Origin of the sequence: Cellulomonas sp. ICMP 17802, assembly GCF_041295535.1 — a bacterium.
GTDB lineage: Bacteria > Actinomycetota > Actinomycetes > Actinomycetales > Cellulomonadaceae > Cellulomonas.
The window spans coordinates 56,193-111,822 of sequence record NZ_JBGFQZ010000008.1 but is presented as its reverse complement, the minus strand read 5'-3'; the positions used below and the strand labels follow the sequence as shown (position 1 = coordinate 111,822).

The 55,630-nt window shown below is 74.4% G+C and carries 53 protein-coding genes and 4 tRNA genes (2 of these 57 only partly in view); 33 read left to right on the top strand and 24 right to left on the bottom strand.

Going from position 1 to position 55,630, the window contains the following annotated elements:
- The 4 genes from pgsA to AB5970_RS09395 form a co-directional block, all read right to left on the bottom strand.
- Positions 1-455: the 5' portion of a phosphatidylinositol phosphate synthase gene (pgsA, locus tag AB5970_RS09410; RefSeq protein ID WP_370503670.1), read on the bottom strand. Its footprint begins 157 nt before the window's first position; the window shows 455 of its 612 coding nt (coding positions 1-455); it begins with the start codon at positions 453-455; its stop codon lies beyond the left edge, outside the window.
- Positions 456-462: 7 nt separating this feature from the next.
- Positions 463-1,023: an HIT family protein gene (locus AB5970_RS09405; RefSeq protein ID WP_370503669.1), complete on the bottom strand. Its 561-nt coding sequence runs from the start codon at positions 1,021-1,023 to the stop codon at positions 463-465.
- 3 nt (positions 1,024-1,026) lie between these two features.
- Positions 1,027-3,039, bottom strand: a complete 2,013-nt coding sequence (gene thrS, locus AB5970_RS09400) for a threonine--tRNA ligase (RefSeq protein WP_370503668.1) — start codon at positions 3,037-3,039, stop codon at positions 1,027-1,029.
- 132 nt (positions 3,040-3,171) lie between these two features.
- Positions 3,172-3,244, bottom strand: a tRNA-Val gene (locus AB5970_RS09395).
- 328 nt (positions 3,245-3,572) lie between these two features.
- Here AB5970_RS09395 and AB5970_RS09390 point away from each other — a divergent pair.
- Positions 3,573-3,962, top strand: coding sequence for an SsgA family sporulation/cell division regulator (locus AB5970_RS09390; protein ID WP_370503667.1), 390 nt, complete (start codon positions 3,573-3,575; stop codon positions 3,960-3,962).
- A 61-nt stretch (positions 3,963-4,023) separates the two neighbouring features.
- Here AB5970_RS09390 and AB5970_RS09385 read toward each other — a convergent pair whose 3' ends face one another.
- Entirely contained in the window at positions 4,024-4,887 is an 864-nt protein-coding gene (locus AB5970_RS09385) for an aminotransferase class IV (protein ID WP_370503666.1), read from the bottom strand.
- Between the two features lie 4 nt (positions 4,888-4,891).
- Complete coding sequence (locus AB5970_RS09380) at positions 4,892-5,968, bottom strand: chorismate-binding protein (RefSeq protein WP_370503665.1); 1,077 nt, start codon at positions 5,966-5,968, stop codon at positions 4,892-4,894.
- A 146-nt stretch (positions 5,969-6,114) separates the two neighbouring features.
- Between AB5970_RS09380 and AB5970_RS09375 the strand changes: the two genes are divergently transcribed.
- The 5 genes from AB5970_RS09375 (at position 6,115) to AB5970_RS09355 (ending at position 9,006) form a co-directional block, all read left to right on the top strand.
- A tRNA-Gly gene (locus AB5970_RS09375) sits at positions 6,115-6,186 on the top strand.
- 55 nt (positions 6,187-6,241) lie between these two features.
- A tRNA-Cys gene (locus AB5970_RS09370) sits at positions 6,242-6,312 on the top strand.
- Positions 6,313-6,347: 35 nt separating this feature from the next.
- Positions 6,348-6,422, top strand: a tRNA-Val gene (locus tag AB5970_RS09365).
- A gap of 281 nt (positions 6,423-6,703) precedes the next feature.
- Positions 6,704-7,882, top strand: coding sequence for a DUF1611 domain-containing protein (locus AB5970_RS09360; RefSeq protein ID WP_370503664.1), 1,179 nt, complete (start codon positions 6,704-6,706; stop codon positions 7,880-7,882).
- On the top strand, positions 7,879-9,006 hold the full coding sequence (locus AB5970_RS09355) for an alanine/ornithine racemase family PLP-dependent enzyme (RefSeq protein ID WP_370503663.1): 1,128 nt from the start codon (positions 7,879-7,881) through the stop codon (positions 9,004-9,006). The genes AB5970_RS09360 and AB5970_RS09355 overlap by 4 nt, the downstream gene beginning before the upstream one ends.
- A gap of 11 nt (positions 9,007-9,017) precedes the next feature.
- Here the strand turns inward: AB5970_RS09355 and AB5970_RS09350 are convergent, their stop codons facing one another.
- Positions 9,018-10,709 carry a SulP family inorganic anion transporter gene (locus AB5970_RS09350; RefSeq protein ID WP_370503662.1) on the bottom strand — a complete coding sequence of 564 codons (1,692 nt, stop codon included), beginning with the start codon at positions 10,707-10,709 and terminating at the stop codon, positions 9,018-9,020.
- Positions 10,710-10,792: 83 nt separating this feature from the next.
- A complete protein-coding gene (locus tag AB5970_RS09345; protein WP_370503661.1) occupies positions 10,793-11,062 on the bottom strand; it encodes a hypothetical protein in 270 nt (89 codons plus the stop codon).
- 174 nt (positions 11,063-11,236) lie between these two features.
- Between AB5970_RS09345 and AB5970_RS09340 the strand changes: the two genes are divergently transcribed.
- The 4 genes from AB5970_RS09340 to AB5970_RS09325 all read left to right on the top strand — a co-directional run bounded on the left by AB5970_RS09340 (position 11,237) and on the right by AB5970_RS09325 (position 14,947).
- On the top strand, positions 11,237-11,635 hold the full coding sequence (locus tag AB5970_RS09340) for a hypothetical protein (RefSeq protein ID WP_370503660.1): 399 nt from the start codon (positions 11,237-11,239) through the stop codon (positions 11,633-11,635).
- Positions 11,636-11,736: 101 nt separating this feature from the next.
- On the top strand, positions 11,737-12,708 hold the full coding sequence (locus AB5970_RS09335) for a diguanylate cyclase domain-containing protein (RefSeq protein ID WP_370503659.1): 972 nt from the start codon (positions 11,737-11,739) through the stop codon (positions 12,706-12,708).
- A 51-nt stretch (positions 12,709-12,759) separates the two neighbouring features.
- Positions 12,760-14,475, top strand: a complete 1,716-nt coding sequence (locus AB5970_RS09330; RefSeq protein WP_370503658.1) for an FAD-dependent oxidoreductase — start codon at positions 12,760-12,762, stop codon at positions 14,473-14,475.
- 199 nt (positions 14,476-14,674) lie between these two features.
- Positions 14,675-14,947: a metal-sensitive transcriptional regulator gene (locus tag AB5970_RS09325; RefSeq protein WP_370503657.1), complete on the top strand. Its 273-nt coding sequence runs from the start codon at positions 14,675-14,677 to the stop codon at positions 14,945-14,947.
- A 13-nt stretch (positions 14,948-14,960) separates the two neighbouring features.
- Here AB5970_RS09325 and AB5970_RS09320 read toward each other — a convergent pair whose 3' ends face one another.
- A complete protein-coding gene (locus AB5970_RS09320) occupies positions 14,961-15,365 on the bottom strand; it encodes a hypothetical protein (protein WP_370503656.1) in 405 nt (134 codons plus the stop codon).
- 177 nt (positions 15,366-15,542) lie between these two features.
- Between AB5970_RS09320 and AB5970_RS09315 the strand changes: the two genes are divergently transcribed.
- The 7 genes from AB5970_RS09315 to AB5970_RS09285 all read left to right on the top strand — a co-directional run bounded on the left by AB5970_RS09315 (position 15,543) and on the right by AB5970_RS09285 (position 22,601).
- Positions 15,543-15,989, top strand: coding sequence for a hypothetical protein (locus tag AB5970_RS09315; protein WP_370503655.1), 447 nt, complete (start codon positions 15,543-15,545; stop codon positions 15,987-15,989).
- 87 nt (positions 15,990-16,076) lie between these two features.
- Positions 16,077-16,760: a GntR family transcriptional regulator gene (locus tag AB5970_RS09310; RefSeq protein ID WP_370503654.1), complete on the top strand. Its 684-nt coding sequence runs from the start codon at positions 16,077-16,079 to the stop codon at positions 16,758-16,760.
- A gap of 47 nt (positions 16,761-16,807) precedes the next feature.
- Positions 16,808-16,957 carry a hypothetical protein gene (locus AB5970_RS09305; protein ID WP_370503653.1) on the top strand — a complete coding sequence of 50 codons (150 nt, stop codon included), beginning with the start codon at positions 16,808-16,810 and terminating at the stop codon, positions 16,955-16,957.
- A gap of 10 nt (positions 16,958-16,967) precedes the next feature.
- Positions 16,968-18,719, top strand: coding sequence for a glycosyltransferase family 2 protein (locus tag AB5970_RS09300; protein WP_370503652.1), 1,752 nt, complete (start codon positions 16,968-16,970; stop codon positions 18,717-18,719).
- A 53-nt stretch (positions 18,720-18,772) separates the two neighbouring features.
- Entirely contained in the window at positions 18,773-21,469 is a 2,697-nt protein-coding gene (locus tag AB5970_RS09295; protein ID WP_370503651.1) for a LuxR C-terminal-related transcriptional regulator, read from the top strand.
- A 119-nt stretch (positions 21,470-21,588) separates the two neighbouring features.
- Entirely contained in the window at positions 21,589-22,281 is a 693-nt protein-coding gene (locus AB5970_RS09290) for a hypothetical protein (RefSeq protein ID WP_370503650.1), read from the top strand.
- A gap of 74 nt (positions 22,282-22,355) precedes the next feature.
- Positions 22,356-22,601 (top strand): hypothetical protein, encoded by a 246-nt coding sequence (locus tag AB5970_RS09285; RefSeq protein ID WP_370503649.1) that lies wholly within the window; start codon positions 22,356-22,358, stop codon positions 22,599-22,601.
- A 10-nt stretch (positions 22,602-22,611) separates the two neighbouring features.
- Here the strand turns inward: AB5970_RS09285 and AB5970_RS09280 are convergent, their stop codons facing one another.
- Genes AB5970_RS09280 through AB5970_RS09265 form a run of 4 tightly spaced genes read right to left on the bottom strand, consistent with a single transcriptional unit; the run spans position 22,612 to position 30,122 of the window.
- Complete coding sequence (locus AB5970_RS09280; protein ID WP_370503648.1) at positions 22,612-25,353, bottom strand: FtsX-like permease family protein; 2,742 nt, start codon at positions 25,351-25,353, stop codon at positions 22,612-22,614.
- Complete coding sequence (locus tag AB5970_RS09275) at positions 25,350-28,526, bottom strand: ABC transporter permease (RefSeq protein ID WP_370503647.1); 3,177 nt, start codon at positions 28,524-28,526, stop codon at positions 25,350-25,352. The genes AB5970_RS09280 and AB5970_RS09275 overlap by 4 nt, the downstream gene beginning before the upstream one ends.
- The gene (locus AB5970_RS09270) at positions 28,519-29,217 is read right to left on the bottom strand and encodes an ABC transporter ATP-binding protein (protein ID WP_370503646.1); all 699 of its coding nucleotides are present in this window, start codon (positions 29,215-29,217) and stop codon (positions 28,519-28,521) included. Before AB5970_RS09270 ends, AB5970_RS09275 begins: the two co-directional genes overlap by 8 nt.
- Complete coding sequence (locus tag AB5970_RS09265) at positions 29,214-30,122, bottom strand: ABC transporter ATP-binding protein (RefSeq protein WP_370503645.1); 909 nt, start codon at positions 30,120-30,122, stop codon at positions 29,214-29,216. Before AB5970_RS09265 ends, AB5970_RS09270 begins: the two co-directional genes overlap by 4 nt.
- 155 nt (positions 30,123-30,277) lie before the next feature.
- On the opposite strand from AB5970_RS09265, the gene AB5970_RS09260 reads away from it, so the two are divergent.
- Positions 30,278-30,811 (top strand): flavodoxin family protein, encoded by a 534-nt coding sequence (locus AB5970_RS09260; RefSeq protein WP_370503644.1) that lies wholly within the window; start codon positions 30,278-30,280, stop codon positions 30,809-30,811.
- Positions 30,812-30,851: 40 nt separating this feature from the next.
- Here the strand turns inward: AB5970_RS09260 and AB5970_RS09255 are convergent, their stop codons facing one another.
- Complete coding sequence (locus tag AB5970_RS09255; RefSeq protein ID WP_370503643.1) at positions 30,852-31,772, bottom strand: patatin-like phospholipase family protein; 921 nt, start codon at positions 31,770-31,772, stop codon at positions 30,852-30,854.
- 227 nt (positions 31,773-31,999) lie between these two features.
- Between AB5970_RS09255 and AB5970_RS09250 the strand changes: the two genes are divergently transcribed.
- Positions 32,000-32,161 carry a zinc finger domain-containing protein gene (locus AB5970_RS09250; RefSeq protein ID WP_370503642.1) on the top strand — a complete coding sequence of 54 codons (162 nt, stop codon included), beginning with the start codon at positions 32,000-32,002 and terminating at the stop codon, positions 32,159-32,161.
- A gap of 20 nt (positions 32,162-32,181) precedes the next feature.
- Here the strand turns inward: AB5970_RS09250 and AB5970_RS09245 are convergent, their stop codons facing one another.
- Positions 32,182-32,388: a dodecin family protein gene (locus AB5970_RS09245; RefSeq protein ID WP_370503641.1), complete on the bottom strand. Its 207-nt coding sequence runs from the start codon at positions 32,386-32,388 to the stop codon at positions 32,182-32,184.
- A 78-nt stretch (positions 32,389-32,466) separates the two neighbouring features.
- Complete coding sequence (gene ppk2 / locus AB5970_RS09240) at positions 32,467-33,396, bottom strand: polyphosphate kinase 2 (RefSeq protein ID WP_370503640.1); 930 nt, start codon at positions 33,394-33,396, stop codon at positions 32,467-32,469.
- 126 nt (positions 33,397-33,522) lie between these two features.
- Here ppk2 and AB5970_RS09235 point away from each other — a divergent pair, with 126 nt between their 5' ends.
- Positions 33,523-34,146, top strand: coding sequence for a redoxin domain-containing protein (locus AB5970_RS09235; RefSeq protein ID WP_370503639.1), 624 nt, complete (start codon positions 33,523-33,525; stop codon positions 34,144-34,146).
- A gap of 6 nt (positions 34,147-34,152) precedes the next feature.
- Positions 34,153-35,874 (top strand): MOSC domain-containing protein, encoded by a 1,722-nt coding sequence (locus AB5970_RS09230; protein WP_370503638.1) that lies wholly within the window; start codon positions 34,153-34,155, stop codon positions 35,872-35,874.
- A 7-nt stretch (positions 35,875-35,881) separates the two neighbouring features.
- Here AB5970_RS09230 and AB5970_RS09225 read toward each other — a convergent pair whose 3' ends face one another.
- From AB5970_RS09225 to AB5970_RS09210, 4 genes are read right to left on the bottom strand one after another with little or no spacing between them, the layout of a single operon-like run.
- The gene (locus AB5970_RS09225) at positions 35,882-36,625 is read right to left on the bottom strand and encodes an SDR family oxidoreductase (RefSeq protein ID WP_370503637.1); all 744 of its coding nucleotides are present in this window, start codon (positions 36,623-36,625) and stop codon (positions 35,882-35,884) included.
- On the bottom strand, positions 36,622-37,953 hold the full coding sequence (locus tag AB5970_RS09220; protein ID WP_370503636.1) for a dihydrolipoyl dehydrogenase family protein: 1,332 nt from the start codon (positions 37,951-37,953) through the stop codon (positions 36,622-36,624). The genes AB5970_RS09225 and AB5970_RS09220 overlap by 4 nt, the downstream gene beginning before the upstream one ends.
- On the bottom strand, positions 37,950-38,117 hold the full coding sequence (locus AB5970_RS09215; RefSeq protein WP_370503635.1) for a hypothetical protein: 168 nt from the start codon (positions 38,115-38,117) through the stop codon (positions 37,950-37,952). Before AB5970_RS09215 ends, AB5970_RS09220 begins: the two co-directional genes overlap by 4 nt.
- Positions 38,118-38,129: 12 nt before the next feature.
- Entirely contained in the window at positions 38,130-38,630 is a 501-nt protein-coding gene (locus AB5970_RS09210) for a VOC family protein (protein ID WP_370503634.1), read from the bottom strand.
- A gap of 154 nt (positions 38,631-38,784) precedes the next feature.
- Between AB5970_RS09210 and AB5970_RS09205 the strand changes: the two genes are divergently transcribed.
- From AB5970_RS09205 to AB5970_RS09195, 3 genes are all read left to right on the top strand, one after another.
- Complete coding sequence (locus AB5970_RS09205) at positions 38,785-39,618, top strand: nuclear transport factor 2 family protein (RefSeq protein WP_370503633.1); 834 nt, start codon at positions 38,785-38,787, stop codon at positions 39,616-39,618.
- Between the two features lie 77 nt (positions 39,619-39,695).
- On the top strand, positions 39,696-40,592 hold the full coding sequence (locus tag AB5970_RS09200; protein ID WP_370503632.1) for a phenylalanine 4-monooxygenase: 897 nt from the start codon (positions 39,696-39,698) through the stop codon (positions 40,590-40,592).
- Positions 40,593-40,603: 11 nt separating this feature from the next.
- A complete protein-coding gene (locus AB5970_RS09195; RefSeq protein WP_370503631.1) occupies positions 40,604-41,404 on the top strand; it encodes a class I SAM-dependent methyltransferase in 801 nt (266 codons plus the stop codon).
- A gap of 15 nt (positions 41,405-41,419) precedes the next feature.
- Here AB5970_RS09195 and AB5970_RS09190 read toward each other — a convergent pair whose 3' ends face one another.
- Entirely contained in the window at positions 41,420-43,300 is a 1,881-nt protein-coding gene (locus AB5970_RS09190) for an FAD-binding monooxygenase (RefSeq protein ID WP_370503630.1), read from the bottom strand.
- 108 nt (positions 43,301-43,408) lie between these two features.
- Between AB5970_RS09190 and AB5970_RS09185 the strand changes: the two genes are divergently transcribed.
- The 7 genes from AB5970_RS09185 (at position 43,409) to AB5970_RS09155 (ending at position 51,506) form a co-directional block, all read left to right on the top strand.
- Positions 43,409-45,055: a thiamine pyrophosphate-binding protein gene (locus tag AB5970_RS09185; protein WP_370503629.1), complete on the top strand. Its 1,647-nt coding sequence runs from the start codon at positions 43,409-43,411 to the stop codon at positions 45,053-45,055.
- Between the two features lie 50 nt (positions 45,056-45,105).
- Positions 45,106-46,581, top strand: coding sequence for a fumarylacetoacetate hydrolase family protein (locus tag AB5970_RS09180; protein ID WP_370503628.1), 1,476 nt, complete (start codon positions 45,106-45,108; stop codon positions 46,579-46,581).
- Complete coding sequence (locus AB5970_RS09175) at positions 46,563-47,276, top strand: GntR family transcriptional regulator (protein ID WP_370503627.1); 714 nt, start codon at positions 46,563-46,565, stop codon at positions 47,274-47,276. The genes AB5970_RS09180 and AB5970_RS09175 overlap by 19 nt, the downstream gene beginning before the upstream one ends.
- The gene (gene hpaE / locus AB5970_RS09170; protein WP_370503626.1) at positions 47,269-48,780 is read left to right on the top strand and encodes a 5-carboxymethyl-2-hydroxymuconate semialdehyde dehydrogenase; all 1,512 of its coding nucleotides are present in this window, start codon (positions 47,269-47,271) and stop codon (positions 48,778-48,780) included. Before AB5970_RS09175 ends, hpaE begins: the two co-directional genes overlap by 8 nt.
- A 1-nt stretch (position 48,781) precedes the next feature.
- Positions 48,782-49,945, top strand: coding sequence for a 3,4-dihydroxyphenylacetate 2,3-dioxygenase (hpaD, locus tag AB5970_RS09165; RefSeq protein WP_370503625.1), 1,164 nt, complete (start codon positions 48,782-48,784; stop codon positions 49,943-49,945).
- A gap of 68 nt (positions 49,946-50,013) precedes the next feature.
- Positions 50,014-50,733: a 2-keto-4-pentenoate hydratase gene (locus AB5970_RS09160; protein ID WP_370503681.1), complete on the top strand. Its 720-nt coding sequence runs from the start codon at positions 50,014-50,016 to the stop codon at positions 50,731-50,733.
- Positions 50,718-51,506, top strand: a complete 789-nt coding sequence (locus AB5970_RS09155; protein WP_370503624.1) for an HpcH/HpaI aldolase family protein — start codon at positions 50,718-50,720, stop codon at positions 51,504-51,506. The genes AB5970_RS09160 and AB5970_RS09155 overlap by 16 nt, the downstream gene beginning before the upstream one ends.
- Here the strand turns inward: AB5970_RS09155 and AB5970_RS09150 are convergent.
- Genes AB5970_RS09150 through AB5970_RS09140 form a run of 3 tightly spaced genes read right to left on the bottom strand, consistent with a single transcriptional unit; the run spans position 51,499 to position 54,004 of the window.
- Positions 51,499-51,975 carry a nitroreductase/quinone reductase family protein gene (locus AB5970_RS09150; protein ID WP_370503623.1) on the bottom strand — a complete coding sequence of 159 codons (477 nt, stop codon included), beginning with the start codon at positions 51,973-51,975 and terminating at the stop codon, positions 51,499-51,501. The two genes, AB5970_RS09155 and AB5970_RS09150, sit on opposite strands and share 8 nt — an antisense overlap.
- 37 nt (positions 51,976-52,012) lie before the next feature.
- Positions 52,013-53,641 carry an FAD-dependent monooxygenase gene (locus tag AB5970_RS09145; RefSeq protein ID WP_370503622.1) on the bottom strand — a complete coding sequence of 543 codons (1,629 nt, stop codon included), beginning with the start codon at positions 53,639-53,641 and terminating at the stop codon, positions 52,013-52,015.
- A 42-nt stretch (positions 53,642-53,683) separates the two neighbouring features.
- Positions 53,684-54,004 carry a PepSY domain-containing protein gene (locus AB5970_RS09140; RefSeq protein WP_370503621.1) on the bottom strand — a complete coding sequence of 107 codons (321 nt, stop codon included), beginning with the start codon at positions 54,002-54,004 and terminating at the stop codon, positions 53,684-53,686.
- A gap of 135 nt (positions 54,005-54,139) precedes the next feature.
- Between AB5970_RS09140 and AB5970_RS09135 the strand changes: the two genes are divergently transcribed.
- Both AB5970_RS09135 and AB5970_RS09130 read left to right on the top strand, forming a co-directional pair.
- Positions 54,140-54,811: a response regulator transcription factor gene (locus AB5970_RS09135; RefSeq protein ID WP_370503620.1), complete on the top strand. Its 672-nt coding sequence runs from the start codon at positions 54,140-54,142 to the stop codon at positions 54,809-54,811.
- Positions 54,808-55,630: the 5' portion of a sensor histidine kinase gene (locus tag AB5970_RS09130; RefSeq protein WP_370503619.1), read on the top strand. Its footprint extends 533 nt past the window's final position; 823 of the gene's 1,356 nt are visible here — the first part of the coding sequence; the start codon lies at positions 54,808-54,810; the stop codon falls past the right edge of the window. The genes AB5970_RS09135 and AB5970_RS09130 overlap by 4 nt, the downstream gene beginning before the upstream one ends.

Below are 55,630 nucleotides of genomic sequence, written 5' to 3'. Positions count from 1 at the left end.
CGGTCCGCGCGCTCGGCGATCCCGCCGGACGCGGTCATGCCGAGCCCCTCGGCGCGGGCGCGGGCGTAGGGCACGATCGATCCCAGCACCAGGCAGGCGAGCGCGAGCACCGCGGACGGGCGGTCGTCCCCGCCGGCGGTGAACCACAGGACGAGCCCCGCGAAGATCGCGCCGTCGCCGAACCGGTCCAGGGTCGAGTCGAGGAACGCGCCCCACGGCCCGGACCGGCCCGCCTGGCGCGCCATGACCCCGTCGAGCGAGTCCGTGAGCACGAAGACCGCGATGATCAGCGTGCCGGCCAGGAAGTGACCGGTCGGGAACGCCCAGAGCGCCGTGACCACGACGACGAGCGTGCCGCCGATGGTCACCGCGTCCGGCGAGACGCCCGCCCGCAGCAGCACCCGCGCGATGGGCGTGAAGAAGCGCGTCATGGCGCCGCGCAGTCCGTTCAGCACGTGCCGATCATCCCTTCGCCGCGGCGGGCCACGCGGCGGACAGCCGCTCCCGCGTGTCGCCCAGCAGCTCCGGCAGCGCGCGGCTGCGGCCCACGATCGGCAGGAAGTTCGAGTCCCCGCCCCAGCGTGGCACCACGTGCTGGTGCAGGTGCGCCGCGATGCCGGCACCTGCGACGTCGCCCTGGTTCATGCCGAGGTTGAACCCCTGGGGCGCCGACACCTGCCGCAGCACGCTCATCGCCGTCCGGGTCATCGCGGCCACCTCGGCCACCTCGGGCTCGGTCAGCTCGGTGTAGTCGGCGACGTGCCGGTACGGGCAGACGAGCAGGTGGCCCGAGTTGTACGGGTAGAGGTTGAGCACGACGTACGCGACCTCGCCGCGCGCGACGATCAACCCGTCCTCGTCGCTGAGCGTCGGGATGCGGCAGAACGGGCAGCCCTCACCGGCCTCCCGGTCGACGGGCTTGTCCTGCCCCCCGAGGTAGGCCATCCGGTGCGGGGTCCACAGTCGCTGGAAACCGTCCGGGACCCCGGCGAAGTCGTCGGCGGGCTCTGTTCCGTCGACCACTGCTCAGACCTGCACGCGGTCGCGCACCGCCGAGACGATCCGCTCGATCGCCTCCGCCACGGGCACGCCGTTGTCCTGGCGCCCGTCGCGGTAGCGGAACGACACGGCCCCGGCGTCGGCGTCCTCGCCACCGGCGATGAGCACGAACGGGATCTTCTGCGTGCTGGCGTTGCGGATCTTCTTGCCGAACCGGTCGTCGGAGCGGTCCACCTCGGCCCGGATCCCCTGCGCCCGCAGCTGCGTCACCACCTCGTCGAGGTAGGGCTCGAACGGCTCGGCGACGGGGACGGCGAGCACCTGGACCGGCGCGAGCCAGGCCGGGAACGCACCGGCGTAGTGCTCGGTGAGGATCGCGAAGAACCGCTCGACCGAGCCGAACAGCGCCCGGTGGATCATCACCGGCCGCTGCCGGCTGCCGTCGGACGCGGTGTACTCCAGCTCGAACCGCTCGGGCAGGTTGAAGTCCAGCTGGATCGTCGACATCTGCCAGGTGCGACCGAGGGCGTCCTTGACCTGCACGGAGATCTTCGGGCCGTAGAACGCGGCGCCGCCCGGGTCGGGCACGAGGTCCAGCCCGGACGCCTCGGCGACCTGGCGCAGGGTCTCGGTGGCCTCGTCCCAGACGGCGTCGGACCCGACGAACTTGTCGGGGTTCTTGGTCGACAGCTCCAGGTAGTAGTCGTCGAGCCCGTAGTCCTTGAGCAGGTCCAGGACGAACGTGAGGGTCGTGGTGAGCTCGTCCGCCATCTGCTCGCGGGTGCAGTAGATGTGCGCGTCGTCCTGGGTGAACCCGCGCGCGCGGGTCATGCCGTGCACCACGCCGGACTTCTCGTACCGGTAGACGGTGCCGAACTCGAAGAGCCGCAGCGGCAGCTCCCGGTACGACCGCCCCCGCGCCGCGAAGATCAGGTTGTGCATGGGGCAGTTCATCGGCTTGAGGTAGTACTGCTGCCCTGCCTTGCGGACGTGCCCCTCGGCGTCGCGCTCCTCGTCGAGGGTCATCGGGGGGTACATGCCGTCGGCGTACCAGTCGAGGTGCCCCGAGATCTCGTACAGCTTGCCCTTGGTGATGTGGGGGGTGTTGACGAACTCGTACCCGCCCTGGACGTGCCGCAGCCGGCTGTAGTGCTCCATCTCCATGCGGACGACGCCGCCCTTGGGGTGGAACACGGCCAGGCCGGAGCCGATCTCGTCCGGGAACGAGAACAGGTCCAGCTCGGTGCCCAGGCGGCGGTGGTCGCGACGCTCCGCCTCGGCGATGCGCTCGAGGTACGCGCGCAGCTCGTCCTTGGTGGGCCATGCGGTGCCGTAGACACGCTGCAGCTGCGGGTTCTTCTCGGACCCGCGCCAGTACGCGGCCGCCGAGCGGGTCAGCTGGAAGCCGTTGCCCAGCAGCCGGGTGGTCGGGATGTGCGGGCCGCGGCAGAGGTCCTGCCAGACGACCTGCTCGCTCTCCCGGCCGGCGCCGCGCACGTTCTGGTAGATGCTCAGGCCGCCCAGCCCGACCTCGACGGAGGCGCCGTCGGCGGCCTGCGGGTCGCCCTTGAGGCCGATGAGCTCCAGCTTGTACGGCTCGTCGCGCAGCTCCTTGCGCGCCTCCTCCTCGGTGACGTCCCACCGGCGGAAGGTCTGGCCCTCCTTGACGATCCGTCCCATGACCTTCTCGATCGCCTTGAGGTCCTCCGGGGTGAACGGGGTCTCGACGTCGAAGTCGTAGTAGAAGCCGTCGGTGATCGGCGGGCCGATGCCCAGCCTGGCGGTCGGGTTGACCTCCTGCACCGCCTGCGCCAGGACGTGCGCCGCCGAGTGCCGCAGGACGGCGAGGCCGTCGGGCTCGTCGATCGTCACGGCCTCCACGACCGCACCGTCGGCCAGCGGCAGGTGCAGGTCGCGCAGCTCGCCGTCCACGCGGGCGACGACGACGTCGCGCCGGGAGGAGTACAGGTCGGTGCCCGTCGTCCCCGGCTCCACCGTGGTCGCGATCCCGTCGACGGTGAGGGTGATGAGCTCGGGCACCGGTACAGCCTCCTTCGTGGCCGCTCGCCCTGGCGGCGAGCCCCTCGATGCTACCGGCGGGCCTGCCGCCCACCGGACGCCTTATCCATGCCAGAAGGGGCCGGCCCGCTGGGCCGACCCCTCCTGTTCGAGTGGGCGATACCGGACTCGAACCGATGACCTCCTCGGTGTGAACGAGGCGCTCTACCAACTGAGCCAATCGCCCGTCGCCGCCGGCACCGTCTCTCCGCGACACGCCGGTGCGCGAGGATGACGACCACCCGCGGGTGACATCGAGAGGATGCTACCCGGCCCGGCACGAGAATCCGAAACGGGACCACTGCAGGTCATCGCACCGACGTCAAGGGGGTGCGGTGTCGCCAAGATGGGTGCTGTCACCCGGCGTCCCCGTTCGCGCGCGCGTCCCTCCGGGTGAACTCACGGTTCGTACAGGGCCAATCGGGCACGTGGCCTGCCATGATGGGACCTCCAGCCCTTGCGAACAGGAGGACCCGATGACGAGCTCGACATACGACGTCGTCGAGGTCGTCGCCATGCAGCTCATCGGCTCCGACGCGAGCGTGATCCCGGTGAGCGCCGAGTTCTCCTTCCGAACCACCGATCCTTACACGGTGCGCGCGGTCTTTACCGGCCCGCACACCATGTCGACCTGGCTGATCGGCCGCGAGCTCCTCTCGTTGGGGATGCACGCGACGGCCGACGCGCCCGCCGGGACCGGTGACGTGCAGGTGTGGCGTGACGAAGACCCCGACTACACCCTCGTGTCGCTCAGCGGGGTCGAGGGCAGCGCGCTCCTCGCCGCCCCCACCGAGCCGATCGAGCGGTTCCTCGCCGGTACCGAGGCGCTCGTGCCTCTGGGGACCGAGAGCGACCGGATGGAAGGCGAGATCACCGCGCTGATCGCCGCTCTCCTGACTGCCTGACCCCAGCTCACTGCGACCGGTTCCGCCTCTGGCGGGGCCGGTCGTCGTATGTCCGGGCCCGTCAGGGGTCGAGGTCGTCCGCCAGCCGTGCCTGGAACAGCCGTTGCGCCTCCAGGGAGATCGGTCCGGCGGCGACGTCCGCCCCGTCGAGGCTGACCACGGGCGACACGTTGCGGATCGAGCCGCTCATCATCAGGTGCGTCGTGCCGTCACCCACCTCGTCCAGCACCTCGTACCGCAGCTCCCCCGGCTCGGCCTCCCGCACGGGCAGGCCGGCCGCGGCGGACCACTCCAGCAGGAGCTCGCGCGTGATGCCGGCCAGGCAGCCGCTGGACAGCGGAGGGGTCACCAGCTCGCCGCCGCGCTCGACGAACACGTTCGACGCCGTGCCCTCGCACAGGTCGCCCACCGTGTTGGCGAGCACCGCCTCGTCGGCACCGCGGCGGTAGGCCTCGGACACCGCAACCACGTTCTCCGCGTACGACGTCGTCTTGAGCCCCGCCACCGCCGACCGCTCGTTGCGGACCCACGGCACGCGCACGACGCGGGACACCTCGGACCGGACCCCCGGGCCCGCCAGCACGAGGACGCTCTGGCGCTGGTCGGCGGGCGCGAAGCGGTTCGAGCCCAGCGGACCCGGGCCGCCCGTCAGGGTGATGCGCAGGCGCCCGGTGTCCGGACCGGCGGCCGCCAGGACCGCGGCGACGCCCTCGCGGACCGCGTCCTCGTCGGGCTCGGCCAGCCCGATGCCCAGGGCCGACCTCTTCAGCCGGCGCAGGTGCCGGGTCAGGGCGAACGCCGTGCCGTCGTAGACCGCGCACGTCTCGAACACGCCGTCGCCGACGGTGAGCCCGTGGTCGACGCCGGAGAGCAGGAGGTCCTCCGGACCGTGGAGACGACCGTTCGACCAGATCACGACACCCATCGGGTCAGTCTGTCATCGGCGCGACGGCGACGCCGGAGGCGAGGCCGACGAGTCGGGCGGCCTTGAGCTCGGTCTCCGCCCACTCCGCCTCGGGGTCGCTCCCCCACGTGATGCCGGCCCCGGTGCCGAACCGCAGCACGTCGTCGGCCCACCAGAACGTGCGGATGCCGACCGCCAGCTCGGCCCGCACCGCCCCGTCCTCGGCGACCTCGACCCAGCCGACGGCCCCGCAGTACGGCCCGCGCGGCTGCGTCTCGAGCGCCGCGATGATGTCCAGCGCCGACGACTTGGGCGCGCCCGACACCGAGCCGGGCGGGTAGGTGGCGTCCAGGAGCCGGGCCCAGAGGTCGGGCGCGCCGGCGACGTCGTCGGCGAGCACCCCCTGCACCGTGCTCACCAGGTGGACCAGCCCTGGGTGATGCTCCTCACCCAGCAGCGAGGTGACCTCGACCGTGCCCGGCGCGCAGACCTTCTGCAGGTCGTTGCGCACGAGGTCGGTGATCATCACGTTCTCCGCCCGGTCCTTGTCGGTCAGCGCGTCCGCCGTCACTGCGGTGCCCTTGATCGGACCGGACGACACCACGCCGTCCTCCACGCGCAGGAACAGCTCCGGCGACGCCGTGACCACCCACACCTGTCCGGGCACGTGGACGCCGCCGGAGAACGGCGCGGGGTTGCCGGCGTCGAGCACCCGACCGAGAGCCCGCGCGTCGGGCTCGCGGTCCGCGGCCGGCAGCGGCGCACTCAGCACGCGGCAGAGGTTCGCCTGGTAGACGTCCCCGTCCTGGATGTGGGCGCGAACACGCTGAACTGCAGCGACGTACCCCGCGCGATCCAGCGACGACGACCAGTCGGCCGGGTCCGGGCCGGACCAGCCGCCCTCGCCGGCGCCGGCCGACGCGCCCGCCCGCGCGAACCGCCAGGCCCGCACCCTGCCCTCGAAGTCGCCGACGACGGCCCACCAGCCCGGCGCGGCGAGCCGCTCGGGCTGCGCGCGGACGTCCACCACCTCGACGACGCCGGCCGCCTCGACGCCCGCGAACCACGCGACGCCACGGGGACTCACGCTCGGCTCGGGCACCCGCACACGCTACCGATCCGGGCTCCGCCACCCCGTGATCCGCACGATCACCCGGGTGCCCGGAGCCAGTTGGACTCTCGCGGAGATCGTCAGTTAGAGTTCGGGACGCACACGGAACACCGGTGAATGCCGGGGGGACGTGCTGTGCGGACGTGGCTCAGTGGTAGAGCATCACCTTGCCAAGGTGAGGGTCGCGGGTTCGAATCCCGTCGTCCGCTCGGAGGCAGACACTCCTGATCGGCTGACCGCAGCCGCTGAGGACTGCGGTCTCAGGGTGGAGTGGCCGAGAGGCGAGGCAGCGGCCTGCAAAGCCGTATACGTGGGTTCGAATCCCATCTCCACCTCGTATCACCTGATGCAGTACCCCGGCTTGATCCCCGGGCGATTGGCGCAGCGGTAGCGCGCTTCCCTGACACGGAAGAGGTCACTGGTTCGATCCCAGTATCGCCCACCAGCATCACCGCAGGTCAGAGGCCGTTCCGGAAGACTCCGGAGCGGCCTTTCTCCTTGCTCCGGGAGCGACGACGGCGGCGCGAGGCGAACAGCCCCGCAGCTCCCACGGCGCTCAGGTCCAGGGCCGCGTCCGCGCAGCGATGCGGGGATGTCGGTGTCGACGGGCTACTGTCCGAGCTGTCGGCAACCTTGCCGGCACTCAGTGCAGACCACTCGTTGACCGTTGGGCTCACGCCCGGCCACGATCCCGTCGCCTCCTCTGAGCCTTCTCAGAGGGACCACATGTCTGCGCTCACGAACAACCTCCCGCTCGATGCGTTGCGACGTCCGGACGAGGCGGTGCCGGCCGCTCCCTTCGACCTCCCGGTCGGGTCGACCGCGGTGGTCTACTGCGAGGGCCAGTTCGGCGAGCAGGACGGCAAGACCGGGAACGGCCTGGTCCGGCACTCGGAGAAGTACGAGATCCTCAGCGTCATCGACAGCAGGTGCGCAGGCGCCGACGCCGGGGCATTCCTGGACGGGACCCCGAACGGCATCCCGATCGTGGCCACGCTGGCCGAGGCGGTCGCCGACGCCGGGTCGGTCCCGGACTACCTCATCTGCGGTCTCGCGCCGGCCGACGGCCTGCTGTCCGAGGCCCAACGGATCGTGCTCCTCGACGGGATCGCCCGCGGCATGCACGTCATCAACGGCCTGCACGAGTTCCTGAACGACGATGCCGAGTTCGTGGCCGCCGCGCTGATCGCCGGGGTGACCATCACCGATGTGCGGCGCCCGAAGGACACCCGGGACCTGCACCTGTTCTCCGGCCGGATCTTCGACGTGACCTGCCCCCGGATCGCGGTGCTGGGCACCGACGGAGCGATCGGCAAGCGCACCACCGCGACGTTGCTGGTCCAGGCCCTGAACGCGCGCGGGATCAACGCCGTCATGGTCGGCACCGGCCAGACCACGCTCATCCAGGGCGGCAAGTACGGCGTCGCCCTGGACGCCCTCGTCCCGCAGTTCTGCTCGGGCGAGGTCGAGCACCAGGTCGTCGCCGCGTTCGAGGGCGAGGACCCCGACGTGATCGTCGTCGAGGGGCAGGGCGCACTGAGCCACCCGGCCTACCTGACGTCGGGACACATCCTTCGAGGCAGCCGCCCGCAGGGTGTGATCGTGCAGCACGCGCCGAAGCGCACGGTGCTCGGCGACTTCCCGATGATGCCCATGCCGACCGTCGCCAGCGAGATCGCGATGATCGAGGCCTTCGCCGACACCCGCGTGATCGGGGTGACCATCAACCACGAGGAGATGACCGCCCTCGAGCTGGACGAGTCGATCGAGGCCCACCGTCGGGAGCTGGGCCTCCCGGTCACCGACCCGCTGACCCGGCCCGGGCAGGACCTCGTCGACATGGTCCTGAGCGCGTTCCCGCAGCTGGCCCCGACGGTTGCACCCCACCTGACCCTTCGTGGGTGACTGCTCCCCGGATCGAGATCGACCTCGATCGGGTGGAGCGCAACACCCGCGTCCTCGTGGGCCGGCTGGCGGCTCGCCACGTCCGGGTGCTCGGAGTCACCAAGGCGACCCTCGGCTCGCCCGCGATCGCCGCCGCGATGCTCCGCGGCGGGGCCGTCGGACTGGGTGACTCCCGGGTCGACAACCTCGCACGCCTGGCGGGCCTGGACGGGTCGGTGCCCCGCACCCTGATCCGCTCCCCCATGCTCAGCCAGGTGCCCCGGGTGGTCCGCTCCGCGGCGACCAGCCTCAACACCGAACCGGCCGTCATCGCGGCTCTCGACGACGCCGCGAGGCACGCAGGGAACCGCCACGACGTGATCCTCATGGTCGAGCTGGGCGACCTGCGCGAGGGCATCGCGGTCAACGACCTGGCCGCGGCCGTCGGGGTCGTCCTGCGATCTCGGTCGCTCCGGCTGGCGGGGCTCGGCGCCAACCTGGCCTGCCAGAACGGCGTCGTGCCCGACGACACGAACATGGGCGTGCTGCACCGGCTCGTCGATCGGACCGAGTCGCAGCACCACCTCGACCTCGACGTCGTCTCCAGCGGCAACTCGGCCAACCTGGACTGGGCACTGACGACCACCCGGCTCGGGCGCACCAACGAGCTGCGCCTCGGCGAGGCGATCCTGCTCGGCACCGAGCCCCTCCGACGGGCACCGGTCGCCGGCCTCAGCACGGACGCGTTCACCCTGGTCGGCGAGGTCATCGAGGCGGCCGACAAGCCGGCACAGCCCTGGGGAGCACGCGCCGAGGCCGCCTACGGGGCGCCACCGGCCCGGACCACGCGCGGGACCCTGCGCCAGGCGATCGTGGCTCTCGGTCGTCAGGACGTCGACCTCGACGGCCTCACCCCGCCGGACGGGATCTCCGTGCTCGGGATGAGCAGCGACCACCTGGTCCTCGACACCGGGGACGTGCGCATCGCGGTGGGCGACGAGATCAGCTTCCGGCTCGGCTACGGCGCGCTGGTCCGGGCGATGACCTCACCGTTCGTCGCCCGGGCCGAACACGGCGGTCTCCCGGACCTGCGGGCACCGGGCGGCCTCGCTGCGGACCCACCTGGTCGGGCTTCGTCGGCCTGACCCGGACGAGGTCACTGCTCGCTCTCCACCCGGAAGGCGCGCACGGCGTTGTGCACCGTGGGGTAGAAGTGGTCCGGGCCGAACCGGCTGCCGACGCCGAAGCGCACCAGACGGTCCTTGACGGGGCCCTTCATCTCCGCGAAGACCAGGTCGACGCCGAGCGCGGCGAGGTGGTCGTCCAGCTCGACGAGCTCGTCGAGCGCGGTCGTGTCGAGGCCCGTGATCGGCTCGGCGGCGATGATGACGCGGCGCACCGGTGCCGGAGCGTCGGCGACGAGCTGCCGCACCCAGGTGTCGAACACGTCGCCGTTGGCGAAGAAGAGGGGCGCGTCGAACCGCGCGATCACCAGGCCGGGGATCCGCTCGCCCTCGGGGTGCCGGCTGAGGTCGTGGAATCCCGGGACGCCCTCGACGCTCACCAGCTCGGCGCGGTACGGCTCCCACGCCCGGCGCACGAACACCGCGAGCGAGAGGGCGACGGCCACGAGGATGCCCTGCAGCACGCCGACGAACGCCACGCCGAGGAACGCCGCGACCAGCAGCGCCGCGTCGCTCCGGCTCATCCGCACCAGCCGGACGAGGGTGTGCACGTCGACGAACGACGACGCGGCGGCGATGACGACCGCAGCCAGCGTGGCGGACGGCAGGTACGCCGGCAGTCCGGGGGCGACCAGCATGAACGCGACGAGCAGCACGGCCGCGACGACGCCGGTGAGCTGGGTGCGGGCGCCCGCCTGGACCGCGACGGGCGTGCGTGACGCGCTGCCGGAGACGGGGAACCCGCCGAGCAGCCCGGTCGCGAGGTTCGCGGCGCCCAGCGCGCCCATCTCCTGGCTGCCGTCGACGGTCTCACCCCTGCGTCCGCCCAGGGCGCGCGAGAGCACGGCGGTGTCGGCGAACGTGATGAGCGCGATGCCCGCCGCCGGACCGATCAGCGCGAGCACGTCGGCGGGCTCGAGGCCCGCGAGGGCGGGTGCGGGCAGGCCGGACGGCAGCGCGCCGACGACGGGGATCTGATCCGCCAGACCGAGGACTGCGGTCACGACGGTCGCACCGACGACCGCCAGCACGATGCCCTTGGCGGTGGCGCCGAGCGCCCGCGCCGCGACGATGACCGCGAGCGACACGACGCCGATCGCCGCCGCCACGGGGTCGGCCTCGCCGTCGGCGACGGCCGCGACCGTCTGGCCGACGTGCTCCCAGACCGAGCCGGCGGGCACCGAGATGCCGAGCAGCCTGGGCACCTGGCCGGCGATGACCACCAGCGCGATCCCGTTCATGTACCCCACCCGGATCGGCATCGACAGCAGTCCGGTGAGGAACCCGAGCCGCAGCACGCGGCCGGCGATGAGCATCAGGCCCATGAGGACCGCCAGCATGCCGGCCAGAGCGACGGAACGGTCCGGGTCGCCGAGCGCGAGAGGCAGCACCGCGGCGCCGATCATCGGCGCGAGCGACGAGTCGGGCCCGAGGACGAGCACCCGCGTGGGGCCGACGAGCGCGTAGACCAGCAGCGGGACGATCGTCGCGTACAGGCCGGTGACCGGCGGCAGGCCGGCGGCCGCGGCGTACGCCATGCCGGCGGGGATGGCGACTGCGACGAGGGAGGCGCCCGCGACGAGGTCCGGTCGCAGCCATGCCCGCTCGTAGCGCCGGGCGACGCCGACGCCGGGGAACAGCCCTGCGACCCGCCCGCGGTCCATCTCTCGAGCCTAGGACCCGGCCTCCGACGCCCGCCCGGGCCGGACGTCCCCGTGCTCGGCGGCGTGCGACCCGGCCCGGCGGCTCACGCCGAGCGCACGGCTCTGGCCGGTGCCCGGGACGGTCCCAGCAGCCGCAGGACGGACGTCCCGTGCTCGTCGAGGTGCTCGATGCTGACCGACAGGACGCGGCCGAGCTGTCGGCTGCGCGCCCAGTCCATGACGTCGTCGACGTCCTCCGCGTCGACCACCCGCCACCTCTCGCTCTCGCTGCCGTTCGTCCAGAACTCGACGACGTAGACAGGTTCGGGCACGACGGTCGGCGCGTGGTGCGCCCGACCCCGTTCGACTCGCATGGCGCTCCTCCGTGACGGCTCCGGCCCATGCTGCTCGGCCCGGGTGAACCTCGGGTGACCACTGGGTGACCGCCTGGAGGCGGCGACGGGCCCGAGCCCGGTGCCGACGCACTGGACCAACCGCCCCGACGCGCCCATGATGACGAGACGCGCGCTGAGGAACGGAGGCGACCCGTGATCCCGAAGGAGACGGCCGCCAGCATCGAGCTCCCCGTGTCGACCGACGTCGCGTGGCGGGCCCTGACGACCGTCGCCGCCACCGGGCCGGACCAGGACGCGGTCTGGCACTTCGAGCACACCGACGTCGTGCTCGACGCGGTCACCCCCGCGGAGGCCGCCGACGGGTCCGGGCGATGGGAGGGCGTGGACTTCCGCGTCGCGGCGCACCTCGTTCCCATGGGCGCGCGTCGAACCCTGCTGGTGCTGACCGCCGACGCCACCACGGAGCCCCATGGCGTGGGCGCGACGGCGCACGCCTCGGCGTCGCACCGACGTGCTCGGCGCGACCTCGAGGCGATGGCGCTCGCCGTCGGCACGCAGGTCGCGGCGTGGGACGACGGTCCTCCCGCGTGACCGGCGGGCGCCCACCCAGGCAGGTGTCGCGCCCGTGAACGTTGCCGGGCGAGTCGACGAACACGCTCATGACCTGCGACGTCATCGCCGACCCTGTGCCTGTGGCCGATGTCCAGACCCTCCTGCGTGACCTGCGCTCCGGCGCCGTCCCGCCCACCTCCCCCGTCGCGACCCTCGCGGTCCCGATGCGGGTCATCGACGCCGAGATGCCCGTGCACGAGGTCGAACCGCTCTTCCTCGACCCGGCCCTGCTGCGGATCGGCGTCATCGACCACGCCGACCGGAGCCGGATCGGGCTCCTCACCCGCTCGCGGTTCAACGCCGGGATGGCGGGTCGGCTCGGCTACGGCCGGGCGGTGCTCACGCGCCGGCCCGCGCGAGCCGTGGCCGACTGGCGGCCGCTGGTGGTCGACCCGGCGTCGTCCGTCGTCGAGGCGGCGCTGCTCGCGATGGCCCGGCCGCCCGAGTCCCGGTTCGAGGACGTCGTCGTCCGCGCGGACGTCTGGTCGGCGACCGGCACGGCCGAGCTCGTGCACGCGCTCGCCGCGGCGCTCGCCGACCAGGGCATGCGCGACCGCACCACCGGGCTGGTCAACCGCCACACGCTCGAGCACACGCTCGACTCCTGGGCGCGCGAGATCCGCGACTCCCGTCGACGACTCGCGGTGACGCTGGTGGACGTCGCGGCGTTCGGCCTGCTCAACGCGATCCACGGGCTCCCCCACGGCGACCGCGTGCTGGGCACCATGGCGCAGGCCCTCACGGGCGCGTTCCCGAGGGGCTGCGTGCTCGGGCGGCTCGGGGACGACGAGATCCTCGTCGCGGCCGTGCTGCCCGCGGTCCCGGACGAACGCGCCCGTGAGGTCGCCGAGGACCTGCGTCGGACGGCGCTCCGCGCGCTGCGCCCGAGTCCCCCCGGCTTCGCCGACGGCGAGTGGCCGCGGGTCCGGGCGGTGGCCGCCGTCAGCCTGCAGGGATGGGCCGACGTCCCGCTCCTGCTCCAGGACCTGCAGCGGAGCATGCGCAACGAGAAGGCCGTCACGGCCCCGAGCGGCCCCTCCCGGGACGTCTGAGGAACGCACGGCGATTTGGTCGGTCGATACCCCCCAGGGTATCGTCTCCGCATGCCTGAAGCAGCTCAGATCGCCGTGACCGATCCCCGCCGGATCGTCGTCGTGGGCGGCGTCGCCGGCGGGATGAGCGCGGCGGCCCGGGCGCGGCGCCTCGACGAGCGGGCGGAGATCGTCGTTCTCGAGCAGTCCTCGTACGTGTCGTTCGCCGGCTGCGGGCTCCCCTACCGGCTGTCCGGCGAGATCGAGCACCGCGACGACCTGCTGCTGCACACGCCCGCCTCGCTGGGGGCGTCGCTCGCGCTGGACGTGCGCACCGACAGCCGCGTCACGGCGATCGACCGGGCTGCCCGCACCGTGGCGGTGACCACCGCCGACGGCTCCTACGCGCTGCCCTACGACGCGCTGCTGCTGTCCCCCGGCGCCGTCGCGGTGCGCCCGCCGGTCGAGGGCCTGGACCACCCCGGCGTGCACGCGCTGCGGACCCTGCCCGACCTGGACGCCGTCGACGAGCACGTCGCCCGGCTGCTCACGGCTCGGCGGGGTGCCGGGCGACCGCGTGCCGTGGTCGTCGGCGCCGGCTTCATCGGCCTCGAGGCGGTCGAGGCGCTGGTGACCCGCGGGCTCGAGGTGGACGTCGTCGAGCTCGCCGACCAGGTGCTGCCTCCGCTGGATGCCGAGCTGGCACCCCTGCTGGCCGCGGAGCTCCGGGCGCACGGCGTCGGCCTGCACCTGGGGGTCTCCGCCCGCTCCATCACCCCGGGCACCGACGACGCGCTCCGCATCGAGCTGTCGGACGGCACGACGGTGGGGGCCGACCTCGTCCTGGTCAACGTCGGGGTCCGTCCGGCGAGCGGGCTGGCGGCGGACGCCGGGCTGGAGCTCGGACGCCAGGGCGCCATCCGCGTCGACGAGGACCAGCGGACCTCCGACCCGAACGTGTGGGCCGTCGGCGACGCCGTCGAGGTGGTCCAGGCCGTCACCGGGGCGGTCGGACCGGTGCCGCTGGCCGGCCCCGCCAACCGCCAGGGTCGACGCGCCGCGGACTCGATGCTCGGCCGCCGCACGACCCCGCAGGCTGCGGTCCTGGGCACCGCGATCGTGCGCGTGTTCGGCCTGACCGCGGCCGTCACCGGCCCGAGCCAGGCGGCGCTCGCCCGCGCCGGGCTGGCCCACGAGGTGGTCCGCATCCACCCCGGGCACCACGCCGGCTGGTTCCCCGGCGCCGAGCAGGTCCACCTCGTCGCCACGTTCGCTCCCGACGGGCGCCTGCTCGGTGCCCAGGCCGTCGGGCGCGCGGGCGTCGACAAGCGCATCGACGTCCTGGCCACCGCCCTGCGCGCGGGGATGACCGCCGACGACCTGGCCGAGCTCGAGCTCGCCTACGCGCCGCCCTACGGTGCGGCCAAGGACCCCGTGAACATGCTGGGCTTCGTCGCCCAGAACGTCCTCGACGGGACCCTGCCGCAGTGGCACCCGGCCGACCTGGACGACGCCCTGGCGGACACGCTCGTCCTGGACGTCCGGTCGGTCGCCGAGTTCGACCGCGGGCACCTCAAGGGCGCGCTGCACGTCCCCCACACCGAGCTGCGCGGCCGCCTCGACGAGGTCCGCTCCGCCGCCGCTGGTCGCCCGGTCAGCGTGCACTGCGCCTCCGGCGTCCGCTCGCACCTGGCCACCCGCGTCCTGCTCGCCGAGGGCCTGGACGCCCGCAACCTGTCCGGCGGCTGGCTCACCCTCACCGCCGTCCGCCCCGACCTCGTCGCCTGATCGCTCACGCCACCCCCGGAACAAGGAGAACCCCGATGTGCTCACCCGCCCGATGCTCCGCCTGCGGCAAGGTCACCTGGACCGGCTGCGGCAAGCACGTCGACGACGTGATGGCCGACGTCCCGCGCGCCCAGCAGTGCACCTGCCGCTGATCCCCACCCCCTGCTCGCTCAGCCCCGCCTGACCAAGGAGAACCCGCATGGAGCTGGACAAGGACGAGATGTCGAAGGTCTCCAACCGGCTCAAGCGCGCCCAGGGCCAGCTCGCCGCCGTCGTGCGCATGCTCGACGAGGGCCGCGACTGCGAGGACGTCGTCACCCAGCTGTCCGCGGTCTCCCGCGCCCTCGACCGCGCCGGGTTCGCGATCATCGCGTCCGGCATGCGCCAGTGCCTGACCCGGCCCGACGTCGACGGCGAGCCCGCCACCCTGGACGTGCAGAAGCTCGAGAAGCTCTTCCTCTCGCTCGCCTGAGCGGGCGGACGCGTCACGGTCGTGACGCGCACACCACCGGCGCCACCGCCATGCTGACCGGCACGAGGGCCCACAGCCGTCCGGCCCTCAGGTCGTAGTCGGCGACGAGCTCCGCCGGCGGGACCCGCCGCGCGAGCCCGAGCCCGGTCTCGAGCGCGAGCGTGGACCCGGCCCATGCCGCGCCGACGCGCGCCGCCGAGCGTCCATCGGGCAGCGGCCGGACGCGGGCCAGCGCCGCCGCCGTCCCCCAGATGCCCAGGAGGAGCAGGCCCGTCGAGACCTGGTGCGCCCGCTGCGTGCCCAGGCGGGGCACGAGCAGCCGCTCGCGGAAGGCTCCGTTGGCGACCGCGAGACCCGCGATCCCGAACCAGGCCGCCAGCCACGGGCGTTCCGCACGCCCCAGCACCGTCCCCGTCATGGCTGCTCCTCTCGGGCTCGGTCCCCGTCTCCCGAGCAAAGCACCGGCCGCGACCCGGGGACAGGGACCACCGACCCTGCCGCGCGGGCCACCGCACCCGGTGGCCTTCGGCCCTGTGCGGCACGCGAGCTCGGCGGGAGCCTCGTGAGGAGGTCGCCGCAAGGGAGGGAGCGTCCCGTGAGCACCGTCGGCACAGCACGGACGCCCGCGCGGGCGCGCCGGTCGCGATCCGTCCGGCGGACCGGCTACCTCGTCGGGGCGCTGGTCAACGGCGTGCTCCTGTGGCTCGTCAACGTCAGTCCGGGCTGGCACGTCGTGCCGTTCCTCACGCCGGAGTTCGCCCGCGTCGTGCCGCTGGTCAACGCCGCGATCGTCGTCGGCCTCGTGGCCGACCTCGTCTACGTGGTGTCCGACCCGCCGTGGCTCCGGGCGGCGGGCGACGCCCTCGTGGCCGCCGTGGGACTGGTGCCGCTCGTCGCCCTGTGGCGGACGTTCCCGTTCGCCTTCGAGGGGCAGTCGTTCGACTGGGAGCTCGTCGTGCGCATCGTGCTCGCCCTGGGGATCGTCGGCAGCCTGATCGGCATCGTGGTCGCGGTCGCGACGCCGGGCCGCCGCCCTCGCTGATCGCGCGCGCGGACCACCCCGCCCTATCTGCCGCCTCGGGGCTCGGTATACGCTCGCCAGGACGTCGGAGCCTCACCGAGGAGCGCGATGCCCAGCTCGACCCAGTCGCATCGCGGACGAGCGGCCGCGCACGGCGACGGCGCGCGGGACGCCCTGGAGCGAGCGATCGTCGAGGGCGAGCTGGCGGCGGGCGAGCCCCTGCGCGAGGGGCCGCTGGCGGCCCGGCTGGGCACGTCGCGCACCCGGGCGAGAGACGCGCTGCAGGAGCTGGCGGCGATCGACCTGGTCCGGACCGATCCCGACGAGGGCTACCGGGTGACGCCCTTCGAGCCCGTCCGGTTGGCACAGCTGGTCCAGGTCGCCGCCGCCCTGAGCGGGACGGCGGCACGTCTGGCGCTGCCGCACCTGACGCCCGACGACCGCGCCTGGCTGGACCAGGCGGAGGGTCACCTCTTCGCGTTCGACGTCCCGGTCTCGGGGGTGCACCCCTACGGGCCGTTCGTGGTGGACGTGTTCGTGCTGCGGTCGGGCAACGACGTGCTGCAGGAGCAGCTGCGCCGGCTGCAGCCGCACGTGCTGCGCCTCGTGCGGCAGTTCGGTCGGGGGGTCACCCAGGCGGGCATGGCACGACGCACGGGCGGCACGATGGCGGCGCTGCGGGCGGGCGACGCCCATCTGCTCGGCGAGTCCGTGCGCGTCTTCTTCGAGGACGTGGGCATGGAGCTGGTGCGCGCGCTGGAGGACAGCAGGGTCGACCGCTCCCGCGCGTGAGCACGGTCGGGCGACGGACGGGATGAGGGCGGCGAAGGGAGGGCACCGTGCCCGTGTGGCTCGTCGTGGCGGCGATCGGTGCCGTGCTCGCCTGGCTCGGGTTCGCCGGCATCGGCAGCCTGCTGATCTGGATCGGCGTGATCATCGTCGTCGGCGCGCTGGTGATGACGGTCGTCAGCCGGCGCCGCCACCGGTGAGGGAGACGTGATGCGCGAGCAGCAGACCTGGCAGCGCCGGTCGGCCCGGCTGGGCTGGGTCACCCTGGGCCTGACGGTCCTCGCGGTCGCCCTCCTCGCGATCGGGGTGTGGGTGATCGCCACGGCGCAGCCGGCGATCGTGCCCGAGGATCCCCAGCAGGCGGTCGCCCTGCTGCCCGTCGACGTCCACGTGCGCGCGCCACGCGCATCGGTCGTCCTCGGCGTCGGTCTCGCGGTCGCGGCGTTCGTCGTCGGCATGGTGGCGCTCCAGTCGGCCGCGGCCATGCGCGTCCTGTCGAGCGGTCGCCGGGTCTCCGAGCCGTTGCCCGGCAGCTCGGCCAGGATGGCCCGCCTCGTGCTCGGGTCCACCGCGGTGCGACGCCTCGCTCTCGAGGAGCCGCCGTCGTGGCCGCTGTCGGCGATCCCGGAGGAGGCGTCGTCGCCGATGGCCGTGCGCTGCACGGTGCTCATCCCGGCGCACGACGAGGAGGCCGTCCTGGGTCTGACCCTCGCGTCGCTGCGCGCCCAGCGACGCCCGCCCGACCGCATCCTGGTGGTCGCCGACAACTGCACGGACGCGACGGTCGACATCGCCCGGCAGCTCGGCGTCGAGGTGGTCGAGACGCAGGGCAACACGCAGCACAAGGCGGGCGCGCTGAACCAGGTCCTGCAGCCGCTGCTGGCCGGTGCCGGCGTCGACGACGTCGTGCTGGTGATGGACGCCGACTCCACCATCAGCCCGGACTATCTCGAGACGGCGCTGGGGCTCCTGGAGTCCGACCCCGACCTCATGGCGGTCGGCGGCCTGTTCGCCGGCGAGGAGGGCGCGCGGGTCCTGGGCCAGATGCAGCGCAACGAGTACCTGCGCTACCAGCGGGTGCTGGGACGTCGCGAGGGACGGGTCTTCGTCCTGACGGGCACGGCGTCGGTGTTCCGCGGCTACGCGCTGCGAGCCGTCTCCGAGGCCCGCGGCTCGCTCATCCCCGGGCGTGCGGGCGACGTGTACGACACCCTCGCGCTGACCGAGGACAACGAGCTCACCCTCGCGCTGAAGTCGCTCGGTGCCGAGATGACGTCGCCGCCGCAGTGCCGCGTGACCACCGAGGTCATGGGCACCTGGCGGGACCTGGCGCGCCAACGGCTCCGCTGGCAGCGCGGCGCCCTGGAGAACGTCGGCGCGTACGGCATCACCCGGACCACCGCGCCGTACTGGGCGCAGCAGCTGGCCCTCGCGTACGGCGTCGTCGCGCTCAACTCCTACTTCCTGCTGATGGCGGTCGCGCTGCTGGCCTCCGACAGCGTCCGCTGGTCGCCGCTCTGGGTCGCGATCGGCCTGCTCTTCCTGGTCGACCGCGTGGTCACCGCGTGGGCCGCCGGGTGGCCCGGCCGGCTGCTCGCCGTCCCGGTCCTGCCGGAGCTCGGGTACTCGTGGTTCCTGCAGCTGTCGCTCGTGACGGCCTTCGTGCAGATCGGCACCCACCGCAAGGCGGGATGGAACTACGTGCCTCGGCCCGCGCTCGCGTTCGCGACGCTCCCCCTGCTGGCCGTGCTCGCTCGCCCGCTGGCGTCCTCCGTCCTGCCGTCCTCGATCCTGCAGTCGAGCTGGTTCGAGGCGCTGAGCCTCTTCGTCGGGGTGAACACGCTGGTCTTCGCGGTCCTGGCGGTGTTCCAGCTGCTCCCGCCGATCAGGAAGTCCTACCACCGGATCCACGGCCGGCGAGGGGTCGCGACGGTGGGGGTGCAGGGCGGCCTCGACCGGTAGCGTGAGCGGCGGAACTCACCTCGGCTCGGTCGTGCTCTGGGACGGGGGACGGTGTGGCGGGTCCGCTGATCGCGACGAAGCTGCGTGTCCCGACGCTGCGGCGCGGTCTGGTCGCGCGCCCTCGCCTGCTGCAGCGGGTCCGCCTCGGCATCGACGCGAAGGTGACGCTGGTGTCCGCCCCGGCGGGCTTCGGCAAGTCGACGCTCCTGGCCGAGTGGCTGGCCGGCACGCCGGCCGACGGGCGCGCGGTGGCGTGGCTCTCGCTCGACGCGGCCGACGACGACCCCGCGACCTTCTGGCGGTACGTGATCACGGCGCTCCAGGGCGCCACGGGCGGCGCCGGCTCGGGCGCGCTCGAGCTGACCACGACGTCTCCCCTGCCGACCGACCTCGTGCTCACCACGCTCCTCAACGAGCTGGCCGCCGCGCCCGACGACGTGTGGCTGGTCCTCGACGACTACCACCTGGTGGACGGCCACGAGATCGGCGAGGGGATGACCTTCCTGCTCACCCACCTCCCGCCCCACGTGCACGTCGTGCTGAGCACCCGCGCCGACCCCGACCTGCCGCTGGCCCGGTGGCGGGTGCGCGGTGAGCTGGTCGAGATCCGGGCCGCCGACCTGCGGTTCACCCGGGACGAGGCCGCCGAGTACCTCGCGCAGGTCACCGGGCTGCCCCTCACCGCCGGGGACGTCGAGGCCCTCGAGGAGCGCACCGAGGGGTGGATCGCGGCCCTCCAGCTCGCCGCCCTCTCGATCCGGGGGCGGGCCGACGTCGGCGGGTTCATCGCCCAGTTCGCCGGGACCGACCGGTACCTCGTCGACTACCTCGTCGACGAGGTGCTCGCGCACCTGGAGGAGCCGGTCCGCGAGTTCCTGCTGCGCACGGCCGTCCTCGACCGGCTCACCGGGTCGCTGTGCGACGCCGTCGTCGGCGGTGCCGGTGGCCGGGAGATGCTGACGACGCTGGAGCGGGCGAACCTGTTCCTCGTCCCCCTCGACGACCGGCGCGAGTGGTTCCGCTACCACCACCTCTTCGCCGACGTGCTCCGGGCGCGCGTCCTCGCCGAGCACCCGGAGCTGGTTCCCGCCCTGCACGAGCGGGCGAGCCGCTGGTACGAGGCGCACGACCTGCTCGACGAGGCGGTCCGGCACGCGCTCGCCGCGCACGACGACGACCGTGCGGCGTTCCTCATGGAGCTCGCCGTGCCCGCCGTCCGCCGCGAGCGACGGGAGTCGGTCCTGGTGGGCTGGCTCGGCGCGCTCCCCGACGACGTCATCCGGCGCAGCCCGGTCCTCGGGGTGTTCGCCGGCTACCTGCTGATGGTCGCGGGCGACCTCGAGGCGTTCGAGCAGCGGCTGGACGACGCGGAACGGCTGCTCGCCGCCACCCCGGGCGGCTCGGACCCGCGGTGGGCGCAGACCGACGAGCTGCGGACCCTGCCGGCGACGATCGCCGTCTACCGCGCCTCGCTCGCGCAAGCCCGCGGCGACCTGGCGGGTACGGCGGAGCACGCCCGTCGCGCCCTCGCGCTGGCCGGCCCCGACGACCACCTCGCGCGCGGCGGCGCGGCCGGGTTCCTGGCCCTCGTCGCCTGGGCCCAGGGCGACGTCGCGAGCGCGCTGGAGACGTTCACCCAGGCGGTGGCGAGCCTGCACGCGAGCGGCAACCTCGTCGACGAGCTCACCAGCACCGTGGTGCTGGCCGACCTGTGGCTCGCGGCCGGTCGCCCCAGCACGGCCCGGCAGCTCTACCGGCGCGGGCTGACGGTCAGCGAGGCGTACGGCGCGTCGGTGCTCAGGGCGGTGCCTGACCTCCATGTCGGTCTCGCCGAGCTGGACCACGAGGCGGGCGACCTCGCGGCGGCGCGGGAGCACCTCGAGAGCGCCGCCGCGCTCGGCGACGGCACGGCGATGATCGAGAGCCACTACCGGTGGTTCGCGGCCATGGCGCGGATCGCCGACACCGAGGGCGACCCGGCGGAGGCCCTCCGCCTCCTGGACACGGCGGAGCAGCTCTACCGGCCGGGCTTCTTCCCGGACCTGCGGCCCCTCGCGGCCAGGCGTGCGCGCACCTGGATCAGGCAGGGCAGCCTCTCCGAGGCCGCCGACTGGGCCCGCGCGCGAGGCGTGTCCGCCGCGGACGACGCCACGTACCTGCGCGAGTTCGACCACCTCACGCTCGTGCGGCTGCTCCTCGCTCGCCACCGGGCGGACCCCGACGCCGCCGCGCTCGACGACGTTCTCTCGCTGCTGTCGCGGCTGCACGGGGCCGCCGACGCCACGGGACGCGCCGGGAGCCTGGTCGAGATCCGGATGCTCGCCGCCCTCGCGCACGACGCGCGCGGGGACCGGCGGCAGGCGCTCGAGTCCCTGGGGCTCTGCTGGGCGGGCGCGCCCGAGCCCGCGGCCTCCGCGCGACTGTTCCTGGACGAGGGCGACGCGATGCACCAGCTGCTGCGCGCGGCGGAGCTCGAGGGCGTCGGCGGCGAGCACCCCCGTCGCCTGCTCGGCCTCGGGACCGGCGCGACGCCGACGCCGCCGCGCCGGTCGTCCGCGGAGCTCCTGAGCGAGCGGGAGCTCCAGGTCCTGAGGCTGCTCGACAGCGACCTGACCGGCCCGCAGATCGCCCGCGAGCTCTACGTCACCCTCAACACCCTGCGCAGCCACACCAAGCGCATCTTCACCAAGCTCGACGTCACCACGCGTCGGGCGGCGGTCAGCCGCGCCCGCGAGCTCGGTCTGACGTAGGCGGTCCGGGCGTCACATCGCCGGTCACATCAGGTGGTGATGCCCGGTCACCACGTCGGTCCGTAGCTTTCGAGTCATCCCGCGGCGCCCCGCCCCGGACCTCGCACCAGGAGCCGGACATGTCCATCACCACGACCACCCTCACCCGCGCCGCCGGAGCCGCCGCCGTCGTCGGGGGCCTGCTCTACATCGGCGTGCAGATCAACCACCCGCACCTCGACCTCGACCTCCTCGCCACGACCGAGTGGAAGGTGCGGCAGGCCATGAAGATCGGCTTCGCCACCCTGTCGCTCGCCGGCATCACCGGCATGTACCTCCGGCAGGTGCGGCGCACCGGGGTGCTCGGCCTGATCGGCTACCTCGTGCTCGCCCTCGGCTTCCTCTTCATGGTGAGCATCGAGGTGACCGGCGCGGTCGTCCTGCCGGCCATCGCCCACAGCTCCCCCGGCTTCGCCGCCGACATCCTCGCGGTGGCCGTCCCGGGCGGCCATGCGGCCGGCGACATCGGGCTGATGGGGCTGCTCATCACCGTCGACGGCGTGCTCTACCTGGCCGGCGGCCTCCTCTTCGGCATCGCCCTGTTCCGCGCTCGCGTCCTCGCCCGGTGGGCCGCCGCCCTCCTCGCCCTCGGCGCCGTCGCCACCGTTGCCATCCCCCTGCTGCCGCAGGTCAACTTCCGGCTGTTCGCCATCCCGACCGGCGTCGCCCTGGTCGGCCTCGGCTACTCCCTGTGGCGCGAGCAGCGCACGCTGACGGCCCCGCTCCTGCCCGACGCGACGACCCCTCGGCTCGACCCGGCCGGCGCCCGGTGACCGTCCCGGCAGCAGCCCCACGCGGCCCGGTCGACGCCGTCGACCGGGCCCGTGCCGGCCGGGACGGTCGACCGGTGACCCGCCCCGCCGGTCCCGATGCGCCCGCCGTCTACACGCTCCGGATCGCCGGTCACCTCGACGACCGCTGGTCGCCGCGGTTCGGGGACCTGGTCCTGACCCGGGAGCCGGACGGCACCACGAGCCTCACCGGGGCCGTCGCGGACCAGGCGGCGCTGCACGGCGTGCTCGCCGGGATCCGCGACCTCGGCGTCACCCTGATCTCGGTCGCCCTCCGCGAGCCCCCGGGCGAGCCGGCCTGACGCGCCCGCGTCAGCGGACCCGCAGCACCTGGCCCAGCCGCTCGCGCCGTCGGGCGGACGACTCGACCGCAACCACCACCAGCACCGTCGCGGCGAGGAGCCCGACCGGCGCGAGCACCCACCACGGCACCACCACCCCCGGATCGGCCGCCTGCCCGGTGACCAGCCGCAGCGCGAGCGGCACCGCCAGCGCACCGACCAGCGCCGCGCCGAGCAGCACGCCGCCCAGCCCGGCCACCAGCGTCGGCGGGAGCAGCTCCCCCGCGGCGACCCGCGCGGTGTCCCGGCCCCGCAGCCCCAGCACCCTGGCCGTCGCGAGCGACCGGGCACGCCCGGGAGCCGAGGCTGCGGCGTCGAGAACCACGACGATCGCCGCGAACCCGGCGCACAGGGCCGCGACCAGGACGACCAGCGTCAGCAGCCCGCCCGCCAGCGGGTCCGACCGCCGCTCCGCCAGCCACTCGGCTCGGCCGAGCACGTGGGCACCGATCGTCGGGGCGACCGCGCGGGCCGCCGCGGCCGCCTGCGGGCCCACCGCCCAGACCGTGTCCGGGTCCGCGACCGCCCGGTCGGTGACGGCGGGAGCGGACCCCGTCTGCTCGGCCCGCGCGGTGGAGACGGCCTCGACCACCGCGGTCAACGCCGCGCGGTCCACCACCACCGTGGGACCGGCGGCCTGCCCGTCGGCCTGCTGGGTCGGCAGGGCCGGCACCTCGCCCACGGGCTCGAGGTCGACCGTCACGCCTCCCCAGCTGAGCGACGGCCGGGAGCCCAGCAGCCCCGGCGGCACGAGCGCCGGCAGCGGGCCGGGCGCGGTGCGGGACGCGGTCGCGACGGAGGCGTCCGCCAGGGCGGCGAGCCCCGCGTCGAGCCCGAACGGGGTGCGGGCGAGCAGCTCGCCGAACGCCTCCGGGTCGACCGCGAGCACCCGCACGGCGTCGACGCCGCGGACGCCGAAGAGCTGGCTCTGGGCCCGCACGCGTCCGACGGCGACCGCGTCGACGCCGTCGGCGGACGCCAGCCCGACCGCGAGGTCCTGCAGCGCCGCGTCCCGCAGCGTCGTGCGCACCACGACGTCGGCCCCGACGGCGTCCCACGAGCCGTCCACCTGACCCGCGCGTGCGGTGCTGGCCAGCGCGGCGCACAGGGCCGCCAGCGTGGTGACGACCACCAGCGCGACGAACGGCAGGACGGCCCCGGTCGAGCGGGCCCGTGCCGCAGCGAGCAGCGGGCCGGCCTTGCGGGACCTGCGCGCGGCGCCGAGCGCTCCGCCCAGCAGCACGGGGACAGCGCGCCACAGCAGCAGCGCACCCGCCGCGGCGACGAGCGCGGGAGCGGCCGCGAGCAGCACGTCCGCGGGGCCGGACACCGACCCGACACCGCGCCGGCGCAGCGCGGCCAGCGACGCGGCGGCGAGCACGAGCAGCGCGACCTCGATCGACAGCCGCCGCACCGTGCGCACGCGCTGCGCGAGCCGGCGGCGGTGCCGGTCGGTCGGGACGCGGCGGACGTCGCTGCGCGCCGCGGTCACCGTCGCGAACGCGGGCGGTGCCACCAGGCCGACGGTGGCCACCACGACCACCCAGGGCCAGGTCACCGCGCCGGGCGCCGCGGCCTGGCCGAGCGCGAGCCCGAGCGCCGCTCCCACGGCGACGACGACGGCCGACTCCGCGCCCGCCTCCCGGGAGATGCCGCCGAGGGACGCGCCGCGGGCCCGCACCGTGCGCAGCGCGAGCGCTCGTCGGCGCGCCAGGAGGTCGGACGCGACCAGCAGCACCAGCACGGCGCCGGACCCCAGCCCGGCGAGCACCACGGCGGCCTGCGACCACGTGGCCGCCACGCCGGCGCGCGCCTGCGTGAGCAGCAGGTCGAGGCGCGACGTCACCCGCGGGCCTGCCACCGGAGCACCCAGGAGCTCCGGCGACGCCTCCAGCGCGGCGACCTGCTGGGCCAGGGCGCCGGAGCCGGCGTAGTCCAGCGCGCCGGCGTCCACCGAGAACCGGAAGGTGCGGGTCACGCCGTCCGGCTCCAGCGCGGCGCGCGCCGCGGGCAGCGAGGCCGCGGACAGCAGCCCACCCACCACCGTCGTCGGCTGGTCCTCCGGTCCGACCACCCGGGGCCGCAGGACCTCCGGCCGAGCGGTCCAGACGCGGTCGCCCGGGTCCGCCGGCTCGAACACCCCGGTGACCAGCACGGGCACCGTCGTGTGGTCGGGCTTGACCGCCTCGAACGTGTCGCGGGCACCGACCCCGAGCGCGCGGGCCACCTCGGCGGACAGGGCGAGCTGCACGGCCCCGTCCGGGCCGGGGCGGCCGGGCGCGCCACCGGCGAGCCAGCCCACGGCCGGCGCCTGCCCCGCCCACAGGTAGGTCATCCACAGGATCCCGCCGGTGGGCAGCCCGGGGGTGCTGAGCGCGAGGTCGATGCCGGTGGCGTCCGCGACGGGCGGCCCGAGGACGGGTTGCAGCGACGCCGGGAGGGCGCGGTCGATCATGCGCGCCGCGTCGTCGACGCTCGTGGTGGTGTCCGAGGGACCGGCAGTCGCGTCCGAGGCGCCGGGGCCATAGGAGCTGGTGACGACGAGGTCGGCGGGCGGGTCGGCGTGGGCGACCGCCGTCCGGACCGCGGTGTCGGCCCGGTCGCTCAGCAGCCGGGGCACCGCGTCGGTGAGGCCGATCGTGAGCGCCACGACGACCAGCGACACCAGGAGCGGCCACAGGTCGGCGCGGGACCGGCGCCAGGCGACCCTCATGCGAGCGGCTCCATCCGGAGCCGGGCGATCGTCGAGCGGCGCACCGCGCGGGCGGCGAGCGGTACCACGAGGGCGGCGCACCCGAGCATCAGCGCGAGGATCGTCGCCAGCTGAGCGGGCCACGGCCAGCGCACGACGGCGTCCGGCACGGGCGCGAGCCCCTGGGCGGAGAGCGCGAGCAGCGGGCCGACCGCCCAGCAGGCGAGCGCTCCGAGCAGCCCGCCCGCCAGGATCGGCGCCCCGATGAGGACCGCCTGCTCGGCGAGCACGGACCTGAGCACCGCGCGCCGCGGCGCGCCCAGGCCGCGCAGGCGGGCCACGTCCAGCTCGCGCGACTCCAGCGCGGTCGTGGTGTGCAGGGCCGTGCCCACCAGCGTGAGGACGAGGGCGGCCACGACGAGGAGCGCGGCCGCGGCCCGCTGGGCCGCGCGCAGGGGTCCGTCCGCGCTCTCGTCCGCGACGGCGGTGCGGTCCGTCACCGGGCCGATCCCCCGCGCCTCGAGCGTCGCCGCGGCCCGGGCGGGGATCGCGCCGCCGACCCACCACGCGTCGGTCAGGGGCTCGAGGTTGCCCTGGCTGAGCGCGACGCGGGACAACGTGTCGACGTCGGCCAGCACCGCCGCCGCGCGTGGCTGCGACGGGACGTAAGGGGTGATGCCGGCGACCGTCGTCCGCACGGGGGTCAGACCCAGCGAGAGCTGGAGCCCGTCGCCGACCTCGAGCCCGAGCTCGTCAGCCAGCCGTGCCGAGACCACCACGGGCACCTCGTCGACGGGACGGAACGCGAGCGCCGTCAGGGTGCCCTCGGACCAGAACAGCCCGGGCAACGAGGCCGATCCGTCGAGCGTCAGCCGCACGCCGTCGGGCACGTCCTGCGCGGTCGCGCCGGTGAGCGAGGCCACGACGTAGTCCTCGCTCGGCGCCCGACCCGCGGACCACGCCCCGCCGGACACCAGGGTGGCCCCGCGCATGGTCACGTCGATGCCGAACCGCGGGTTGCTCTGCTGGTCGGTGTCGGCGGCGTCGCCGACCGCCGACAGCCGGACGTCCACGGCCACGACCCGGGCGTCCGCGGGCACGGCGACGGCCAGGTCGTGCGGCGCGCCGTCCAGCTCCACGACTCCCGCGGGCAGCGCCGCCCGTGCGCCGTCGCGGTCCTGCACGACGAGGCTGAGGGCGGCGGACATCGGCACGTCGTCCTCGACGTGACCCGTCACCGCCAGGTCGGCGCTCGCGCCGGTCAGCTGCACGCCGCCGACGGGACCCTCCGGCGCCAGGGACGCCGTGACGCCCGCCCAACCGCCCGCCGGCGGGCGGCCGCGCAGCAGCTCGTCGGCGTGCCGCGTGTCGAGCGCGACGAGCTGCACGGCCTGGTCGCCGCCCTGTGCCCGCGAGCCGAGCGTGACGGGCCGGCTGGTCACCGGGCTCACCTGCCCGCCGGTGACCTCGCGCAGCGTCGCGCCCGCGCCGAGCGCGCCGAGCTGGGCGGGCACCGAGAGGTCGGTGCCCACCGCGGCGGCCGCCTGGTCGCGCTGGGACTGCGACCAGGTCGCGGCGAACCCGACCCCGAACGTGGCGCACGCCGTCGCCAGCACCACCAGGAACGCCGCCGCGGCGCCCTGCGGGCGACGTGCCACGCCCCAGGCCGCGAGCGGCACCGTGAGCGAGCGGGAGGACGCGGCGCGCGCGTCGGCGCGGCGGGCGAGCAGCGGGAGCGGGCGCAGGACGAGAGCCGCGCCGGCCAGCAGGCACAGCACCGGGGCGAGGACGAGCACCGGGTCGGCCGTCGCCCCGCTCGCGATCCGGTGGGCGCGCAGCTGCAGGTAGGCCACCGTCGCGAGCACGAGGAGGAGCAGGTCGGCGCCCGAGCGCGCCACCACGCCGACGCGGTCCTCGCGGATGCCGCGCGCGGTCCCGGTGCGCAGCCACGGCAGGACGAGCAGGGCGCCGAGCGTCAGGGCGACGGCGGCGACGCTCGCGACGAGAGGGAGCAGCCCACCCTCGGGGATCGCCGCCGGGTCGAGGCCGACCGCGCCGGCAAGCACCCGGTACAGCACGAGCGCGAGCGCCGTCGCGGGGACGATCGCCAGCAGCGCCAGCGCACCCGCCTCGACGGCAGCCTGGGCCACCAGCCGGCCCCGGCTCGTGCCGCGCGCGGAGAGCAGCGCCGCCTCGGGCGCGCGCCGGCCGGCGACCAACCGGGCCGCCAGGACCACCGTGGTCACGGCGAGCGCGCCGCCCAGCAGCGCCACCGCGAGCACGCCGGAGCCGGTCACGCCGCCCTGCTCCCGCGCGCTGTGGACCGTGCGCAGGAACGGCAGGTCCACCACGACGTTCTGGGCCTGGTCGCCCGGCGTGCTGCGCAGCTCCCCGCGCAGCGCGTCGACGCCCGCGCCCGCCCGGCTCAGGTCGGCGGCGCTCGCGTGCGTCAGGTCGGGCTGCACGCGCAGGGTCACGCGGCGCAGCGGGACGTCGCCGTCGGCGAGGGTGCCCGGCGCGACGACGAGAGGGCCGTAGGCGGAGATGTACCCGCGGTAGTTCGGGCTCACCCCGGATCCCTCGAGCGGGTCCTCCCGCCAGCCGGCTCCGGGGCGCGGCGCGAACGTCCCCACGACCGTCAGCCCGTCGCCGACGACCCCCGGTGCGTCGGAGAGGCTGGTCGGGCTCCCGACGGCGAGCCCGAGCGCCCGCGCCGCCGACACGGGGAGCGCCACCTCGCCCGCCGCTGCCGGCCACCGCCCCGACACGATCGTCCCCCGCGCCTCCCGGTCGTCGAGCTCGGCGAGATAGGACAGGCGCAGCGGTCCCCCGTCCGGCGGGAGGTAGCGCATCACGGTCGACAGCCACGTGGTCTGCGTCGTCGGCAGGTCCCCGAACGGTGCGCGCAGGAGGCCGGACGCCTGGGCGATCGCGCCCGAGGCGTCCCGGGACGTCGCCGCGACGCGCTCGTCGACGTCGGGGTCGTCCGGGTCCTCCGGGAAGCCCAGCGCGACGCCGACCCCGACGTCGTCGGCGGGCGCGTGGACCACCGCGAGCTGGAGCGCGCGCTGCGGCGAGGCCGTCAGCAGCAGCACGCACGCCCCGACCAGCGCCGAGCCGGCGACCATGACGGCGAGCACGGCCGCGAGCACCGCCAGCTGGGCGCGTCCGCGGTGCCACAGGAGCTCACCCACGCTCGGCAGCCCCGACCAGCCGACCGTCCACCAGGTGCACCGCGCGGTCCGCGAGGGCGATCATCACCGGGTCGTGCGTCGCGACGACGGCCGTCATGCCCTCGGCCTCGACGACGCCGCGGATCAGGGCCATCACGGACAGCCCCGTCTCGCTGTCCAGCTGCCCGGTGGGCTCGTCGGCGACCAGCAACCCGGGCGAGCCGGCCAACGCCCGCGCGATCGCGACCCGCTGCTGCTGGCCCCCGGACAGCTCGTCGGGCCGCTGCAGGCCGTGCGGGGCCAGGCCGACGAGGTCGAGGAGCATCTCGACGCGCCGCTCGCGCTCGGCCACCGGCGCCTCACGCAGGCGCATCGGCACACCGACGTTCTCCGCCGCGGTCAGCACGGGGATCAGGCCGAACGTCTGGAACACGAAGGCGACCCGGTCGCGGCGCAGCATCGCCTGGTCGTCGTCGCTCAGCGCGGCGACGTCGATGCCGTCGACCAGCACGGTGCCCTCGTCCGGGCGGTCGAGCCCGCCGACGATGTTGAGCAGCGTGGTCTTGCCCGACCCGGAGCGGCCGACCAGCGCCACCAGCTCGCCGGGCGTGACGTCGAGGTCGACGCCGCGCAGGGCGTGCACCGCCGACCGGCCGCTGCCGAACGTGCGGTGGACCCCCCGGACGTGCACCGCCGCGCCGGCGGCGGTCACCGGGCGCTGCCGTCGGGCCGGACGGCCACGTGGTCGGCCTCGAGCGCCAGCCGCACGCGGCGGGTCAGCGCGAGCGCCTCGCGGAAGTCGCGCGGCACCTGCACCCGCCCCGCCCGGTCCATCACGGCGTACTCCTCGTGCGTCACGTCGCCGTCGTCGTCCCGCCGCAGCACCTCGCTGCTGGTGCGCCCGTCCCGGATCGCGACGGTGCGCTCGACCAGGTGGCTGACGGCGGCGTCGTGCGTGACGACGACGACGGTGGTGCCGGACTCCCGGTTCGCGGTGCGCAGCGCCTCGAACACCTCGCGCGCGGTGGCGGTGTCGAGCTCGCCCGTCGGCTCGTCGGCCAGCAGCAGCTGCGGCCCGTTGGCCAGGGCGGTGGCGATGGCGACGCGCTGCTGCTCGCCGCCGGACATCTCCGACGGGCGCCGGTCCGCGACGTGCCCGACGCCGACGAGGTCGAGCAGCTCGTCGGCCCGCGCGGGCCGGTGCCGACGGGGCGCGGTCATGGGCAGCGCGACGTTCTGCCGGGCGGTCAGGTACGGCAGCAGGTTGCGCGACGTCTGCTGCCACAGGAAGCCGACCATCTCGCGGCGGTAGGCCACCCGGTCGCGTGCCTGCATCGCCATGAGGTCCCAGCCGGCCACGCGGACCCGGCCCGCCGTCGGCGCGTCCATGCCGGAGAGCACCGCGAGCAAGGTCGACTTGCCCGAGCCGCTGGCGCCGACCACCGCCACCATCTCGCCTTGGTCGACCAGCAGGTCGAGCCCCTGCAGGGCCTGCACCTCGACGCTGCCCGACTGGAAGATCCGGACAAGGTTGTCGCAGACGACGAGGGCGTCGTGACCGAACTGCGCGGGAGGTGCCGCTCCCCCGCCCAGAGCCTCGAGCGTGCTCTCGGACACCTGCGCTCCCTCCGTCGGGACGAACGTCCACCCGGCAGGCTAAGCCGATCCGCGCCGCCCCGTGGGAAAACGACTGCGGCGCACCCTTTCCCACCGGGCCCGGGTGAGGACCTAAGGCCCGCGACCGTGCTCACGCACCACGCGACCGTGGACCCATGACTGCGCTCCTCGTCTTCGAGTCGATGTACGGAAGCACCGCCGCGATCGCCGAGGCCGTCGCCGCCGGCCTGGCGGACCTGCGCATCCCCGTGACGGTGTGCGAGGTCGGTCTCGCCGAGGTGCCGTCGTTCGCCACCCGCCCGAGCCTGCTCGTGGTGGGCGCACCGACGCACCAGCGCGGCCTGTCCACGCCCCGCACCCGGGACATGGCGCGCGGTGAGTTCGCCCAGTCCGTGTCGCGCGGGGACGGTGTGCGCGAGTGGCTGGACCAGCTGGTCGGGCACGCCTCCGGCCAGTCCGTCGCGGTCTTCGACACCGCGCTCGCGGGCCGGCTCGCGGGGTCGGCCGCGCACACGATCGGCAAGCGGCTCACGCGGGCCGGGGCGACGCTCGTCATGCCGCCCGAGTCGTTCGTCGTCACCGGCCGCTCGAGCGGCCTGCTGCCCGACGAGCTGGAGAAGGCGCGGTCGTGGGGCCGCAGCCTCGCCCTGTTCGCGGCCGCCGCGGCGGCCGCCCAGCGCACCCGCTGACCGGCGGGATCGATCGACGACCCCGCCGGCCCGGCGGGCGTCAGAGCCAGAGCTCGCTGAGCTGCTCGGCGCGGGCGAGCCCGTGCTCGTACCCGGCCCGTGCGGCGGGCGGACGCAGCGACGGATCCATCGCGTTCGCCCCGAACAGGTGCTCGGAGCCGCTGTCCGGGACGATCGTCTCGACCCGGCTGCCAGCCGCGCGCAGCTGGTCGACCTGCGTGGCCAGGTGCGTGCCCCACTCCGGCGGCGTCAGCGACCGGCCGCCGAACGGCGACAGCACGAGCACCCGGGCGTACCCGGTCGTCAGGTCGGCGTTCTCCGCGTTGGACCGGTAGCCGCCGTCGAGGTAGAGGTCGTCCCCGATCCGGTAGGGCAGACCGCTCGAGCAGCTGGCCGCGACCGCGTCGGCCAGGTCGATCCCGCTGTGGCGGTCGAACACGACCGGGTCACCGGTGCGGGCATCGACCGCCGTGATGAGCACCGCTCGGCGCGGCCAGTCCTGGCTGGGCAGCCGCGCGGCGACCGTCGTGCGCCACCGGGCGCTCCAGGAGCCGTCCGACGCGGCGTCCAGCTCGAGCGCCGCCGCGCCCAGCCGGCGACGCAGGTCCGCCGCGTCGGCCGCAGACGCGATGATCGCGGTGATCCGTTCCAGGTGGTCCACCACCGGCGCCGACGGGCCGCGGCCGGCCGGAGCGGGCCGCTGCTGCGGCGGCGCGGCGGTCAGCGTGGCGGCGAAGAGCTCCGTCGGGCTCGCGCCGGCGATCTGGGCGGCCGCGGTGGAGCCCGCCGACGTCCCGACGGTCAGGTCGGCCGTCGTCACGTCCAGCCCGGCCTCGAACAGCCCGGCGATCACGCCGATCAGCCACGCGTTGCCGGTGGATCCGCCGCCGCCGAGGACGAGGGCCCGACCGGCGACCGGCGCCGACGGGGTATGCAGAGGTGCAGAAGGTGTGGTGCTCATGGGAGTCGCCTCTCGCGACGTGCGTGGTGGGCGCTCCCGGGGGCGACCGGCTCAGTCGCGCGGTCGTGGCAGGCAGGGAGCACCCGATGCCGGTACTGCGTCCATGGGTCTCACCTCCTGACGTCGGGTCACGGTGCCGCGGACGCTACCCACCGGCCGCACGGGCGCGCAACGGGATTCACCGAGCACCCCTTGGTCCCGGCCGCGCGGGCGGGCAGCATGAGCGCATGAGCACCGATCCCGCCCCGGACGACGTCGCGCTGACCGTCGCCTGTCCCCGCTGTGCCGCGGCGCCCGGCGAGCTGTGCCGCACGGCCGACCGCCTTCCGCGCGCGCCCCACCGCCGCCGCACCGCCGCCTACCTGGACAAGCTGGCGGCTGACCACTGACGACGGACGCGCTCGACCGGCTACTCCGGCACGTACTTGAAGGACAGCTGGATGCGCGTGCGGAACAGCAGGTCACCGTTGTCGCCGACGACGACGTCCTGCTTCGTCACCTCGGCCACCCGCAGGTCGTGCAACGACCCACCCGCCGTGCTGATCGCCTCCTTGGCCGCGTCCTCCCAGGACGAGGCGCTCGTGCCGATGACGTCGATCACGCGGTACACGCTCATGGTGCTGCCTCTCGTCGCTCGGTACCGACCACCCCATAGTGGTCAGGCCCGGGTGCCCGCGTCGAGACCGGGGGCCGATCAGTCGCCGACGGAGTTGCGGGCGCGCTGGACGATCAGCGGGTCGACCTCGCCGACGACGTCCTCGTTCTTGTCGTCGTAGGAGAACTGGCTGAGGAAGTAGCGCATCGCGTTGAGCCGGGCGCGCTTCTTGTCGTTGCTGCGGATCATGATCCACGGCGCGTGGTCGGTGTCCGTGCCCGCGAACATCGCCTCCTTGGCGGCCGAGTACGCGTCCCAGCGCCCGAGCGACTCGAGATCCATCGGCGAGAGCTTCCAGCGGCGGACGGGGTCGATCTGCCGGATGGCGAACCGGGTGCGCTGCTCGCGGCGCGTGACGGAGAACCAGAACTTGGTCAGGTGCGTCCCGTCGTCGACGACCAGCCGCTCGAAGTCGGGTGCCTGGCGCATGAACGCGGTGTACTCGTCGTCGGAGCAGAAGCCCATCACCCGCTCGACGCCCGCGCGGTTGTACCAGGACCGGTCGAACAGCACGATCTCCCCCTGCGTCGGGAAGTGCTGCACGTAGCGCTGGAAGTACCACTGACCCTGCTCGGTCGTGGTGGGCGTGGTCAGGGCGACGACGCGCGCCGCGCGCGGGTTCAGGTGCTCGACGAACCGCTTGATCGTGCCGCCCTTGCCGGCCGCGTCACGGCCCTCGAACACGATGATGTGCCGCTCGCCGTTGTCCTCCGCCCAGTACTGCAGCTTGAGCAGCTCGATCTGCAGGCGGTACTTGGCCTCCTCGTACTCCTCGCGATCCATCAGCTCGTCGTAGGGGTAGTCCTCGCGCCAGGTCTCGACCGCCTTGCCGCCCGGGTCGATGAGCACCGGGTCGGCACCCTCGCCGCCGGCGACGCTGTAGCCCTCGGCCACCAGGCGGTCGATGTACTCGCGCAGGTTGTCCTCGGCCTCGGGTCGGAAGCCGTCGAGATCACGCGTCGAGTCCATCGCATCCTCCAGACGAGGGCGGCCGCCTGCGACTGTATCCGCGCCGCCACCCGTGGGCGAGACGAGGACGCTGCGGGAGGATGGGCGGGTTGTCCCAGCAGGTCCGGCGCGACGAGAAGAGCACTCATGCGGTCCGACATCGTGCCCGGCGGCACCTTCCCCGACTACGAGCTGCCCGACCACACGGGCGCCACCCGCCGGCTGAGCGAGATCCAGGGCGACGACCCCATGATCCTCACGCTCGCCCGCGGGCACTACTGCCCGAAGGAGCACCAGCAGCACCTCGACCTCGCCGCGATGCAGCCGAAGCTCGGGGTGGCGTACACGCGCGTCGCCACGATCGCGACCGACGAGCGGCACACGCTCCAGGAGTTCCGCGCGTCGGTGGGCGCGCACTGGCCGTTCCTGTCCGACCCCGGCCGCATCGTGCAGAAGGACCTCGACATCCAGGAGTACACGGACCCGGCGAACGACCCGATGATCCCCCACACGCTCGTGCTCAAGCCGGGGCTCGTGGTGCACAGCATCTACAACGGCTACTGGTTCTGGGGGCGCCCGTCGGTCGACGACCTCTGGCGCGACCTGCGGGCGGCGACGAGCGAGGTCCGACCGGACTGGGACCTCAGCACCCCGGGGCTGCGCGAGGCGTGGGACGCCGGTGACGTCTCGCAGTTCCACGGCTGGGAGCGGTGGTCGCCCGAGCAGGTCCGGCGAGCCCGCGGCCGGAGCGACGCGGACCAGCCCGGCTGACGCCCGATGGGCACGCTCCTGTCCGTGAACGTCGGGCTGCCGACGGACGTGCCCTGGCGCGGCCGGACCGTGCGCACGGGCGTCTGGAAGAGCCCGGTGACCGGCCCGCGCATGGTCCGCCGCCTCAACATCGACGGGGACGGGCAGGGCGACCTCGCCGGGCACGGCGGCGAGCAGCGTGCGGTCCTCGTCTACCAGATCGAGTCGTACCGGCACTGGCAGGAGGTCTTCGGCCGCGACGACCTCGAGCACGGCGCGTTCGGCGAGAACTTCACCGTCGAGGGGCTCGCCGACGACGAGGTCTGCATCGGCGACCGGTATCGCATCGGCGACGCCGAGTTCGAGGTCACCCAGCCGCGGGTCACCTGCTTCCGCGTGGGGATGCGGATGGGGCAGCCGCAGCTCCCCTCGTTGCTCGTCGCGCACCACCGTCCCGGCTTCTACCTGCGCGTGCTGACCGAGGGCCGCGTCCGTGCCGGCGACCCGATCGTGCGCACCGCCCGCGGACCGCACGGTCTCACGGTGGCCGACGTCGACGCACTGCTCTACCTGCCGGGGCACGACCGGGCGCGCCTCGAGACCGCTCTCGACGTCCCCGCCCTGAGCCCCGGGTGGCGCGAGTCGTTCCGGAGCATGCTCGCCGGCGGCGTCCAGCCGGCCGGGGTCGCGGTCGCGTCGCCGCCGTCCTGGCCGGGCTTCCGCACGCTGACCGTCACGGACGTCGTCCGGGAGACCGCCACGGTGACCTCGTTCCGGCTGGCCGCCGACGACGCGCTACCGGCGTTCGAGGCCGGGCAGTTCCTCAGCGTGCGGGTGCGGGGTGCCGGCGACCCCGCGCCCGTGCGGACGTACTCGCTGTCGGGCGACCCGGCGGGCGGCGAGTACCGGATCAGCGTCAAGGCCGAGCCCGACGGCGGGATCAGCTCGCGGCTGCGCGCCCTGCTGCACCGCGGCGACCGCGTCGAGGTCGCGGCCCCGCGGGGCGGCTTCGTGCTCGACGACGGCGACGAGCCGGCGCTGCTGGTCTCCGCCGGCATCGGGCTGACGCCCGTGCTCGCGATGCTGCACCGGCTCGCGAGCGACCGCAGCACGCGCCCGGTGTGGTGGATCCACGCGGCCCACGACGAGCAGAGCCAGGTCCTGTCCACCGAGGTGGCCGACCTGCTCGCGCACCTGCCGGCGGCGCGCTCGCTCGTCTGCTACACCACCCCGAGCGGTCCGCTGCCCCCGGGGGCCCGGGCGGGGCGGCTCACCGCGGACGTGGTCGCCGCCCTCGACCTCCCGGTCGACGCGATCGCGTACGTCTGCGGCCCGGAGCCGTTCATGGACGACATGGTGGCGGCCCTGACGGCCGTCGGTCTCGACCCGGCGCGGGTCCGCACGGAACGCTTCGGCTCCCGCTCCGCGATCAACCCGGGAGTCGTGCGGACGGACGCACCGCCGCCCCACCAGCCGCCCGGCCCGCCCGGGACCGGACCCGACGTGACGTTCGCCCGCTCCGGTCTCTCGACCGCGTGGTCGGACGCCTACGACTCCGTGCTCGAGCTCGCCGAGGCCTGCGACGTCCCCACGCAGTGGTCGTGCCGCACGGGCGTCTGCCACACGTGCGTGACGTCCGTCCTGTCGGGCGCCGCGACGTACGGGACGCCCCCGCTCGAGCCGCCCGGCGACGACGAGCTTCTCGTCTGCTCGGCACGACCGACCACGGACCTCGTGCTCGACCTCTGACGCCGGGCTAGCCGCGCAGGAGCTGCTGACCGCCGTCGACGTCGAACGTCGCCCCGGTCAGGGCGGTGTTGGCCATGACGTGCACCGCGAGGGCCGCGACGTCGTCCGGCCCGACGACGCGCCCGATCGGCAGCGTCGCGCGCAGCTGGTCCCGACGCTCGTCCAGCCGGTCGCCCAGCAGCGACGCCGACAGCGGGGTGTCGACGAACCCGGCGGCGATGAGGTTGACGCGCACCGGGGCGAGCTCCAGGGCGAGATTCGCGGCGAGGACGGGCAGCGCCGCGGTCAACGCCGCGGTGATCGACAGACCCACGGCCGGCTGCCGAGCGCCCGTGCCGCCCATGAACAGCAGCGTCCCGCCCGGACGGATCCTGCCCGCGCTGAATCGGGCCACGCCGAGCATCACCATCGGGTGCTCGGCGATGGCCCGGCGCGCGTCCTCGAGGTCCATGCCGGCCAGCGGGGCGTAGAACGGGGTTCCGGCGGTGACCATGACGTGGTCGACCGGGCCGTCGAGTCCGGCGAAGAAGCCCTCCAGGGCGGCGAGGTCGTTCGCGTCGAAGGCCGCAGTGCTCCGGGCACCGACCTCGTCGGCCGCACTCCGGAGCCGGTCGGGGCTGCGGGCCGTCAGCACGACCTCGGCGCCCTCGGCGCGCGCCAGCCGGGCCGTCGCCAGGCCGATGCCCGCGCTCCCGCCGATGACGACGACCGTCTGCCCGGCCAGCGCAGGCTCTCGGGTCGCCGGGCTCATCGGCCGATCTCCCCCAGCAGGGCCTTGAGCGCCGGGACGTAGATCTCCGAGAAGGTCGGGAACGGCTGGATGGTGTCGGCCACGACGTCGAGCGGCACGTGCGCCCGGATCGCGAGCGTCGCCTGCTGCAGCCACTCCCCTGCCTCGGGCCCGAGCGCGTACGCGCCGGTCAGCCGCTCGCCGTCGCTGACGAGCGTGAGGAACCCGTTGCTCTCGGCGTAGGCGCGCGTGTAGGTCGAGGTCTTCGCCACCCCGGACACCGGGACGGTCGCCTGGTAGCGGCCCTCCGCGGCGCCGACGGCCGCCGCCTGTGGGTCGGTGTAGGTCACCCGCGGGACGGCCTCGTAGTTGGCGGCCCGCTCGTGGCCCAGGATGTTCGCGGCGACCACGTCGCCCTGGTACTTGCCGACGTGCGTGAGCGGCCAGAGCCCGGTCACGTCGCCGATCGCCCACAGCCCGTCGGCGACGCGCAGGTGCTCGTCGACCGGGACGCCCGTGGCGTCCGCCTCGACGCCGACGGTCTCCAGGCCCAGGTCGTGCACGCGCGGGCTCCGCCCCGTGGCGACGAGCAGCCGGTCGCCGCGCAGCTCGCGCCCGTCGTCCAGCTCGAGCACGTAGTCGTCCCCGTCGCGCCGCGCGCGGGCCACGCCGGCCGACAGGACGAGCTCGATGCCCTCGCCGCGCAGCACGTCGCCGAGCGCCTCGCCGAGCGGCGCGGGCTCGCGCCCGAGCACGTGCGGCGCCCGGTCGACGAGGACCACCTCGCCGCCCAGCCGGCGGACCACCTGCGCGATCTCCACGCCGACGGGCCCGCCGCCCATGATGAGCAGGCGGCGCGGGACCTCCGTCATCGACGTCGCCTCGCGGCTGGTCCAGAGGCCGTCCAGCTCCCGCAGCCCGGGCACCGGGGGCACCACCGGCGAGGCGCCGTTGGCCAGCACCACGTGGTCGGCCGTGTGCCGGACGCCGTCGACCTCCACGGCACCGGGCCCGGCGAGCCGCCCGCTGCCCCGCAGCAGGTCGATGCCGCTGTCGGCGAGCCACGTCACCTGCCCCGCGTCCGAGTAGTCCGAGACCTGGAAGTTGCGCCAGGCGAAGACGGCCTCGAGGTCGATCTCGGCGGTCGCCGCGGCCTCCCGCGCCGCGTGGACCGCCTCCCCCGGGCGCAGCAGAGTCTTGGACGGGATGCACGCCCAGTATGAGCACTCGCCGCCCACGAGCTCCCGCTCGACGACGGCGACGCGCAAGCCACCCTCGGCCAGGGCCCCCGCGCAGTGCTCACCGGGCGACCCGCCGCCCAGCACGATGACGTCGTAGTCGGCGGTCACGTCGGCAGCTCGTCGCCGGCGCGCTCGCGGACCATGTACAGCGCGTACCAGTCCGGCCAGTCCGGGTCGGCCTCGCCCGTCCGTGCCTCGTGCTCACCGTGAGCCGCGGCGGCGCGCCGCAGGGCGGCGGCGAGGTCGCTCACGGACTCGTAGCTGGTGTCCATCGGGTCATCCCCTCATCGGCCGGGAAGGCGGGTCTTGATCTCCTGGAGCAGCCACCCGTTGCCGTCCGGGTCGCTGAAGGCGACGAACGACCCGTAGTCGGCGTGGCCGGGCGCGGGTCCGTCGACCCGGCCCCGGGTGCCCGCGTGATGGAAGATGCCGGTCTCGTCGTGGAACGGCTCGCTGACCTCGACGCCCCTCTCCACCAGGTCGGCGCGCGCGGCGTCGATGTCGTAGACGGAGAGCTGCAGCCCCTCGAACGAGCCGGGCGCGGCCGCCGTCAGCCCGGTGCCGAAGATGATCGAGCACGCCGACCCCGGCGGCGTCAGCTGCACCACCCGGTACCCGTCGTCGACCGCGAGGTCGGCGTCGAGCCGCCAGCCCAGCGACTCGTAGAAGCTCTTGGCCCGGTCGACGTCGGAGACCGGGATCACGACGACCTCCAGCCTCACCTGCCCCGGCTCCACCGGCGGGCTCCCGGCCGCGCCCGAGGTGCTCGTCCCGGTGCTGCTCATCCGCTGCTCCTTCGCGTTGCTGCATCCGCGAGAAGTCCACCCCCACGGCGGCATGGTGAGGCGTCCCGTCACAACATGCCCTCGGCAACAGGCGTCGTCAAGAGGTCGACGCCACCCCCTGTCGCCCACCCCGGCGAGGGTGCATTGTGGCGGGATGCCGTGGTTCCCGGAGTTCGTCTCCGCCGCCGAGCTGGCCCGCAAGCAGGCGCGGGACGAGGGCCACGCCGATCCCGTCGCGCAGTACCTGAGGGCGCTCGACACGGGCGACGCGCGCGACCTGGAGTACGTGTGGCCCGGCGACGTCGTGGTCCACGACCCGCGCGCCGGCGAGGTGCACGGGCACGCGCAGCTCCGGCAGTTCGTCCGGCGCAACACGTCCTGGCTGGCGAACCACCGCGCGCACGTCGAGACCGTGGCCTCCACCACCGACGGGCGTCGCGCGGTGGTGGAGCTGCTGGCCCGCGTCGAGGACGACGACGGACGCGCCACGGACTGGCCCGTCGCCGTCGTCGCGGAGTCCCCGGACGACCGGTCCGTGGTGTTCCGCACGTACTGCAGCCAGTGGCCGGTCGACGGCCGTCGGCACGTCCGGCCGCCCGTCCTGCCGGCAGGCCGCGACGCCCTCGACGGCGTGGTGGGCCGCTTCCAGGCCGCCTTGGCCGGCGGCGACGTCGACGCCGTCATGAGCGCGTTCGCGGACGACGCCTACCTCCGCGAGTCGTTCGGGCCGCACGGCGCGCACCGCGGGAGCGAGGAGCTGCGCGCGTACTTCACGACGAGCTTCGGCGCGGGCGGCGGCATCGAGCTCGAGGCCTGCACGGTGACGCAGGACGGCGCCCGGTCGGCGGTCGAGTACAACTGCGTCCGCTGGGGCGACCGGGACCTCCCGCCGCAGGCCGGCGTCGCCGTCTACGAGCGGGGTGCGGACGACCGGCTGACGGCGGTGCGCCTGTACGACGACATCGAGCCTCCGCTCGGTCCGGCCTGACGCGCAGCACGACACGCCCGAGGTCCGACCCCGTTCGGGGGATGCATCGCCCGCGCTTCTGGCGTAGAACGGGACGCATGTTTGAAGAGGGTCAGCTGTACGCCCCCGTCACCGCGGACGAGGACGGCAAGGCCACCGTGCACCTCGCGGACGACCACCCCGGCGCGAACGACCCGGAGTACCGGCGCCGCCGCAACGAGATCGCCGCCCCGGCGCTGGCATGGCGGCCCGGCGACCCGGTGCCGCGCGTCGCGTACACGGACTCCGAGAACGAGATCTGGCGGACCGTCTGCCGCGAGCTCGCGCCGAAGCACGAGCGGCTCGCGATCCGCGGCTTCCTGGAGGGCAAGGAGGCGCTCGGGCTCCCGACCGACCACGTGCCGCAGCTCGACGAGGTCAGCGCGGGCCTGGGTCCGCTCAGCGACTTCCGGCTCCACCCGGCCGCCGGGCTCGTGCCGCTCGACGTCTTCTACGGCTCGCTCGCGGACGGGGTCTTCCACTCGACCCAGTACCTGCGGCACCCGTCGCAGCCGCTGTACACGCCGGAGCCGGACATCATCCACGAGGTCGTGGGGCACTGCAATCTGCTGGCGAACCCCGCGATCGCCGAGGTCAAGCGCCGTGCCGGCGAGGCCGCGCGACGGTGCGAGACCCCCGAGGGGCTGCAGTACGTGGCCGACGTCTTCTGGTTCACCATCGAGTTCGGAGTGATGTACGAGGGCGGCGAGCTGCGCGCGTACGGCGCCGGCCTGCTCTCGTCCTACGGCGAGATCGAGGAGTTCCGCGGGGCCGACATCCGTCCGGTCGACTTCCACGCGATGGCCACGCTGGAGTACGACATCTCCCACTACCAGCCGATCCTGTTCGCGTGCGACGGCATGGGCGAGCTCACCGACCGGGTGGGCGGCTTCTTCGCCGAGTTCGACGACGACACGCCGGCCCGGCTCGCCCGTGACGCCGCGCTGACCCGCTGACGCGCCCCCGCATGGATCAGCGGGGCGCCGAGCACTGGGTGGTCCACCGCGACCGCTACGACCGCATGTACGAGCCGTTCCAGGACGCCCTCCTGGCGGCCGCCGACATCCGCAGCGGCGAGAGCGTGCTCGACGTCGGCTGCGGGTACGGCACGACGACGCTGGCCGCCGCCGCGCTCGCCCGGCCCGGCCCGGTCACCGGCATCGACCTCTCGCCCACGATGCTCGCCCTGGCGCGGGCCGGCGCCGCCGGGACGAGCACCGTCTCGTTCGTCGAGGACGACGCGCAGACCCACGACTTCCCGCCGTCGTCGTTCGACGTCGTGGTGTCGCGGTTCGGCGTCATGTTCTTCGCCGACCCGCTCGCGGCGTTCGCCACCCTGCGGCGCGCCACGCGACCCGGGGGGCGCCTCGCCTTCGTCGCCTGGCGCTCCCCGGCGGACCAGCCCTGGCTCTGCGTGCCGGGAGCGGCGGTCGCCCGCTACGTCGAGCTCCCCGACCTGACCAACGGCGGCGGACCCGGCATGTTCGCCCTCGCCGACGCCGACCGGGTGCGGGCACTGCTCGGCGCGGCCGGATGGACCGGGGTCGAGCTGGCACCCGTGACCACGCCGCTCCTGCTCGGCCGCTCCCCCGAGGACACCGTCGACTTCCTCCGGAGCGGTTCGCTCGGCAGCCGGACCCTCGACGGCACCGACGCGGACACCGAAGCCCGCGCCCTGGCCGAGGCCCGGGCGGCCCTGGCTCGGTACACCCGGCCCGACGGGGTCCGGCTCGACGCGGGCGTCTGGCTCGTCCAGGCGCGGGCCTGACCGAGCCGTGCCTCGTCAGACCGGCTGGCGGGCCCGGACGAGCAGGTGCTGGCGGAAGAACGCCGCGAGCTCGTCGGTGGCGTCGAGCGGCAGCACGGCCGCGACGTACTGGTCGGGCCGGACGACGACGACGCACCCGCCACGGTCCACGCCGCGCGCCTCGAAGATGTCGACGTCCGGGTCCGTGGCGAACACCTTCTCGTAGTCGTAGAGCTGGAACGGCCCGGTGCGGGGGCGGAAGAGGTCGGGCACGGTCGGGTGGTCGACGTCGACGTGGCGCTGCTGGTAGACGACCTTGACGTCGAGGACGCTGTCCAGCTGCTCCCCCTCGGGCGTGTGGGCGCGCACGGGTGAGTCGGGCGAGCCGGCCATCCAGTCGGCCCACGGCGTCAGCGCGGTCGCGTCCCGGTCGGCGAACGCGTACACGCGCCAGCGGCCGTCCGCGAGGTGCTGGTGGCCGAGCTGCAGGGGGTTGGCGTCCGCGACGCGCACGACGGGGGCGGACTTGAACCGCTTCCCCACCGGGAACCCCGCGGCGAGCGCCTGGTGCGCCGGCTCCGCGACCAGCATCGACGGCGGGTACTGCGTCATGAACCCGAAGAGGAACTCGGTGGTCTGCACGTAGAAGTCCGCGAGCTCGGCCGGGTCGTCGAAGTCCTCGGGCTTCTTCGCCATGAGCGTCGACCACTGCTTGTCGAAGTCGATGAGGTTCTGCGCGATGACCTGGCGCTCGGCCGAGTAGGTGGCCAGCAGGCTCTCCGGGCTGCGCCCCGACAGCACGTAGCCGAGCTTCCAGCCGAGGTTGAACCCGTCCTGCATGGACACGTTCATGCCCTGTCCGGCCTTCGCGCTGTGCGTGTGGCAGGCGTCGCCCTCGATGAAGACACGCGGGGTGCGCGTGCCGATCCGGTCGAGCGGGACGTCGTCGAACCGGTCGGTGACGCGGTGGCCCACCTCGTAGACGCTGTGCCACGCGACGTCTCGCACGTCGAGCGTGTACGGGTGCAGGATCGCGTTCGCGTGGGCGACGATCTGCTCGACGGTCGTGCTGCGCAGCGCGCCGTGGTTCTCCGGCCGGACCTCACCCAGGTCCACGTACATGCGGAACAGCTGGCCGCCTTCGCGCGGGATGAGCAGGATGCTGCCGCCCGTGCCGGACTGGATCGCGCACTTCTTGCGGATGTCCGGGAAGTCGGTCACGGCGAGGACGTCCATGACGCCCCACGCGTGGGCCGCGGAGCCACCGGTCGCCGTGCAGCCGATGGACCGCCGGACGCCGCTGTGCGCGCCGTCGGCGCCGACGACGTACCGGGCGCGGACGACCTTCTCCTCGCCCGACGCGCGCGCGAGGTGGACCGTCACGGGGTGCTCGCCCTGGTCGGCGATCTCCAGGTCGCGGAACTCGTAGCCGTAGTCGGGCCGCATCCGCGTCGGGGCGTCGGCCATGAACTCGGCGAAGTAGTCGAGCACGCGCGCCTGGTTGACGTACAGGTGCGGGAACTCGCTGATGCCCGACGGGTCGTCGGCGGTCCGCTCCCCGCGCACGATCCGCGAGGGGTCCGCCGGGTCCGGGTGCCAGAAGCAGACCTCCATCACGCGGTAGGACTCCTCGGCGATCCGGCCGGCGAACCCGAACGCCGCGAAGGTCTCGACGCTGCGCGGCTGGATCCCGTCGGCCTGGCCGATGGCCAGCCGGCCCTCCCGACGGTCGACGATCCGCGTGACCACGTCCGGGAACTGCGACAGCTGCGCGGCGGTGATCATGCCGGCGGGCCCGGTGCCGACGATGAGCACGTCCACCTCGTCGGGGAGCTCGTCGGGCCGGTCGAGGCCGACGCCCGCCGCGGGCTGGACCCGCGGGTCGCCGGAGACGTAGCCGTGGTGGTGGAACTGCATGGGACCGACTCCCCTGACGCCGATGTCGAGGTGGAACGGATCGTATATTATCCCCACTGAGCCGCGACGACGACGTCGCGGTCGACCTGGTCCGGGAGGCCCTGCTCCATGCCGACGGTTTCCGCGCACGTCGCCGTCACGCTCGCCGCGCACGTCGACCACGTCTTCGGGGTCATGGGCAACGGCAACGCGTACTTCCTCGACGCCCTCACCTGCCAGACCGACGCCCGCTTCGTGCCCGTCCGGCACGAGGCCGGTGCGGTCGTCGCCGCCGACGCCTTCCATCGCGCCTCGGGCCGGCTCGCCGCCGCGACGACGACGTACGGGGCCGGGTTCACCAACACCCTCACCGCCCTCGCCGAGGCCGTGCAGGCGCACGTGCCGCTCGTGCTCGTCGTCGGCGACGAGCCGACGTCGGGCCCGCGGCCCTGGGACGTCGACCAGATCGCGATGGCCTCGGCCGTGGGCGCCCGCACCTACACCGTGGGCCGCGCGGACGCGGCCGCCACCACCGTGATCGCCGTCGAGCACGCGCTGACCTACCGGGTGCCCACGGTCCTCGCGATCCCCTACGACGTCGCCACCCTCGACACCGGCCCCGTGCCGGAGACGCCCACCCCCCGGCTGCCGGCACCGCTCGCCGTGCGCGGCGCGTTCGCCGACGGCGTCGTCCGCGAGATCGCCGCGGCGCTCGGCGCGGCGCGCCGGCCGCTGCTCCTCGCGGGCCGTGGCGCCTGGGAGTCGGGCGCCGGCGACGCGCTCGGGGCGCTCGCCGACGCCACCGGTGCGCTGACGACCACGACAGCTCTCGGGCGCGGGGTCTTCCCCCGGAGCGAGTTCGACCTCGGCGTCGCCGGGGGGTTCGGCGCCCAGGAGGCCATGGAGCTCGTGCGCGAGGCCGACGTCGCGCTCGTCGTCGGCGCGGCCCTCAACCAGTTCACCATGCGGTTCGGGGACCTCTTCGCCCCCGGGTGCCGCGTCTTCCAGGTCGACGTCGCGCCCGCGGCGACGCACCCGCACGTCGGCGGGTACGTCCGCGGGGACGCCACGGTCGTCACCGAGGCGATCCTCAAGGAGCTGGACGGAGGCACGCCCAGCGGGTGGCGGGAGTCCGTCGACCTCACGGCCGCGCGCCGGCACGAGCCCGGGGACGGGACCGCCGACGACGGACGGCTCGACCCGCGCTCCGCGGCGGCCCGCCTCGCGGAGCTGCTGCCCGAGGACCGCGTCGTCGTCTCGGACGGCGGGCACTTCCTCGGCTGGTCGAACATGTACTGGCCGGTGTCCGCCCCGGACCGGATGGTCATGGTCGGCACGGCGTTCCAGGCGATCGGGCTCGGGTTCCCCAGCGTGGTGGGAGCGGCGCTCGCCCGGCCCGAGTCCACCGTGGTCCTGACCACGGGCGACGGCGGCGGGCTCATGGCCCTGTCCGACCTCGAGTCGGCGGTGCGGGTGGCCGGCGGCCGCGGGATCGCGGTCGTCTGGAACGACGGGGCGTACAGCGCCGAGATGCACCTCTACGGGCGCAAGGGCCTGGCCCAGGAGCCGATGCTCATCCCCGACGTCGACTTCGCCGGCGTGGCCACCGCCCTCGGCGCGCAGGGCGTCACCGTCCGCACCGTGGAGGACCTCGAGGCGCTCACGGCGTGGCGCGCCCGCCCCGTCGCCGAGCGCCCGTTCCTGCTCCTCGACCTGCGGGTCTCCGGCACCGTGGTCGCGCCCTTCTGGGAGGAGATCTCCCGGGCGAGCGGCTGACCCCGACGGACGTCCACCGACGACTTCTCACCACGCGCGCGAGGGAACACATGAGCCAGGACAGCACGGACGGCAGGTTCTCCGGCCTCCCCGGACGCCCCGGGAAGATCGTCGCGATCCACGTCGCCTACGCCTCGCGCGCCGACCAGCGCGGTCGCCGCCCCGACCGACCGTCGTACTTCTTCAAGCCCTCGAGCTCGGTGGCCCCGTCGGGCGGCACCGTCGAGCGGCCGGCCGGCACCGAGCTGCTCGCCTTCGAGGGCGAGATCGCGCTCGTCATCGGCACCGCGGCCCGGCGCGTGCCGCTGGACCGGGCGTGGGACCACGTCGCCTGGGTCACCGCGGCGAACGACCTCGGGCTGTACGACCTGCGCGCGAACGACAAGGGCTCCAACGTGCGGTCGAAGGGCGGGGACGGGTTCACGCCCGTCGGCCCGGGCCTCCTCGACGCCCGGGTGGTCGACCCGGGCGCCCTGCGCGTGCGCGCCTGGGTCAACGGCGAGATCCGCCAGGACGACACCACCGCGGGGCTCCTGTTCCCGCTCCCGCAGCTCGTGGCGGACCTCTCGCAGCACCTCACGCTCGAGCCGGGCGACGTCATCCTCACCGGCACCCCCGCCGGCTCCTCGGTGGTCGTCCCCGGGGACGTCGTCGAGATCGAGGTCGACGCGCCGGACGCCCCCGGGACGCCGACCTCCGGGCGGCTCGTCACCACGGTCGTCCAGGGCGAGCAGGCGTTCGACGGGTCGCTCGGGTCGCTGCCCGCCGTCGACGACGTCCAGCGCGCCGAGGCGTGGGGGTCTCGCGCCGCCGCGGGGCTCGGGCCCACCGGGCTCTCCCCGGAGCTGCGCGAGAAGCTCGAGCGCGCCCCCGTCGCCGCGCTGAGCGCCCAGCTGCGCAGGCGCGGCCTCGACGAGGTGACGATCGACGGCGTCCGGCCGATGCACCCGGGCGCCAAGCTCGTCGGCACCGCGCGCACGCTGCGGTTCGTGCCGGGCCGCGAGGACCTCTTCGCCCGCCACGGGAGCGGCTACAACGCCCAGAAGAGGGCGTTCGACGCGGTCGGCGAGGGCGAGGTGATCGTCATCGAGGCGCGCGGCGAGGACGGGTCCGGCACGCTCGGCGACATCCTCGCCCTGCGTGCTCACGCGCGCGGCGCGGCCGGCATCGTGACCGACGGCGGTGTCCGCGACCACGCGGCCGTCGCCGCCGTCGGCATCCCCGTCTACTCGGCGGGCGCGCACCCCGCCGTGCTGGGCCGCAAGCACGTGCCGTGGGACGTCGACGTCGCGGTCGCGTGCGGCGGGACAACCGTCGAGCCCGGCGACGTGCTGGTCGGCGACGGCGACGGCGTCGTGGTCATCCCGCCGGCGCTGGTCGAGGAGGTGGTCGACGCCGCCCTCGCCCAGGAGGAGGAGGACGGCTGGATCGCCGAGCAGGTGGCCGCCGGTCACGCGGTCGACGGCCTGTTCCCCATGGACGCGCGGTGGAGGGCGAGGTACGACGCATGGCGCGCGACGCGGTGAGCGAGGAGGCGCAGGCCCGGAGCAAGTCGCAGCTCGCGTACCTCTGGCTCAAGGAGCGGATCGCGGGCGAGGAGCTCGCGCCGGGGTACCGCCTGGTCCTGGCGTCGGTGGCGAACGAGCTCGACATGAGCGTCGTGCCGGTGCGCGAGGCGATCCGGCGGCTCGAGGCGGAGGGTCTGGTGACGTTCGAGCGCAACGTCGGGGCGCGCGTGTCCATGATCGACGACTCCCAGTACCGGCACAGCATGGAGACGCTCGCCATCCTCGAGGGCACGGCCACCGCGCTCGCGGCCCGGCACCTCACCGCCGACGACCTGCGGCAGGCGCGCGAGCTCAACCGCCGCCTCGTCGAGTCGCTCGAGCACTTCGACCCGCGGGTCTTCACGTCCCTGAACCACGAGTTCCACGCGGTGCTGTTCGCCGCCTGCCCGAACCCGCGGATGCTGGCGCTCGTCGAGGCGGAGTGGACCCGGCTGGGCCACCTGCGCGACTCGACCTTCAGCTTCGTGCCCGGCCGCGCGCAGGAGTCGGTGCGGGAGCACGAGGCCCTCGTCGACCTCATCGAGGCCGGCGCACCCCTGGCCGACATCGAGCGGACGGCCCGCCGGCACCGCTCGGCCACGCTCGCCGCCTACCTCAGCCACGAGCACCCCGACGGCGTCACGACCGCACTCCGAGAGGCGACCCATGGGTGAGACCAGCACGCCCCGCCACCTGCCCGCCGACCTGCCGGACCACATCCAGCACTACGTCGGCGGCCGGCACGTCGACTCGGCGGACGGCTCGACGTTCGAGGTCCTCGACCCGGTCTCGAACGCGACCTACCTCCGCGCGGCGGCCGGCAAGGCGGCCGACGTCGACCGGGCCGTCGCCGCGGCGCGGCACGCGTTCGAGGAGGGGCCGTGGCAGCGCATGCTGCCGCGCGAGCGCTCGCGGATCCTGCACCGGGTCGCCGACATCGTCGAGTCGCGCGACGCCCGCCTCGCGGAGCTGGAGAGCTTCGACTCAGGCCTGCCGATCACGCAGGCCCTGGGCCAGGCCCGCCGGGCCGCCGAGAACTTCCGGTTCTTCGCCGACCTCGTCGTCGCACAGACCGACGACGCCTTCAAGGTGCCGGGGCGCCAGCTCAACTACGTGAACCGCAAGCCGATCGGCGTCGCCGGGCTCATCACGCCGTGGAACACGCCGTTCATGCTCGAGTCGTGGAAGCTCGGGCCCGCGCTCGCCACGGGCAACACCGTGGTGCTCAAGCCGGCGGAGTTCACGCCGTTGTCGGCCTCTCTGTGGGCCGGGATCTTCGAGGAGGCCGGACTGCCCGTCGGCGTGTTCAACCTGGTGCACGGGCTCGGCGAGGAGGCCGGCGACGCGCTGGTCAAGCACCCCGACGTGCCGCTCATCTCGTTCACCGGCGAGAGCCGGACCGGGCAGCTGATCTTCGCCAACGCGGCGCCCCACCTGAAGGGCCTGTCGATGGAGCTGGGGGGCAAGTCCCCCGCGGTGGTCTTCGCCGACGCGGACCTCGAGGCGGCGATCGACGCGACGATCTTCGGGGTGTTCTCGCTCAACGGCGAGCGGTGCACCGCGGGCAGCCGGATCCTGGTGCAGCGCGAGATCTACGACGAGTTCGTCGAGCGCTACGCCGCGCAGGCGAAGCGCGTCGTCGTCGGTCCCCCGCACGAGGCGTCGACCGAGGTGGGCGCGCTCGTGCACCCGGAGCACTACGCGAAGGTCATGGGCTACATCGAGATCGGCCGGACCGAGGGGCGCCTGGTGGCGGGCGGCGGGCGGCCCGAGGGCTTCCCCACCGGCAACTACGTGGCGCCCACGGTCTTCGCCGACGTCCCGGCGGACGCCCGGATCTTTCAGGAGGAGATCTTCGGCCCGGTCGTCGCCATCACGCCGTTCGACACCGACGAGGAGGCGCTCGCGCTCGCCAACGGAGTGCGATACGGGCTCGCGGCGTACGTCTGGACCAACGACCTGCGGCGGGCCCACACCTTCGCGCAGGCGGTGGAGTCGGGCATGGTCTGGCTCAACTCGAACAACGTGCGCGACCTGCGCACCCCGTTCGGCGGCGTCAAGGCGTCCGGGCTCGGCCACGAGGGCGGGTACCGGTCGATCGACTTCTACACCCACCAGCAGGCCGTGCACGTGACGCTCGGTGCGGCGCACAACCCGACCTTCGGCAAAGGACACTGACGTGAGCGCGACCCCGATCACCCCCGGCGGGCCGGAGCCCGTCGTGACCGCCGAGGACCCGATCCGGGCCGGCGACCGCATCCCGACGCCGTCGTCCCCGCCGCCCGACATCCTGCGCGCCGCCTCGATGGAGCTCGTGGTCACGGACCTCGCGGCGTCGCGGCGGTTCTACGTCGACGTCCTCGGCTTCGTCGTGACCGAGGAGGACGAGAGCTCCGTCTACCTGCGCAGCCTCGAGGAGTTCATCCACCACAACCTCGTCCTGCGCGTCGGCCCGGTCGCCGCCGTCTCCGCGCTCTCCTTCCGGGTCCGGGCGCCGGAGGACCTCGACAAGGCCGTCGCGTTCTACCGCGAGCTCGGGTGCCGGGTCGAGCGGCGGGCCGACGGGTTCGTGCGAGGGTTCGGCGACTCCGTCCGCGTCGAGGACCCGCTGGGGTTCCCGTACGAGTTCTTCCACGACGTCGAGCACGTCGAGCGGCTCGCGTGGCGCTACGACCTCTACACGCCCGGCGCGCTCGTGCGGATCGACCACTTCAACCAGGTCACCCCGGACGTGCCCCGCGCCGTCCGCCACCTGGAGGACCTCGGCTTCCGGGTGACCGAGGACATCCAGGACGAGGCCGGCACCACCTACGCCGCGTGGATGCGTCGCAAGCCCACCGTCCACGACACTGCGATGACGGGCGGCAACGGCCCGCGCCTGCACCACGTCGCCTTCGCCACCCACGAGAAGCACAACATCCTGGCGATCTGCGACAAGCTCGGCGCGCTGCGGATGTCGGACCGGATCGAGCGGGGCCCCGGCCGGCACGGCGTGTCCAACGCGTTCTACCTGTACCTGCGCGACCCCGACGGGCACCGCATCGAGATCTACACGCAGGACTACTACACCGGCGACCCGGACAACCCGGTGGTGACCTGGGACGTGCACGACAACCAGCGCCGCGACTGGTGGGGCAACCCGGTGGTCCCCTCCTGGTACACCGAGGCGTCGCTCGTCCTCGACCTCGACGGCGTCCCGCAGCCGGTGGTGGCGCGCACGGACACCAGCGAGATGGAGGTGACGATCGGGGCCGACGGGTTCTCGTACACGCGCAAGGGCGACGCCCCCGACGAGCTGCCGAGCTGGAAGCAGGGCGAGTACAAGCTCGGGCACCAGCTGTGACCCCCCTGCCGATCGAGACCCTGACCGCGATCGCCGACGAGCTCGCCGCCGCGGAGCGGGACCGGGCGATGGTGCCCCTGCTGACCGCGCGGCACCCCGGCATGACCGTCGAGGACGCGTACGCGGTGCAGCGCGAGTGGCGCCGGCGCGGCGTGTCCGCCGGTCGGCGGCCCGTCGGCCGCAAGATCGGCCTGACGTCGAAGGCGATGCAGGCGGCGACCGGCATCGACGAGCCCGACTACGGAGCCATCTTCGACGACATGGTCTACGAGACCGGTGCGGTGATCGAGCACGACCGGTTCTCGAACGTCCGCATCGAGGTCGAGCTCGCGTTCCGCCTGGCCGAGCCCCTCGACGGCCCGGACGCCTCGTTGGACGACGTCCTGCGGGCCACCGAGTACGTGGTGCCCGCGCTGGAGATCCTGTCCTCGCGCATCGAGCTCCAGGGTCGCACGATCGTCGACACCATCAGCGACAACGCGGCGATGGGAGCCATGGTCGTCGGGGACACCCGCATCGCGCCCGGGGACGTCGACCTGCGCTGGGTCGCCGCGATGCTGCACCGGAACGAGTCCATCGAGGAGTCGGGCGTCGCGGGAGCGGTCCTGGGCCACCCCGCCCGGGGCGTCGCGTGGCTGGCGAACAAGCTGGCGCAGCACGGCGACCGCCTCGAAGCCGGCGAGCTCGTGCTCGCGGGCTCCTTCACCCGCCCGATCTGGGTCCAGCCGGGCGACACCGTGCTGGCCGACTACCGCGACCTGGGGACGATCACATGCCGCTTCGTCTGACGCCGACCTTCCGCGACGCCCTCGCGACGGCCGACGGCCCCCTGGTCGGGATGTGGGTCTGCTCGGGCAGCCCGCTCGTGGCCGAGATCTGCGCGGGTGCCGGGCTCGACCTGCTGCTGATCGACATGGAGCACTCGCCCAACGGGCTCGAGTCCGTGCTGGCGCAGCTCCAGGCCGTCGCCGCCTACCCCGTGACCCCGGTCGTCCGGGTCCCGAGCGCCGACCCCGTGACCATCAAGCAGGTGCTGGACCTCGGGGCGCAGAACCTCGTCGTGCCGATGGTCTCGTCGGCGGACGCGGCCCGGGCCGTGGTCGAGGCCGTCCGCTACCCACCGCGCGGGCGCCGCGGCGTCGGTTCGGCGCTCGCCCGCTCGGCCCGGTGGAACCGCGTCGACGGGTACCTCGAGGACGCCGACGCGCACGTGTCGCTGGTCGTGCAGGTCGAGACGGCCGAGGGCGTGGCGGCCGCCGAGGCGATCGCCGCGGTGGACGGCGTCGACGGCGTGTTCGTCGGGCCGGCCGACCTCGCGGCCTCGATGGGGCTGCTCGGCCGGCAGACCCACCCGGACGTCGTCGCCGCCGTCCACCGCGCCTTCGACGGCGTGCGCGCCGCGGGCACGCCGGTGGGCGTCAACGCGTTCGACCCCGCTCTGGCCCGCTCCTACGTCGACGCCGGCGCGTCGTTCGTGCTGGTCGGGGCCGACGTGACGCTGCTGGCACGGGGGTCGGAGGAGCTGGCCCGCCGACTCGTGCCACCCGACGAGCTCAGCTGACGGGCGGGACCTCGCGCGGCGTCAGCAGGATCACGGGCAGCTGCCGGTCGGTCTTCCTCTGGTAGGTGGCGAAGCGCGGGACCGCGGCCGTGACCCGGGCCCACGCGGCCTCCCGCTCGTCGCCGTGCAGCTCGCGGGCGCTCACCGGGATGGTCTGCCCGGCGAGGTCGATCGTCAGCCGGTCGGGCTGGGCGGCCGCGTTGAGGTACCACGCCGGGTTGCGCGCGCCGCCCGCCGCCGCGGCGATCACGACCCAGCCGTCCGGCTCGCCGGGGAACCAGCCGAGCGGGGTGGCGCGCTCCTGACCGCTCTTGCGCCCGACGGTGTTCAGCACGAGCGCGTCCAGCCCCATGAAGCGGCCGTCGCGGCGGCGCCGCACCCGGTTCGCGGTGCGGTCGTTCACCCACCGGAACAGCGGTCCGCGCGGCTGGCGTGCGCCGCGCGTCCCGACCGGGTAGCTGAAGCTCATCGGCTCACTCCTGGTCTCGAGGGGACACGGCCCGCCCTCAGCCTCGCACGCGGCGCGTGAACCAGGCGTCGAGGTACGCCCGGAGACCCGACAGGTCCCGACCGCCGCGGTAGGCCACGTACCCGTCGGGGCGCACCAGGAGGTGGCCCGGCCGCGACCCGTCCACGCCGAGCAGCCGGTGCACCCGCCCCGACCCGTCGTGCAGGACGCGCGGGCCGGCCAGCCTGCTGAGCCGGAGCACGGTGACCTCGACCTCCAGGCCTGCCAGCGCGGGAGCGGCGTCGAGCGCCCAGTGGTCGACCGGCCCGAGCATGATCAGGTGGAACGCGCGGCCCGCGGTCGCCTCGTGCAGCGTCGTCAGCCGCCCGTCGACCACGACCGGCGCATCCGGCAGGCGGTCGCCGGCGCGCACCGCTCGGCCGAAGGACCCGGGCCCGTCCACCGACAGCGGGCTGTGGCGGTAGCGGATGCCGAGCTCGGAGAGCGTCCGGAACGCGCACGCCCGCCCGGCGCGGGAGCGCGCGAGGGTGGGCAGCACCGCGGGCGCCAGGCGCGTGCGGGCGAGCACGACCGAAGCGTTCGTGGAGGTGGCGACGGTGAAGGCGCGGTCGGTGAAGCGCAGCACCGTGCGCCCGACGGGAGCCCGTTCGGCCTCGTACGTGTCGAGCAGCGCCCGCCTGCCTCCCCCGGCGGTGACCAGGGCGAGCTTCCACGCGAGGTTCACGGCGTCCTGGATCCCCGTGTTCATCCCCTGCGCACCCGCGGGGCTGTGCACGTGCGCGGCGTCGCCGGCCACGAAGGCCCGTCCGGCGCGGTAGTGCGCGGCGCCGCGGTTGTGCAGCCGGAACCTCGTCATCCACACGGGGTCGCGCACCCGGACGCCGCCGCCCGTGTACCGGTCGGCGAGCGCCTGGACCTCCGGCAGACGGACGGCCTCGTCCGGTCCGACGGGTTCGCCGAGCGGCCGCATGGCCAGCATCCGCCAGGTCGACGGGCTGCCCAGCGGGAAGAAGAACAGCATCCCCGACCGACCGAGGAACGCGTGGGCCGCGCCCGGCTCGATCCCGTCCGCCTCCAGGTCGGCCAGCACGAAGGTCTGCGGGTAGGCGCTGCCCGTGAACGGGATCCCGGCCAGCCGGCGCACGGTGCTGTGGGACCCGTCGCACCCGACGACGAACTGCGCCTCGACCGTCTCCTCGCGCCCACCGGCGTCACGCAGCGTGCAGGTGGCGGCGTCCGTGCCGTCGACGAACCCGACGAGCTCCACGCCGCGCTCGAGCCGGACGCCGCGCGCGTCCAGGTCCTGGCCGAGCACCTGCTCGGTCTCCGCCTGGGAGAGGAAGAGCAGGAACGGGTAGCGGGTGTCCCGGGTCCCGAGGTCGAACAGCGGCATCCGGACGACCCGGCGGGGGAAGTGGACCTGGACCGCGACCGCGCGGTTCCCCCGCCGCAGGAGCTCCGCGGTCACGCCGAGCGGCGCCAGGACCTCCAGCGTGCGTGGCTGGATGGCGAGCGCCCGCGACTCGCGCACCCGGTCGAGCTGCCGGTCGACGATGCGGACGCGGACGTCACGACGGGCCAGCTCCGCGGCGAGGGCAAGGCCGGTCGGCCCGGCGCCGACCACCAGGACGTCGACCGAGGCACGACGTCCGTTCTCGTCGCCCACCCCAGCACCGTAGACCGCGCACGGCCCACGCCGCCGGTGCCGTCACCCCGTCGCGGAACCCGTCTCCTCGTGGTCGGCCATCGTGTCCACCACCGAGAACGACGCGTCGAGCTGCACGTCGACCTGCCGGCCGTCGTCGAGGGTCACCTCGATCTCGTAGTAGCTGTCCTCGTCGCCCACCTCCGTGCCGGTGACGGTTCCTCCGCCGGTGCTCGCCAGCGCCGCCTCGCTGGCTCGGGCGAGCGCGTCACCGGTCACCGGGCGGTCGGCGCCGTCCTCCCCCGGCGTCGCCAGCGCCGCCCCGCCGGCGAGGACGGTCGCCGCGGCGGCCGTGACGAGGATGGTCCGGGTGGTCCTGTGCATGACGTCCCTCCAGCTGTGTCGATCCACGGTGCGGTCCCGACGATGGTGCCCACGCCCTGCTGAACCCCGGCTGACGGGTTCAGGCGGACGTCAGCGGGAGGGACGAGGATCGGAGCGGGTCGGAGGGAGGGTCGCGTGAAGCTGCTGCTGGTCGACGACGACGTCAAGCTCGCCGGCACCCTCGAGCGCGGACTGCGCGCCGAGGGGTTCCAGGTCGAGCGCGCCGACAACGGCATCGACGGCGCGTGGCGTGCGGCCGAGGGAAGCTACGACCTGATCCTCCTCGACGTCATGCTGCCGGGACGCGACGGGTACCGGATCTGCGCCGACCTGCGCGAGCGCGGAGACCTGACGCCTGTCCTCATGCTGACCGCGAAGGACGGCCCGCTCGACATCACGGAGGGGCTCGACCTCGGGGCCGACGACTACCTGACCAAGCCGTTCGCGTTCACGGTGCTGGTCGCCCGGATCCACGCGCTGCTGCGTCGCGCGGCGGTCGGCGTCCCGGCGCCGATGGCCGTCGGCGACCTCGAGCTGGAGCTGCGCACCCGGCGAGCACGTCGTGCCGGGGTGGAGATCCCGCTGACCGCACGTGAGTTCGACCTGCTCGCGTTCCTGGTGCGCCGGGCGGGGCAGGTGGTGTCCAAGCAGCAGATCCTCGCCGGCGTCTGGGAGGACGAGTTCGAGGGCGACCCGAACGTGGTCGAGGTCTACGTCGCGCGCCTGCGGCGCAAGGTCGACGCGCCGTACGGCCGCCAGACGATCGAGACCGTCCGGGGCGCCGGGTACCGCGCCGTGCCGACGTGACCGGCCGCCTCGCCGGGCCGCGCACCCTCGTCGCCTCCCTGCGGTTCCGTGTCACGGCCCTGGCCACGCTGGCGGTGCTCGTCGTGCTCACCGTCGCGAGCGTCTCGCTCGTCCTCGCCCAGCGCGCGATCCTCACCGACAACCTCGACGAGGCGCTCGCCCAACGGGCCGACGCCGTCCTCGCGGCGTGGGGGGCGGGTCGACCCGTCGCCGCGGCGGCACCGGACTCCGACGACGTGTGGGTCGAGATCGTGGGAGCCGACGGGGTGGTCGTCGCCCGGTCCCCCTCCTCGCCCGACGCCCCGTGGGCCCTGCCGACCGCCCCCGACGGGAGCACCACGACGATCACGCTCCCGACGGGGCAGCCAGGACGCCTGGCGACCCGGAGCGCCGACGGCACGACGGTCCGCGTCGCGGGAGCCCTCGACGACGTGCGGGAGAGCACCGCCGTCCTGGCGGGCTCGCTCGCGGTGGCGGTGCCCGTCAGCGCCGCCGTCCTGGCGGTGATCGTCTGGTGGTCCGTCGGCCGGACCCTGCGACCGGTGGACCACATCCGCGCCGAGGTCGACCGGATCTCCGGGTCCGAGCCGGACGCCCGGGTCAGCGAACCACCGACCCGGGACGAGGTCGCCCGGCTGGCGCGCACGATGAACGCGATGCTCGACCGCGTCTCGTCCGCGGCGCAGCGGCAGCGCCGGTTCGTCGGCGACGCCTCGCACGAGCTGCGCGGACCCCTCGCCCGCATGCGGTCGGAGCTCGAGGTGGACGAGGCCCACCCGTCGACCGCCGACCTCGCGGCGACCCACCGCAGCCTCCTCG

Coding starts and splice junctions, on each gene's coding strand:
- AB5970_RS09215 (WP_370503635.1), bottom strand. CDS start 38,117: ATGGACACCAGCTACGAGTCCGTGAGCGACCTCGCCGCCGCCCTGCGG.
- AB5970_RS09245 (WP_370503641.1), bottom strand. CDS start 32,388: ATGAGCGTGTACCGCGTGATCGACGTCATCGGCACGAGCGCCTCGTCC.
- AB5970_RS09200 (WP_370503632.1), top strand. CDS start 39,696: ATGTTTGAAGAGGGTCAGCTGTACGCCCCCGTCACCGCGGACGAGGAC.
- AB5970_RS09140 (WP_370503621.1), bottom strand. CDS start 54,004: ATGCACAGGACCACCCGGACCATCCTCGTCACGGCCGCCGCGGCGACC.
- AB5970_RS09180 (WP_370503628.1), top strand. CDS start 45,106: ATGAGCCAGGACAGCACGGACGGCAGGTTCTCCGGCCTCCCCGGACGC.
- AB5970_RS09195 (WP_370503631.1), top strand. CDS start 40,604: ATGGATCAGCGGGGCGCCGAGCACTGGGTGGTCCACCGCGACCGCTAC.
- AB5970_RS09235 (WP_370503639.1), top strand. CDS start 33,523: ATGCGGTCCGACATCGTGCCCGGCGGCACCTTCCCCGACTACGAGCTG.
- AB5970_RS09230 (WP_370503638.1), top strand. CDS start 34,153: ATGGGCACGCTCCTGTCCGTGAACGTCGGGCTGCCGACGGACGTGCCC.
- AB5970_RS09150 (WP_370503623.1), bottom strand. CDS start 51,975: ATGAGCTTCAGCTACCCGGTCGGGACGCGCGGCGCACGCCAGCCGCGC.
- AB5970_RS09300 (WP_370503652.1), top strand. CDS start 16,968: ATGCGCGAGCAGCAGACCTGGCAGCGCCGGTCGGCCCGGCTGGGCTGG.
- AB5970_RS09160 (WP_370503681.1), top strand. CDS start 50,014: ATGGTGCCCCTGCTGACCGCGCGGCACCCCGGCATGACCGTCGAGGAC.
- AB5970_RS09155 (WP_370503624.1), top strand. CDS start 50,718: ATGCCGCTTCGTCTGACGCCGACCTTCCGCGACGCCCTCGCGACGGCC.
- AB5970_RS09225 (WP_370503637.1), bottom strand. CDS start 36,625: ATGAGCCCGGCGACCCGAGAGCCTGCGCTGGCCGGGCAGACGGTCGTC.
- AB5970_RS09320 (WP_370503656.1), bottom strand. CDS start 15,365: ATGACGGGGACGGTGCTGGGGCGTGCGGAACGCCCGTGGCTGGCGGCC.
- ppk2 (WP_370503640.1), bottom strand. CDS start 33,396: ATGGACTCGACGCGTGATCTCGACGGCTTCCGACCCGAGGCCGAGGAC.
- AB5970_RS09205 (WP_370503633.1), top strand. CDS start 38,785: ATGCCGTGGTTCCCGGAGTTCGTCTCCGCCGCCGAGCTGGCCCGCAAG.
- AB5970_RS09350 (WP_370503662.1), bottom strand. CDS start 10,709: ATGGACCGCGGGCGGGTCGCAGGGCTGTTCCCCGGCGTCGGCGTCGCC.
- AB5970_RS09250 (WP_370503642.1), top strand. CDS start 32,000: ATGAGCACCGATCCCGCCCCGGACGACGTCGCGCTGACCGTCGCCTGT.
- AB5970_RS09310 (WP_370503654.1), top strand. CDS start 16,077: ATGCCCAGCTCGACCCAGTCGCATCGCGGACGAGCGGCCGCGCACGGC.
- AB5970_RS09360 (WP_370503664.1), top strand. CDS start 6,704: ATGTCTGCGCTCACGAACAACCTCCCGCTCGATGCGTTGCGACGTCCG.
- AB5970_RS09185 (WP_370503629.1), top strand. CDS start 43,409: ATGCCGACGGTTTCCGCGCACGTCGCCGTCACGCTCGCCGCGCACGTC.
- AB5970_RS09345 (WP_370503661.1), bottom strand. CDS start 11,062: ATGCGAGTCGAACGGGGTCGGGCGCACCACGCGCCGACCGTCGTGCCC.
- AB5970_RS09290 (WP_370503650.1), top strand. CDS start 21,589: ATGTCCATCACCACGACCACCCTCACCCGCGCCGCCGGAGCCGCCGCC.
- AB5970_RS09330 (WP_370503658.1), top strand. CDS start 12,760: ATGCCTGAAGCAGCTCAGATCGCCGTGACCGATCCCCGCCGGATCGTC.
- AB5970_RS09280 (WP_370503648.1), bottom strand. CDS start 25,353: ATGAGGGTCGCCTGGCGCCGGTCCCGCGCCGACCTGTGGCCGCTCCTG.
- AB5970_RS09210 (WP_370503634.1), bottom strand. CDS start 38,630: ATGAGCAGCACCGGGACGAGCACCTCGGGCGCGGCCGGGAGCCCGCCG.
- AB5970_RS09390 (WP_370503667.1), top strand. CDS start 3,573: ATGCAGCTCATCGGCTCCGACGCGAGCGTGATCCCGGTGAGCGCCGAG.
- AB5970_RS09325 (WP_370503657.1), top strand. CDS start 14,675: ATGGAGCTGGACAAGGACGAGATGTCGAAGGTCTCCAACCGGCTCAAG.
- AB5970_RS09175 (WP_370503627.1), top strand. CDS start 46,563: ATGGCGCGCGACGCGGTGAGCGAGGAGGCGCAGGCCCGGAGCAAGTCG.
- AB5970_RS09385 (WP_370503666.1), bottom strand. CDS start 4,887: ATGGGTGTCGTGATCTGGTCGAACGGTCGTCTCCACGGTCCGGAGGAC.
- AB5970_RS09190 (WP_370503630.1), bottom strand. CDS start 43,300: ATGCAGTTCCACCACCACGGCTACGTCTCCGGCGACCCGCGGGTCCAG.
- AB5970_RS09260 (WP_370503644.1), top strand. CDS start 30,278: ATGACTGCGCTCCTCGTCTTCGAGTCGATGTACGGAAGCACCGCCGCG.
- AB5970_RS09255 (WP_370503643.1), bottom strand. CDS start 31,772: ATGAGCACCACACCTTCTGCACCTCTGCATACCCCGTCGGCGCCGGTC.
- hpaE (WP_370503626.1), top strand. CDS start 47,269: ATGGGTGAGACCAGCACGCCCCGCCACCTGCCCGCCGACCTGCCGGAC.